Source organism: Parvibaculum sp. (genome assembly GCF_030694575.1).
In the GTDB taxonomy this organism is placed as follows: Bacteria; Pseudomonadota; Alphaproteobacteria; order Parvibaculales; family Parvibaculaceae; genus Parvibaculum.
In genome coordinates this window covers 1-46,793 of the sequence record NZ_JAUYUS010000097.1, presented here as the reverse complement: position 1 = coordinate 46,793, position 46,793 = coordinate 1, and the positions used below count along the sequence as shown (strand labels likewise).

General features: G+C 63.5%; 49 protein-coding genes, 2 tRNA genes and 1 riboswitch. Of the genes, 20 read left to right on the top strand and 31 right to left on the bottom strand.

Features of this window, described 5'->3' with window-relative positions:
* Positions 1–25: 25 nt before the first annotated feature.
* Positions 26–556, top strand: a complete 531-nt coding sequence (gene ppa / locus Q8S60_RS13840) for an inorganic diphosphatase (RefSeq protein WP_305325432.1) — start codon at positions 26–28, stop codon at positions 554–556.
* Between the two features lie 16 nt (positions 557–572).
* Here ppa and Q8S60_RS13835 read toward each other — a convergent pair whose 3' ends face one another.
* Positions 573–2,048 (bottom strand): serine hydrolase, encoded by a 1,476-nt coding sequence (locus Q8S60_RS13835; protein ID WP_305325433.1) that lies wholly within the window; start codon positions 2,046–2,048, stop codon positions 573–575.
* A gap of 199 nt (positions 2,049–2,247) precedes the next feature.
* On the opposite strand from Q8S60_RS13835, the gene Q8S60_RS13830 reads away from it, so the two are divergent.
* Complete coding sequence (locus tag Q8S60_RS13830) at positions 2,248–2,505, top strand: YjhX family toxin (RefSeq protein ID WP_305325434.1); 258 nt, start codon at positions 2,248–2,250, stop codon at positions 2,503–2,505.
* 21 nt (positions 2,506–2,526) lie between these two features.
* Here the strand turns inward: Q8S60_RS13830 and Q8S60_RS13825 are convergent, their stop codons facing one another.
* The 4 genes from Q8S60_RS13825 to Q8S60_RS13810 all read right to left on the bottom strand — a co-directional run bounded on the left by Q8S60_RS13825 (position 2,527) and on the right by Q8S60_RS13810 (position 5,235).
* Positions 2,527–3,543 carry an aldo/keto reductase gene (locus Q8S60_RS13825; RefSeq protein ID WP_305325435.1) on the bottom strand — a complete coding sequence of 339 codons (1,017 nt, stop codon included), beginning with the start codon at positions 3,541–3,543 and terminating at the stop codon, positions 2,527–2,529.
* A gap of 6 nt (positions 3,544–3,549) precedes the next feature.
* Positions 3,550–4,446: a bifunctional methylenetetrahydrofolate dehydrogenase/methenyltetrahydrofolate cyclohydrolase FolD gene (gene folD / locus Q8S60_RS13820; protein WP_305325436.1), complete on the bottom strand. Its 897-nt coding sequence runs from the start codon at positions 4,444–4,446 to the stop codon at positions 3,550–3,552.
* A 20-nt stretch (positions 4,447–4,466) separates the two neighbouring features.
* Positions 4,467–4,550: riboswitch (ZMP/ZTP riboswitch) on the bottom strand.
* A 47-nt stretch (positions 4,551–4,597) separates the two neighbouring features.
* The gene (locus Q8S60_RS13815) at positions 4,598–4,924 is read right to left on the bottom strand and encodes a DUF167 family protein (RefSeq protein ID WP_305325437.1); all 327 of its coding nucleotides are present in this window, start codon (positions 4,922–4,924) and stop codon (positions 4,598–4,600) included.
* An 8-nt stretch (positions 4,925–4,932) separates the two neighbouring features.
* Positions 4,933–5,235 carry a YggT family protein gene (locus Q8S60_RS13810; RefSeq protein WP_305325438.1) on the bottom strand — a complete coding sequence of 101 codons (303 nt, stop codon included), beginning with the start codon at positions 5,233–5,235 and terminating at the stop codon, positions 4,933–4,935.
* A 205-nt stretch (positions 5,236–5,440) separates the two neighbouring features.
* On the opposite strand from Q8S60_RS13810, the gene Q8S60_RS13805 reads away from it, so the two are divergent.
* Positions 5,441–5,516 (top strand) — tRNA-Ala (locus Q8S60_RS13805).
* Here Q8S60_RS13805 and Q8S60_RS13800 read toward each other — a convergent pair.
* The gene (locus Q8S60_RS13800; RefSeq protein ID WP_305325439.1) at positions 5,487–6,227 is read right to left on the bottom strand and encodes a Crp/Fnr family transcriptional regulator; all 741 of its coding nucleotides are present in this window, start codon (positions 6,225–6,227) and stop codon (positions 5,487–5,489) included. The two genes, Q8S60_RS13805 and Q8S60_RS13800, sit on opposite strands and share 30 nt — an antisense overlap.
* Before the next feature lie 88 nt (positions 6,228–6,315).
* Here Q8S60_RS13800 and Q8S60_RS13795 point away from each other — a divergent pair, with 88 nt between their 5' ends.
* The gene (locus tag Q8S60_RS13795) at positions 6,316–7,716 is read left to right on the top strand and encodes a DUF1254 domain-containing protein (protein ID WP_305325440.1); all 1,401 of its coding nucleotides are present in this window, start codon (positions 6,316–6,318) and stop codon (positions 7,714–7,716) included.
* Positions 7,717–7,726: 10 nt separating this feature from the next.
* Here the strand turns inward: Q8S60_RS13795 and Q8S60_RS13790 are convergent, their stop codons facing one another.
* The 11 genes from Q8S60_RS13790 to Q8S60_RS13740 form a co-directional block, all read right to left on the bottom strand.
* Entirely contained in the window at positions 7,727–8,467 is a 741-nt protein-coding gene (locus Q8S60_RS13790) for a glutamine amidotransferase (protein ID WP_305325441.1), read from the bottom strand.
* A gap of 23 nt (positions 8,468–8,490) precedes the next feature.
* Complete coding sequence (locus Q8S60_RS13785; protein ID WP_305325442.1) at positions 8,491–9,276, bottom strand: SDR family oxidoreductase; 786 nt, start codon at positions 9,274–9,276, stop codon at positions 8,491–8,493.
* Between the two features lie 38 nt (positions 9,277–9,314).
* Entirely contained in the window at positions 9,315–10,508 is a 1,194-nt protein-coding gene (locus Q8S60_RS13780) for an acyl-CoA dehydrogenase family protein (protein WP_305325443.1), read from the bottom strand.
* 14 nt (positions 10,509–10,522) lie between these two features.
* Positions 10,523–11,710: an acyl-CoA dehydrogenase family protein gene (locus tag Q8S60_RS13775; RefSeq protein WP_305325444.1), complete on the bottom strand. Its 1,188-nt coding sequence runs from the start codon at positions 11,708–11,710 to the stop codon at positions 10,523–10,525.
* A 5-nt stretch (positions 11,711–11,715) separates the two neighbouring features.
* On the bottom strand, positions 11,716–12,519 hold the full coding sequence (locus tag Q8S60_RS13770; protein ID WP_305325445.1) for an enoyl-CoA hydratase/isomerase family protein: 804 nt from the start codon (positions 12,517–12,519) through the stop codon (positions 11,716–11,718).
* Positions 12,520–12,690: 171 nt separating this feature from the next.
* Positions 12,691–13,776: a YCF48-related protein gene (locus Q8S60_RS13765; protein ID WP_305325446.1), complete on the bottom strand. Its 1,086-nt coding sequence runs from the start codon at positions 13,774–13,776 to the stop codon at positions 12,691–12,693.
* Positions 13,777–14,048: 272 nt separating this feature from the next.
* Positions 14,049–15,404: a DUF1329 domain-containing protein gene (locus tag Q8S60_RS13760; protein WP_305668623.1), complete on the bottom strand. Its 1,356-nt coding sequence runs from the start codon at positions 15,402–15,404 to the stop codon at positions 14,049–14,051.
* 613 nt (positions 15,405–16,017) lie between these two features.
* A complete protein-coding gene (locus Q8S60_RS13755) occupies positions 16,018–18,003 on the bottom strand; it encodes a DUF1302 domain-containing protein (protein ID WP_305275127.1) in 1,986 nt (661 codons plus the stop codon).
* 362 nt (positions 18,004–18,365) lie between these two features.
* On the bottom strand, positions 18,366–18,821 hold the full coding sequence (locus Q8S60_RS13750) for a copper chaperone PCu(A)C (protein ID WP_305275129.1): 456 nt from the start codon (positions 18,819–18,821) through the stop codon (positions 18,366–18,368).
* Positions 18,822–18,935: 114 nt separating this feature from the next.
* Positions 18,936–20,657 (bottom strand): ATP-binding protein, encoded by a 1,722-nt coding sequence (locus tag Q8S60_RS13745; RefSeq protein ID WP_305275132.1) that lies wholly within the window; start codon positions 20,655–20,657, stop codon positions 18,936–18,938.
* Entirely contained in the window at positions 20,654–21,526 is an 873-nt protein-coding gene (locus tag Q8S60_RS13740) for a sensor histidine kinase KdpD (RefSeq protein ID WP_305275133.1), read from the bottom strand. Before Q8S60_RS13740 ends, Q8S60_RS13745 begins: the two co-directional genes overlap by 4 nt.
* Positions 21,527–21,907: 381 nt before the next feature.
* On the opposite strand from Q8S60_RS13740, the gene Q8S60_RS13735 reads away from it, so the two are divergent.
* Complete coding sequence (locus Q8S60_RS13735) at positions 21,908–23,116, top strand: CaiB/BaiF CoA-transferase family protein (protein WP_305275136.1); 1,209 nt, start codon at positions 21,908–21,910, stop codon at positions 23,114–23,116.
* A 6-nt stretch (positions 23,117–23,122) separates the two neighbouring features.
* Here the strand turns inward: Q8S60_RS13735 and Q8S60_RS13730 are convergent, their stop codons facing one another.
* A complete protein-coding gene (locus Q8S60_RS13730) occupies positions 23,123–23,464 on the bottom strand; it encodes a P-II family nitrogen regulator (RefSeq protein WP_012110251.1) in 342 nt (113 codons plus the stop codon).
* 365 nt (positions 23,465–23,829) lie between these two features.
* On the opposite strand from Q8S60_RS13730, the gene Q8S60_RS13725 reads away from it, so the two are divergent.
* The gene (locus tag Q8S60_RS13725; protein ID WP_305275137.1) at positions 23,830–24,006 is read left to right on the top strand and encodes a DUF4278 domain-containing protein; all 177 of its coding nucleotides are present in this window, start codon (positions 23,830–23,832) and stop codon (positions 24,004–24,006) included.
* Positions 24,007–24,133: 127 nt separating this feature from the next.
* Here the strand turns inward: Q8S60_RS13725 and Q8S60_RS13720 are convergent, their stop codons facing one another.
* From Q8S60_RS13720 to hemC, 7 genes are all read right to left on the bottom strand, one after another.
* Positions 24,134–25,561: a homospermidine synthase gene (locus tag Q8S60_RS13720; protein WP_305275138.1), complete on the bottom strand. Its 1,428-nt coding sequence runs from the start codon at positions 25,559–25,561 to the stop codon at positions 24,134–24,136.
* A 105-nt stretch (positions 25,562–25,666) separates the two neighbouring features.
* A tRNA-Thr gene (locus tag Q8S60_RS13715) sits at positions 25,667–25,742 on the bottom strand.
* Positions 25,743–25,844: 102 nt separating this feature from the next.
* Positions 25,845–26,864: an alpha/beta fold hydrolase gene (locus Q8S60_RS13710; protein ID WP_305275139.1), complete on the bottom strand. Its 1,020-nt coding sequence runs from the start codon at positions 26,862–26,864 to the stop codon at positions 25,845–25,847.
* Positions 26,858–28,405, bottom strand: a complete 1,548-nt coding sequence (locus Q8S60_RS13705) for a heme biosynthesis protein HemY (RefSeq protein ID WP_305275140.1) — start codon at positions 28,403–28,405, stop codon at positions 26,858–26,860. Before Q8S60_RS13705 ends, Q8S60_RS13710 begins: the two co-directional genes overlap by 7 nt.
* 7 nt (positions 28,406–28,412) lie before the next feature.
* The gene (locus Q8S60_RS13700) at positions 28,413–29,708 is read right to left on the bottom strand and encodes a COG4223 family protein (protein ID WP_305275141.1); all 1,296 of its coding nucleotides are present in this window, start codon (positions 29,706–29,708) and stop codon (positions 28,413–28,415) included.
* Between the two features lie 86 nt (positions 29,709–29,794).
* Entirely contained in the window at positions 29,795–30,508 is a 714-nt protein-coding gene (locus tag Q8S60_RS13695; protein WP_305275144.1) for a uroporphyrinogen-III synthase, read from the bottom strand.
* Positions 30,509–30,513: 5 nt separating this feature from the next.
* Entirely contained in the window at positions 30,514–31,440 is a 927-nt protein-coding gene (gene hemC / locus Q8S60_RS13690) for a hydroxymethylbilane synthase (RefSeq protein ID WP_305275146.1), read from the bottom strand.
* Between the two features lie 127 nt (positions 31,441–31,567).
* Between hemC and tsaD the strand changes: the two genes are divergently transcribed.
* Both tsaD and Q8S60_RS13680 read left to right on the top strand, forming a co-directional pair.
* Positions 31,568–32,650, top strand: coding sequence for a tRNA (adenosine(37)-N6)-threonylcarbamoyltransferase complex transferase subunit TsaD (gene tsaD, locus Q8S60_RS13685; RefSeq protein WP_305275149.1), 1,083 nt, complete (start codon positions 31,568–31,570; stop codon positions 32,648–32,650).
* A gap of 11 nt (positions 32,651–32,661) precedes the next feature.
* Positions 32,662–33,561 carry an alpha/beta hydrolase gene (locus Q8S60_RS13680; protein WP_305275152.1) on the top strand — a complete coding sequence of 300 codons (900 nt, stop codon included), beginning with the start codon at positions 32,662–32,664 and terminating at the stop codon, positions 33,559–33,561.
* 139 nt (positions 33,562–33,700) lie between these two features.
* On the opposite strand, the gene Q8S60_RS13675 is transcribed toward Q8S60_RS13680, so the two are convergent.
* On the bottom strand, positions 33,701–33,826 hold the full coding sequence (locus Q8S60_RS13675; RefSeq protein WP_305275154.1) for a hypothetical protein: 126 nt from the start codon (positions 33,824–33,826) through the stop codon (positions 33,701–33,703).
* A 425-nt stretch (positions 33,827–34,251) separates the two neighbouring features.
* A complete protein-coding gene (locus tag Q8S60_RS13670; protein WP_305275157.1) occupies positions 34,252–34,878 on the bottom strand; it encodes a TetR/AcrR family transcriptional regulator in 627 nt (208 codons plus the stop codon).
* 90 nt (positions 34,879–34,968) lie between these two features.
* Between Q8S60_RS13670 and Q8S60_RS13665 the strand changes: the two genes are divergently transcribed.
* From Q8S60_RS13665 to Q8S60_RS13645, 5 genes are all read left to right on the top strand, one after another.
* Positions 34,969–35,970 (top strand): NAD(P)H-dependent glycerol-3-phosphate dehydrogenase, encoded by a 1,002-nt coding sequence (locus Q8S60_RS13665; protein ID WP_305275159.1) that lies wholly within the window; start codon positions 34,969–34,971, stop codon positions 35,968–35,970.
* A 26-nt stretch (positions 35,971–35,996) separates the two neighbouring features.
* Positions 35,997–36,281 (top strand): YciI family protein, encoded by a 285-nt coding sequence (locus Q8S60_RS13660; protein ID WP_305275161.1) that lies wholly within the window; start codon positions 35,997–35,999, stop codon positions 36,279–36,281.
* 17 nt (positions 36,282–36,298) lie between these two features.
* Positions 36,299–36,724, top strand: coding sequence for an EVE domain-containing protein (locus tag Q8S60_RS13655; protein WP_305275163.1), 426 nt, complete (start codon positions 36,299–36,301; stop codon positions 36,722–36,724).
* Positions 36,721–37,080, top strand: a complete 360-nt coding sequence (locus Q8S60_RS13650) for a Rieske (2Fe-2S) protein (RefSeq protein ID WP_305275164.1) — start codon at positions 36,721–36,723, stop codon at positions 37,078–37,080. The genes Q8S60_RS13655 and Q8S60_RS13650 overlap by 4 nt, the downstream gene beginning before the upstream one ends.
* A gap of 517 nt (positions 37,081–37,597) precedes the next feature.
* Entirely contained in the window at positions 37,598–37,903 is a 306-nt protein-coding gene (locus Q8S60_RS13645; RefSeq protein WP_305275165.1) for a dATP/dGTP pyrophosphohydrolase domain-containing protein, read from the top strand.
* On the opposite strand, the gene Q8S60_RS13640 is transcribed toward Q8S60_RS13645, so the two are convergent.
* The 3 genes from Q8S60_RS13640 to Q8S60_RS13630 all read right to left on the bottom strand — a co-directional run bounded on the left by Q8S60_RS13640 (position 37,900) and on the right by Q8S60_RS13630 (position 39,329).
* Entirely contained in the window at positions 37,900–38,274 is a 375-nt protein-coding gene (locus Q8S60_RS13640) for a type II toxin-antitoxin system death-on-curing family toxin (protein ID WP_012110232.1), read from the bottom strand. The genes Q8S60_RS13645 and Q8S60_RS13640 overlap by 4 nt on opposite strands.
* A gap of 9 nt (positions 38,275–38,283) precedes the next feature.
* Entirely contained in the window at positions 38,284–38,508 is a 225-nt protein-coding gene (locus tag Q8S60_RS13635; RefSeq protein ID WP_041535886.1) for a hypothetical protein, read from the bottom strand.
* Between the two features lie 74 nt (positions 38,509–38,582).
* Positions 38,583–39,329 (bottom strand): creatininase family protein, encoded by a 747-nt coding sequence (locus Q8S60_RS13630; RefSeq protein WP_305275171.1) that lies wholly within the window; start codon positions 39,327–39,329, stop codon positions 38,583–38,585.
* A gap of 337 nt (positions 39,330–39,666) precedes the next feature.
* On the opposite strand from Q8S60_RS13630, the gene Q8S60_RS13625 reads away from it, so the two are divergent.
* The 6 genes from Q8S60_RS13625 to Q8S60_RS13600 all read left to right on the top strand — a co-directional run bounded on the left by Q8S60_RS13625 (position 39,667) and on the right by Q8S60_RS13600 (position 45,728).
* Positions 39,667–39,957, top strand: coding sequence for a DUF1330 domain-containing protein (locus tag Q8S60_RS13625; RefSeq protein ID WP_305275173.1), 291 nt, complete (start codon positions 39,667–39,669; stop codon positions 39,955–39,957).
* 332 nt (positions 39,958–40,289) lie between these two features.
* Positions 40,290–40,733, top strand: a complete 444-nt coding sequence (locus Q8S60_RS13620) for a GNAT family N-acetyltransferase (RefSeq protein ID WP_305275176.1) — start codon at positions 40,290–40,292, stop codon at positions 40,731–40,733.
* A gap of 32 nt (positions 40,734–40,765) precedes the next feature.
* A complete protein-coding gene (locus Q8S60_RS13615) occupies positions 40,766–42,031 on the top strand; it encodes a CaiB/BaiF CoA-transferase family protein (protein WP_305275179.1) in 1,266 nt (421 codons plus the stop codon).
* Between the two features lie 159 nt (positions 42,032–42,190).
* Entirely contained in the window at positions 42,191–42,544 is a 354-nt protein-coding gene (locus tag Q8S60_RS13610; protein ID WP_305276396.1) for an MmcQ/YjbR family DNA-binding protein, read from the top strand.
* Positions 42,545–42,852: 308 nt separating this feature from the next.
* Positions 42,853–44,796 (top strand): acetate--CoA ligase, encoded by a 1,944-nt coding sequence (gene acs, locus Q8S60_RS13605; RefSeq protein ID WP_305275181.1) that lies wholly within the window; start codon positions 42,853–42,855, stop codon positions 44,794–44,796.
* A gap of 71 nt (positions 44,797–44,867) precedes the next feature.
* On the top strand, positions 44,868–45,728 hold the full coding sequence (locus Q8S60_RS13600) for an MBL fold metallo-hydrolase (protein WP_305275183.1): 861 nt from the start codon (positions 44,868–44,870) through the stop codon (positions 45,726–45,728).
* A 165-nt stretch (positions 45,729–45,893) separates the two neighbouring features.
* On the opposite strand, the gene Q8S60_RS13595 is transcribed toward Q8S60_RS13600, so the two are convergent.
* On the bottom strand, positions 45,894–46,340 hold the full coding sequence (locus Q8S60_RS13595) for a thermonuclease family protein (RefSeq protein ID WP_305668622.1): 447 nt from the start codon (positions 46,338–46,340) through the stop codon (positions 45,894–45,896).
* A gap of 188 nt (positions 46,341–46,528) precedes the next feature.
* On the opposite strand from Q8S60_RS13595, the gene Q8S60_RS13590 reads away from it, so the two are divergent.
* Positions 46,529–46,711, top strand: coding sequence for a DUF1902 domain-containing protein (locus tag Q8S60_RS13590; protein ID WP_305668621.1), 183 nt, complete (start codon positions 46,529–46,531; stop codon positions 46,709–46,711).
* The last annotated feature ends 82 nt before the right edge of the window (positions 46,712–46,793 follow it).

Sequence of the window (46,793 nt, the reverse complement as noted above, 5' to 3'; positions counted from 1 at the left end):
CCGCAACAACAGGACCAAAAAGTAAATGCGTATCGACGCCATTCCGATCGGCAAGAACCCGCCCGACGACATCAACGTGATCGTCGAGGTGCCGCATGGCGGCCATCCGGTGAAATACGAGATGGACAAGGAATCCGGCACGCTCTTCGTCGACCGCTTCATGCATACGGCGATGCAGTATCCGTGCAATTACGGCTTCGTGCCGCACACGCTGTCGGACGATGGCGACCCGGTGGACGTGCTGGTCGTGAGCCGCATTCCGGTGGTGCCCGGCGCCGTCATCCGCTCGCGCCCCATCGGCGTGCTGATGATGCATGACGAGGCGGGGCAGGACGAAAAGATCCTCGCCGTGCCCGTCGAGAAGCTCAATCCCTATTACAAGAATGTCCAGAACTACACCGACATGCCGGACATCCTGATCAAACGCATCACGCATTTCTTCGAGCACTACAAGGATCTCGAGGAAGGCAAGTGGGTGAAGGTCGACGGCTGGAAGGACGCAAGCGTCGCCCGCGAGCTCATCATGAAGGCGATCGAGGCGGGGAAGAAGGCTTAAGGCCGGGCCGCCAGCCTCAGGGAAGCTGCCACGGTTCCTCGGGCCCGAGCACATGGCCCGCGATTTCCTGTGTCAGCCGGGCGCCGCTGTCGGCATTGGCGAGAACGACGACACCGGCGCGGCGCGCGGGGTCGATCACCATGAGGCCCGCGGTGCCGATATAGCCGCTCTCCTGCCAGATGGTGAGACTATCCGGCCGCTCACGCGTGCCGAAACCGAGCCCCCAGCCGAAGACGTCATTCGGGCGTCCGCCAATCTCGATGCGCTCCTGAACCATGCGGGCGCGCCATTCCGGACCGATGACCGCGCCATCGATGAAGCCGGAGATGAAGAGGCCGAGATCGTGGGCGCTGGAGCGGAGCGACAGGGCGGGATTGAAATCGTCTCCGTCACGCGCCGGCGCAGGCACCTGCCAGGGCATGAAGAAGAGGCTGGCGGCAAAGACGCCGCCCAGAATGACAGGGCTGACCGGCAGCCGCCGCGACGCGCCGCGCGAAACGACGCTGTCGTAACGGCCCTGCTCGAAAATGAAGCGGAAATACTGGAGCATGGCGGCGGTGCCGGCGACAGCCGCGAGCCATGCCAGGAAATACCCCGCGCAGAAGAGAAGCGTCCAGCCGCCGCGAAAGAGATAAAGCGAGGCGCAGGTGACGAGCGGCGCCAGAATGAGAGCGGGCAGCAGGTCCGCCGGTTCGAGCCTGAGACGCTGGAAGCCGAACCTCACGATCAGCAGCGTCACGAGGGCAAAGATGGCGAAGCTGCCGAAGAGCGGCAGGGCAAAGACCGCGATCGGCACCCAGAGCGCGTGATGCCCGCGCGCAACGGAATCGACCAGCGCATCCGGCACGACATAGCCGGAGGACGACATGCCGAGCGGCCGGAACACGCGCGTGCGCATCAGCCGGTCGAACGGCGTTTCCTCCACCGCCGCCATGACATGAGCGAGATAGACATAGCCCATGCCGGAATAGCCGAACCGCTCGCCGGGCTCGAACCGGGTACCGCGCAGCCCGAGCCGCACCCAGTCGGTGAGGCCCGAACTATGCGTGAGAACATGGCGCAACGTGATCGCGGCGCTATCCTTCTTGCCCGGCAGCCATGGCGTCTCGAGCGCGCGGGAAAGAGGCGCATCCAGAAAAAGCTTTCGTTCGCCGGCGAGCAGCATCGCGCCATAGGCCTCGATCGGCATACCGAGCGAACCGACCTCGAACAGCGTGTTTTCCGTCACGGGCTGATCGCCGTCGGTATCGGCGATGCCATAGCCCTTCTCGAAGACGATCTTGCCGTCGGAGACGATGACGAGCGCCAGCCCCGGCACGTCGAGTTCCTTCATGCGCTTGCCGATGAAGTAGTCGAGCGCTCGGGTCATTTCGTCGTGGGGCCAGTCCACCATGCCCGCTTCGACATCGTCGACACCGGCGAGGGCGCCGTGTGGCGCAAAGCATACCGCCAGCAAAAAGAACAGACCGGCGGCAAATCCGGATTGACGCAAGCGGTGCACCTTGCTTATGGATATAGCTTCACGCCAACGGGAGCGTTGATGTCTGTGTCCGGAGAAAAGCGCGGCCGCTGAGAGGGAATGACCCTTTCGGCCGGGCCGTCTGAAAAGGCGAAACCACGCCTGCGCAGCGCGTTTGCCTGCGTGTGCCACGGCTTTCGCCTCGCCTCGGCTTTTCTCCAGGACTCTATCCATGAATATCTCGAAGTTCGAGCAGCGGACGCTTCATGCGCTCGCGCGCGGCGGTCTCATTCGCGTCGAAAAGGACGACAAGGGAAAAATCCAGACGGTTACTTGCGTAACCCGTGAGGGCTGGCTGCTCGCCGATTGCACGCTGGCAACCTTTCGCCGCCTGCGCAAACGCCGCCTGATCGTATCTCGCGACGGCAGCCCCTATCGCATCACGCGCGAAGGGCTTCACGCCGTGCGGGCACAGCTCGACAACAGGTGAGGAACGGACGGCGAAGGACATCTAGAGCATGTCCTCGCCGTCGATCGGCATGCGCGGAAACTGGAAGTTGAGACGGAGCGCATCGATGCGCTTGCGCGTCTCCTCTTCCAGCGGCCCGCACGCTTCCGCGTCGAGAATGGCGGTAAGCTCCGCGCGGTTCTTGACGCCGAGCACCAGCGTATCGACGCCGGGCATGGCGAGCGCATAGCGATGCGCGACGATGGCGGGATCCTCGCCGAGCTCGCGGCAAAGCGCGCGGAAGGGCGCGGCCTTTTCATAGTCTTTCAGTTCGGGGTCGCCCAGGGGAAGCTCGCGGTCGATCGCGGCCGTCAGCGCACCCGCCTGCACGGCACGGATGCCCATCACGCCGACCTCATTGTTTTTGGCGGTGCGGATGATGTTGCGCGGCTCGGCCGGCTCCTCGTAGCGGCGCATGCCGCCGGGCGAATCGAGAAGGTTCGTCACCGCTTGCACGACGTCGGGCTTCGGCTCGCCGCGAAGCGCATCCATGATGCTGCGCGGCAGGCCCGTGCCGGTGATGCCCCAGGCACCGATCAGGCCCTTTTCCTTCAGCCTCTCGAAAGCAGGCACGACGATACCCGTGAAGGTGGACCAGGAAACGGCGCCATGCATCGCGAAGTCGGGCGCGTGCTCGTATTCGTAATCGTCCGGGCAGATATTGGAGTGCAGGAAAAAGATGTCGGCCTGCTCGCGCTTCAGCGTTGCGAGACTTCGGACGAGAGAGGTTTCGAGCCGGCCCGCGATGTCGGGAAGGTGGCGGCGGCCGACCATGCATTTGGTGGTGACGCGGACGCCTTCGGGCCAGGCACCGCCAAAGGCCTCGCCCGCGACTTCCTCCGCTTCGCCGCGTCCGTAAAGCGGTGCGAGATCGATGAGGGTGATGCCGCGTTCGACGGCGAGGCGGAGCGTGGCGATGGCTTCTTCCCGCGTCGTCTCGCCCCAGACGCGGCCGAGCCCGCCGCCGCCCAATGTCAGCGCGCTTACCGGCCAGAGATTTCCAAGCTTGCGCGTTTCCATGAGACCTCAGAAATCCTGCGGCAAGGCGATGCCGTTCTGACGGCAGGCGGCGATGACCGTGTTGCGGAGGAGGCAGGCAACCGTCATCAGGCCGACGCCGCCCGGCACCGGCGTGATCGCACCTGCAACTTGCGAGGCTTCGTCGAAGGCGACGTCGCCGACGAGACGTGTCTTGCCCTCGCCTTTTTCCGGCGCGGGCACGCGGTTGATGCCGACATCGATGACGATGGCGCCGGGCTTCACCCAGTCGCCCCGCACCATGCCCGGACGGCCGACGGCGGCGACGAGAATATCCGCCTGCCGCGCAATCGACGGCAGATCGCGCGAGCGGCTATGCGCGATGGTGACGGTGCAGTTTTCCTTGAGCAGCAACTGCGCGACGGGTTTGCCGACGAGATTGGAGCGGCCGATGATGACGGCGTGTTTACCGGAAAGATCGCCGCCCGCGCGCTTCGCCATGATGACGCAGCCTTCCGGCGTCGCCGGCACCATGGCGGGAAGGCCGCTGGCGAGACGGCCGGCATTGAGCGGATGAAGACCGTCGGCGTCCTTCACCGGATCGATCGCGTCGATCACAGCCTGCTGGCTGATGTGATCGGGGACAGGAAACTGCACGAGGAAACCGTGAACGGCGGGATCGGCATTGAGTTCGCGCACCTTGGCGAGGACATCCGCCTCGCCCGTTTCGGCGGGCAACTTGTATTCGAAGGAATTCATGCCCGCTTCCACGGTCGCGATGCCCTTGTTGCGGACATAGACCTCGCTCGCGGGATCGTTGCCGACGAGAACGACGGCAAGGCCGGGCGTGAGGCCGTGTTCCTTCTTCAGGCGGGCGACTTCGACGGCAACGCGCGCGCGCAGCTCCGCCGCGATGATCTTGCCGTCGATGATGGTTGCAGTCATGCGGGCACCTCGGTGTCTGGAAAGGGTGCCCAGGCGAGCGGCGCGATTGCCTCGCGCTCCACGGTGGTTGTCTCCACCCCTTCTCGCCAGTCACGCAAGGCAGCGGCACTATAATAAGGACGCACACGCAAAGACAAGGCCGCGACCCGGTTCATCGTGGTTCCTTTCCGAGATGGGCGAGCCAGGCGCCGAGATCGGCCATCAGCCGGGCGGGATCGCCCGAGACCGTGACGAGCTTGGTGCGGCCCGTCTCGCCCGATGCGACGGCGAGCGCGGAACGGGGAAGACGGAGCGCCTTGGCGAGAAGTTTCAGCACCGCGTCGTTCGCCTTGCCCTTTTCGGCCACCGCCGAGACGCGGACGCGCAGATAAGGTTCGCCCGAGGCATCCGCGGCCAGCCCGTCGATCCGGTCCGTGCCGCCGCGCGGCGTGACGCGCAGGCGGAGCGAGACGCCGCCGGGAACGGGCTTCAGCGGCAAGGAAGGGCTCAGTAGCGGCTGAGACCGAGCCACATGGGCACGTCGTAGGTGAGAAGGTTCTGGAGGAAGAAGAGCAGCAGCAGCAGGATCACCGGCGAAATGTCGATGCCGCCCAGATTGGGCAGCACGTTGCGGATCGGCCGGAGCACCGGTTCCGTCAGCCGGTTGATCGTATCGACCACCAGATAGACGAAGCGGTTATGGGTGTTGATGACGTTGAAGGCGATCAGCCAGCTCAGCACCACGCCGATGATGATGATCCAGATATAGATCGAGATCAGGGAGACGATGAGGTTCAGGAGGGCAATCATGGGGGCTCGCCGTTTTCTGGTTTTCGGGCCAGTTTTGAGGACTGGGCGGCTTCGGCCCGGACCCGGGCCCTCAGATGTAAACGGGCCGGGGGCGGGGTTCAAGGACCGGTTTCCGGGCGCGCCCTCCGGCCCCGACGCTTCTCTTGACACCTTGGCCGCCGCCGCCTAATAAGCGGCCTCCGGCGCGTTTCGCGCGCAGGGCTCCGGGGCCGTAGCTCAGTTGGGAGAGCGCCTCGTTCGCAATGAGGAGGTCAGCGGTTCGATCCCGCTCGGCTCCACCATTTCCGGAGCACCCCCTTCCCGAAATCGTCAGCCGAAACGCCTTCCGGGGTCCATCCGGCATCCGAGAGCCGTTTGTTCAGGCGGTCCGGGGCGGCGATACGGATCGAGCCGTAGTGCCGCTCGATCAACCCTTCCTCCGACAACGACTTGAGGGCGAGGCCAAGGCCGTTGCGGGACGCCCCGAGCTGCTCGGCAAGGGCCTGCTGGGTAAGCCGCACCCAACCCTCCGCATCCGCGTAATAGAGCAGGGCCTTGGCTGTCTTGAAGACGAGCGGGAGACTCCGCTCGTCGCTGAGAGCCTGAAAAGCGGATTCCAGACGCCGCGCCAGAAACTGAAAGACGTGGTTGCGGAAAAGCGGCTCCCGGTCCAGCAGGCGGTTGAAAGCGGCCTTGTCGACCAGCAGCAGTTTCGTCGCGATTTCGGCCTCGGCGTCATAGGCCTTTGGCCGATCGACAATGAGCGCGAAGAGACCCAGCACATCTCCCTCTCCAAGATGCGCCAGCGTGGTGCGCTTGCCTTCTGCGCTGGTCTTGGAGAGACGCACCCGGCCAGACTGGACGATCATGAGCGACCGCTCCGCATCGCCATCCCGCTGGATCGACTGTCCGGCCGTCAAGGATTTCCGGCTCGCGGCGTCGACAAGAATTTGCCGGACCGCCCCGTCCATATCCGCCAGAAAGTCGCTCTCCCGGCTGGAATGAAAAATCAAGACAACCTCCAATTGCCCAATATTGGGCAGTCTTGAGGCGGAGATCGCGCTATGCAAGTAGAAAAGAGAGATGCTGTGGGAGGAAAAAATGTCGTCAGCAGGACCTAACACCAGCGTTCCGTCCGCCTCCGGAACCAACGACATCGACGCGCGAGGTCTCGAGGCGCTGGCCTACTCCATCGCGCTTCAGGCCTATCTCTTCGCCTTCCCGCTCTTCATCACCGAGCGTGAGCGCCTGCGCCGCGAAAAGCTGACCGGACCCGTTCCCTTTGAGCCCGCAGCGCCCATCAATCAGCTCGGCCACATGACGGCGCTCTCCTCCGCAAAGGGCGACATGCCCTTCAGCCCCAATGTCGACACGGTCTATACGGGCGTCTCGCTCGATCTCACGAAGGAGCCGATCATCCTCGACATGCCGGCGATCAAGGATCGCTATGCCGTCGTTCAGGTCGTCAACGCCTATGTCGAGAACCAGCCCTATGACTATTCGCCCCGCACCAATGGCTGCGAACGCACCTATATCGGCTTTGTCGGCCCGGACTGGGTGGGCGAACTTCCCGAAGGCGTGAAGGAGCGGCGGCTCGATACCAATCTCGGCGGCATCGCCGTCCGCATCGCCGCAAAGGACGAAGCCGATCTGGAGATCGTGCGGAGCTATCAGGCGCAAATGTCGCTTACGCCGCTCTCGGAATGGCAGGACGGCCCGAGCGGGAAGCCCGCCACGCCACCCGCACCGCGCCATCGCAACAAATACGAGGGCGATTTCGCGTGGTTCAAGGAGGCCGCCGACCTCCTGGCGGAAAACCCGCCCCCGCCGAACCACAAGGTGATAGCGACCACTCTTTGGCGCATCGGCATCGCGCCGGGCGAGCCCTTCGACCCGGACACGCTCGATCCCGCCACGCGCGCCGGTGTGCTGCGCGCGGAGAAGGACGGCCCGGCGATGATCGAATACCTGTTCAAGAATCGCGGCCGGAAATTCCCCAATGGCTGGGACACGGCACGCTACTCGCGCGATTTCACATCCGACTACGCGGCGCGCGCGGCTGCGGCGCTGGTCGGCCTGATGGGCAACGATCCCGAGGAAGCGATCTACCTCTACACTTATTACGACTCCAATGGCGATCCGCTGGACGGATCGAAGCACTACCGCATCCACGTGCCGGCGGACCGCGTGCCGCAGACCAGCGAGATCGGCTTCTGGTCGATCACCATGTATGACGGGCGCAGTTTCCAGTTCGTCGGCAATTCCATCGACCGCTATTGCGTTTCGAGCCGCGACACGCTGGTGGCGAACGAAGACGGTTCGGCGGATATCTGGATCCAGGCCGACGCACCCGGCGGAGCCAGGAACACAAACTGGCTGCCCTCGCCCAAGGGCGGGCCGTTCCGCGTGACCTGCCGGATATACTCGCCTGTGCAGAAACTCGTCGATGAATTCCTGGCCATGACGCTGGCGCTGCCGCCGCTCGAGCCGGTAGATAGCTGAGGCTTTCGCCTTACGCCAGCCAGTGGTCGATGAAGCGCGAGAGCCACTGGCGGAGCGTACCGTCGTGCTGGTAGCGGGCCATGCGGTGGAGATGCTCCGGCTGGGCGCCGGGCTGCGACAGCCGCTCCTTCGCATAGGTAAGCCAGGCGTTCATCATCAGCGAGGTGAGTTCCGGGTGAAACTGGATGCCATAGGCCTTGTCCCCGTAGCGCATCGCCTGGACTGGGAAATCGTCGCCTTCCGCAAGCTGGACCGCGCCCGACGGCAAATCGAAGCCCTCCCGGTGCCACTGATAGACATATTGGGGGTCGTCAAAGAGGTGCCCGCCTTCCGCCGTGGGGCGGATCGGGTAATAACCGACCTCGACCCGGGCATCCTCGCGGCCATAGACGCGCGCCCCGAGATGGCGGGCCATGAGCTGCGCCCCGAGGCAGATACCGAGATAGGGCTTCCCTTCCTTCAGCGGCACGCCGATCCAGTCGGTTTCGGCCTTGATGAAGGGGAGGTCGTCATTGGCGCTCATCGGCCCGCCGAAGATCACGGCGGCATCGTGACCGGCCATGGTGGCAGGCAGAGGGTCACCGAGCGAGGGACGGCGGATGTCGAGTTCGCAGCCCCGGCGGCGAAGCTCCTGCGCCACTCTTCCGGGGTTCGATCGCTCCTGATGGAGCACGATGAGCACATGGCGGGTCATGGTTGCTGACCAATTTGGGGCCGGGACGGCCCCTTCGCAAGGGGCCGCTCCGGGCACCGGTCAACCTGCCACGAAACCCCTTACATGGCGCTAATACCGCCGTCGATCTTGATTTCGGAGCCGGTAATGAACTTGGATTCGTCCGAGGCGAGATAAAGGACGCAATAGGCGACGTCGTCCGGCTCGCCGACGATGCCGAGCGGCACCTGCTTGGCGAGCTTCTTCACCAGTTCTTCCTTCGACATGCCGCGCGCCATGCCGTCGAGGATCGGCGTGTCGATGAAGGTCGGATGGATCGAGTTCGAGCGGATGCGGTAGCCGCGCTTGGCGCAATGAAGCGCGACCGATTTCGACAACAGCCAGACGCCGGCCTTGGCGGCGTTGTAGGCAGCCATGTTGTGGCCGGCGATCAGGCCGGCGATCGACGAGGTATTGATGATTGAGCCGGGCGCATGCGGCACCATGTAGGGGATCGCGTATTTGCAGCCGAGAAAGACGGAATCGACATCGACCGCCATCACCTTCTTGTAGGTCTCGAAATCGGTATCCTCTACCGTCGTGCCGCCGCCGATGCCGGCATTGTTGAAGAGGACGTTGATGCCGCCCATCGCCTTGTTCGCTGCGGCAAGCGCATCCTTCCAGTGATCCTCGCGGGTGACGTCGAGACCGACGGCGAAGGCCATGCCCGGATAGTCGGCATTGATTTCATCGGCGACGGCCTGGGCGCCCTTCTCGTTGATGTCGGCGAGCGTCACCTTCGCGCCTTCGCGGGCAAGCATGATGCCGGAGGCCTTGCCGAGCCCCTGCGCGCCGCCCGTGACGAACGCCATCTTGCCGGCAACGCGGCCTTTTCTTTCCTTTGTCATTCCGGTCTCTCGTTTTGCGGTGTGAAAATCTTGCGGCGTCAGAGCATCGCCGTATTGGTCGGCACGCCGAGCAGCAGGCGGCCGGTGAGTTCGTAGGTCGCGTCCGACACCATCATGTGCTGCGTGGCGACATGCACATCGCGGAACTGCCGCTGGAGCGGCGAGCCGCGATAGACCGAGCTGCCGCCGGCAAGCGTGTACATGAGATCGACCGCGCGGGCCGCGGACTGAACGGCATGCGTCGTCGCAAGCCGGATGTCGCGGCGGTGGGCGACGGTGATCTCGCCATCCTTCACGGCGGCGTTCCACGCGGCATCGATCGTCTCCATGAGGAAGGAACGCGCCGAGCGCGTGAGGGCTTCCGCCTGCGAGACATCGAGATGTGCCTTGGCGCGGAGCGCCAGCGGCTTCGACGACCCTTGCGGCGTCTTGCCACCCGCGAGATCGACCAGCGTGTCGATGGAACCGCGCGCGAGACCCAGCGCGACGGCGGCGATGCCGATGCCGAGCAGGCCGAATGTGGGGAAGCAGTAAAGTGGGCGCGGAAGCGGCTTGTCGCTGATGAGGCTGACCGCGCGGGCAGCGGGAACGAAGAGGTCCTTCACCTCGAAGTCGGTGCTGCCCGTGCCGCAGAGACCCGAGACATCCCAGGTGTCGTGCAGCGTCACGTCGGCGGCGTCGAACATCATCATGCGGTTCTGCGGGATGCCCTCCGCCGCCATCTCCGGCTTGCCGTCACCGCCGATGATGAGGGCGCCGCCGGAGATATAGGAGGCGTTGCGCGAGCCCGAGCCCCATTGCCAGCGGCCGCTGACACGGTAACCCGCGACGCCGTTCTCGACCGCGTGCACGGCCTTGCCGCGCGGCGCGAAGACGCCCGCCGTGATCGTCAGCGGATCGCCAAAGACGCGCTGGGCTTCGCCCGGCTCGATAAAGGCGGCGACCAGACCCGATGTCGCGCCGATGAAGACGCACCATGCGGCCGAACCGTCCGCGCGCGCGAGACGTTCGACGACCTTCACGAGCTCGCCCGGATGTACCTCGTAGCCGCCATAGGCTTCCGGCACGCAGAGGCGGTAGAGCCCCGCTTCCGCGAAACGCTTCGCAATATCCTGCGGCAGGAAGCGGTTGGCTTCGATTTCTGCGGCACGGGCGGCGATTTCATCGGCGAAATGTTCCGCCGCGGCGAGCAGGTCCTTGCGCGGCGCTTGTTTCGTTTCGGCGACGTTCATGTCTGGTCCTCCCGCTATTGGCCGAGCTTCAGCCTGTTCGCAATATTGTTTTTCTGCATGTTGGACGAGCCGCCGACGATGGGGAGGCTCACCGCATCGCGCACATAACGCTCCATGTCCATCTGGTCCGAGAGGCCATAGGCGCCGGTGACGCGCATGCACATCTGCGTGACCTCTGCCGCGCCTTCGCAGCAGAAGAGCTTGGCCATCGAGGTCTCGACCGAACAGGGACGGCCCTTGTCTGCCAGCCACGCGGCGCTGTAGAGCATGAGGCGCATGGCGCGGACGCGGGTCCGCGCATCGGCAAGCGTGTGACGGATCGCCTGATGGCCGGCGATGGCGCGGCCGAACTGCTCGCGCTCTTCGGCATAGCGCCATGCATCCGCGAGCGCGGCTTCCGAGAGACCGAGCGCGCAGGCGGAAAGTTCGAGCTTCTCGACTTCAAGCGCGCGGCCGGCAAGCTGGTTCCAGCCTTTGTTCCACATCGCCTCGCCGCCGAGAATATTGCTCACGGGCACGCGCACATCGTCGAAGCTCACATCCTTCGTCTCGACGCCGCGAATGCCGAGATGGCCGAGCGGCGTGATGGCGATCCCCGGAAGCGACGGCGGGACGAGAACGATGCTGAGGTTCTTGTATTTCTCTTCCTTCGGGCCCGTGCGCAGCAGGCAGAAAATGTAATCCGCGATATGGGCGCCTGTGCACCAGCGCTTTGTGCCGTTGATGACGAGTTCATCGCCCTCGCGCCGCGCGGTCGTCTCCACGGTGGCGAGATCGCCGCCGACATTGGGTTCGGAGAGCCCGTAGGCGAAGAGAAGATTGCCGGAGGCGACCTTGGGCAGCAGTTCTTGCTTCTGCTCTTCCGATGCGCTTTCGCCGAGGTTCATGCCCGCATAGCAGACCGCCATGATGTAGGGGCACGCGACAGCGACGGAGCGCTTCGCGATCTCCTCGATCACCGCCATGGTCGCGTAGATATCGACGCCGGCGCCGCCATAACGCTCCTCAACGGTCAGGCCCATCATGCCCATCTCGCCGAGCTTCTTCATCACATCGGCCGGATAGATATTGCCCCGATCCCACTCCCGCGCCTTCGCGCGCGGCATTTCCGCTTCGACAAATCGCCGCGTAGCGTCGCGCAGCATGCGGACATGCTCGGGTTCGTCGAAATTGAGCGGCGCGTCCTCCATGATCGCATCCATTTCCGTCATCGCCCCGTGAAAGCCGGCGTGCGTTTTTCAAGGAAGGCATTGACCGCTTCCTTGTGGTCCTCGGTCGTGAAGGTGAGCATCTCATAGCCGATCGAGGTATCGAGGATCGTATGTGCGAGCTGCTTCAGGCCGACATTGACGGAGACCTTGCTGTATTTGATCGCCTGAATGGCGCCGCCCGCGAGCTTCGCCGCGAAGGCATCGACGCGCGCATCGAGCTCGTCGTCGGGCACGACATGATTGATGAGACCGATGCGCTCGGCTTCCTTCGCGGGCACCGCGTCGCCTGTCATCAGATATTCCTTGGCGCGCGCATAGCCGACGAGCTGCGGCCAGATAATGGCGCCGCCATCGCCCGCGACGATGCCGGCACGGACATGCGGATCGGCGAAACGGGCACTTTCGCCGGCAAAGATGACATCGCACATCAGCGCGATGGTGGCGCCGAGACCGACGGCCGGGCCGCGCACTTTCGCAATGATCGGCTTTTCGAGGTCGAGCAGCGAAAAGACGATGCGCTTTGCCTCCGCGGCGTCCGGCCCCTTCTCGCCCGCCTCGAAGCTTCGCTTCATCCAGTTGAGATCGCCACCGGCCGAAAAAGCCGCGCCCTCGCCGGTAAGAACGACGATATCGGACCCCTTGTCGTCGGCGGCGTCGAGAAAGATGCTCGAGAGTTCGCGGTGCATGTCGCCGTCGACCGCATTCATCAGCTTCGGGTTACTGAGGGCAAGCGTGAGCACGCGGCCCTGGCGGCTCGCCTTGATCCGCGTGTAGCGGCCGAAATCGACGCTCTCTCCCATAGTCCATTCCTCCCTCGTGCAAGGCTTTTTGCAGGCGCCTTTTGACGCGATTGTGGCCCGTGCGGCGCGTAATGAAAAGCGCGCCGTCCTGGAAGAACGCGAACAGCGGAAAAGAAAAACCCCGGCCTGTGAGGCCGGGGTTTCGATATCCGTGGGACCGCTGACCGGCGATCAGCTGTCGGTGTCGGGCTGGACCACTATTTTCGCGCTGACAGCCTCGCGCGCCTTTTCCATATCGTCGGGCATCAGCTTCGCGCCCGGCTCGCCGAAGACGACGATCTGTCCGTCGGGACCGTCCGCGACGGCCGCATAGCCGAGGCGGTCGGCGCGCGTCACTTCGACGAAGCTCTTGCCGCCATCGTCGCTGTAGCCGACATAGCCCTGCAGGCCGACCAGGACGATCTTGCCGCTGCCGAGCTGCACGCCGCCGGCAATCGACTTGTCGGTGCCGGTGTTGACCTTCTGCCAGGTCTGTCCCTTGTCGTATGAACGGAAGGCATTGCCGCGCATGCCGAAGACCATCACCGATCCGTCGCTCATGCCAAAGCCGCCCCAGAAGGAACCTTCATACTGCGTCTGGATGCGATTGAAGGTACGGCCCTGATCGGTCGAGTGATAGACGACACCGAACTCGGCGGAGATGTAGAGATCGCCGTCCTTGTCCGAAAAGAGCTTGTTCAGATGGTAGTCGTCGAGCAGACCTTCGCTGAGCGTGCGCTCCTCCCAGGTATCTCCACCGTCGTTGGTTTCGACCATGAAGGAGAAGGCACCGAGCGCGAAGCCGCGGTTCTCGTTTTCGAAATAGACCGCCATGAAGGCCATTTCGGATTCGGTGTCGTTGTAGACGAGGTCCCAGTTTTCGCCGCCATCCTTGGTACGGATGACGGTTGCATCATGACCCACCGCGAAGCCGATATCCTTGTTGATGAAGGTGACGCCTGTGAGCGTCGCCTGCGACGGGACCTTCACGGCCTGCCTCCAGGTGGCGCCGCGATCGTCGGAAAGTACGACATGACCGAACTCGCCGACCGCGACGAGGCGATCGCCTGCATAGGTCGCGTCGAGCAGCAGGGATTCCGCCGCGAGATTCGACTGCACGGCATATTCAGCCTCTGACGAGGCCGTATCTTCCTGCGCGGCGGCCGACTTCAGGCCGGCGGCGGCGAAGACGAGCGCGAAGGCACAAACGCCCGCGACGGACGCCGCACGCAAGCGCGCCGCCCCGCTCGAAACGATCTGGGAAAAAGACGATGACATTACCTGGGCTCCTGAACTCGGACGTTTCCCGGTCGCCGCGGCAACATGGGCACCTGCGGACCTGCTGTCCCGGCACCCAGGAAGGCGGCGAGCCTCCTGTTTTGATGTTTTTCTTATAGCGGTTTTTCGCTCTTATACCGCATTTTTTGCGGCCCGTCTTGAACTCTGAAGGACCCCGCCCCCGCCAGCCGGGGACAAGGTTAAGGGGCTGCGGACAGCAGAAGGCCGGGCTCCGGTTTCCCGAAGCCCGGCCCTCGCCGTTTTGCAGTATTTTAGCGGACGCCGAGCTGACGGATCGAGTTCGGCGTGTAGCGGTTCTTGTCCAGCTCGTCGGCGAAGTAGTTCACCGGCGGCTCTTCGTTCTGCAGCGCGAGCGCCAGATAGCGGCCGGCCTGCAGATCGTAGACGATTTCGCCCGCGGAACCGCAGAGCGGCACGTTGTAGCGCTGAATCTGGTGCATTTCCTGAACGCGCCAGAGCTGGCCACGGCCGTCATAGAGTTCCACCGTCGACATCTGCCACGCGTCTTCTTCGTTGTGATAGACGCGACGCGAATAGACGTGGCGGGTGTTGGGACGGAGCTTCGCTTCGAATTCCCAGACGCGGCGGGCTTCGTAGCGCACCTTGTCCTGGTTCAGGTGAAGCGGCTGCAGGTAGTCCTTGTAAGGCGTCGATTCGCCATCATACGCATTCGCCGAGACGAGACGCACGTTCTTGCCGAGCACGGTCCAGTCGTAGCGGTCCGGCGCGCCATTGTAGCCGTCGAAGGCGTCCGAGGTGGACAGACCGTCCGAGTTCGTGCCGGGATTGTCGTAGGCGATATTCGGCGCGCGGCGCACGCGGCGCGTGCCGGGGCTGTACTGCCAGGCCTGACGCGGCTGCACCTGAGCGTTCAGGGCCTCGTACACCAGGATCACGTTACCCGCGGCACGGGCCGGGGCAATGGTGTTGGCGATGTAGTAGATCGAGATGTTGTTCAGATCTTCGGCGCGCTTCGCGGAAGGATCCGACCACTGCAGGATGGCTTCGTCCTGCACGATCTGCAGCGTGTAGTCGCCGCCGCGCGTTACCGGCGCCGCAGCGAACTGACGGACCGCCTTGAACGAACGATAGCGCAGCGTGTGGTTCCAGACCATTTCGAGCGCGTTGTTCGGGATCGGGAACGGCGTGCCGAAAATGGCTTCGCTGACACCGGCACCGCCGCCGACGAGTTCGCCGACGCGCGCGTTGTTCTTCGTGGCTTCGTAGTACTTGTCCGGGAACGCGCAAGTGCGGCGCGTTTCATAGACATTCATCTTGTACGAAGGATAGGCCTTGAGGAGCGCGGCATAGCCGGGCGTCAGCACGTTTTCGTACTGGCCCATGTTCTGGCCGGTCACCGTGTACTTGATCGCGTCGCTTGCAAACGGATTGGCAAGCTTGTCGCCGGGCTTGTAGCTGACGCCGCTCGGCACGGTCGCGAGACCGCCGGTCCAGGCGGGGATGTCCCCCTCGCCGCCTTTTTCCGACCCCATCGGAGTCAGATCCTGGCCCAGACGATTTACCTGGGCATCCGGAACCTTGGCGAGCGCGCCGGTTGCGAAGACGCTGATCGCAAGGGCGGACACCAATACGGTAGTCCTTTTCATATACGTTCCCTCCACTGGATTTCTTATAGGGCTTTCGATGTCAGCTTTTCGCGTTTGTAGCATTGGCGCTGTGCATCGAGGCCGGTTTCCCCGCCTTACTCGAACGGGATGATAGCAAATTGCCCAAGGGGCGCAAATCGCACGCTGCGGATTCTGTGTCCTTCGCGCCTCTATTCGCCCCGATTTTCGGGCAGTTTGGCCTTTGTGCGCATTAAATCTTTTTAATGAACGCGCAGCGGACGGCGCGGCGGCGGAAGCGCGCTCATTCCGCCTACGGATGATTCCCGCGTCGTCCGGCCGCTCTGCAGCGCAGTATGGCGGGGCATTGCGCTTGCGGGCCGCGCCTCCCCACACCCCTCTCCCCCGGACCCTCCCTTGTAATCAAGGAGGCCGGCGGCCCGGAGGCTGCCAAAGACAGCGTCACTGTTCACAAAACCTGGGCGGGCGGTTCCGAAGAAGCGAGTCCTTGCGAAGATAGGTGCCGCTACGCGCCTTCTGGATTGCCGGGTCAAGCCCGGCAAAGACGAACAGGAGAAAAACGGCATGCCTCCAAAGAAAAACCCGGCGGTGTCGCCACCGCCGGGTTCCGTTTCGCGCTACACGTTTCTGAGGGTCAGAACGCGTAGGAGACCGTCATGGTAACGAAGTCCTTGTCGCTGACAAAGTTTTTGTACTTGTTTCCAAAACTGTTCGTGTACTGGATATTGGCACGCCACGTACTCTGAAGATTGGCGGTAACGCCGACACTGACGGTCTTTTTTCCTTCGACGAAACCGGGGCCGACCGGACCGGCCGACACGCCATTCACGTCATGTGCCCACTGAACGGAGGGCGTGAGCGTCCACGCCGTTCCGAAAGCGTTGTTGTAGTCCGAGGTCGCCGCGAGACGGTAACCCCAGGAACTGGATGTTGCGTAGGCAAGTTTGCAATCCGGAACCAGGGGGCTGGCCGCCGCCGCCCCGCAAGCAGCGTCGCCAAGGATCAACGCGGCGGCCAGATCGGGGTGCGTGACCGCCGACCGTGGCGCGGCCAGCCGGTTCGTGCTGTCCGCAAGATCGGGAAGGTACTGAAACCCGACATTTGCGATCAGGATCATCAGATCCGAACCGATCAGGGACGGAAGAGCCGCCGACGGGTTGAGCGTGCTGATCAGTGCAAGCTGACCCGTTATGACATCGAACTCGTCATAGCCCCGGATCGTGTCGCCCGGCGCATAAGCGAAGCCGGCATTCTGGCTTCCCTGGCTCAAACAGCCGGGCGGAGATCCCGCAAAGCTGCAGGCGCCGATGGCATCCAGCTCGGCGGAGTTGATTTCCACATCGCTGAGCGCAAACGGCATATCGGGTGAAAACGCCGCTTCGCCGGAAAAGGCCGACCCGCCGAAAAGCGGAATCGAGGTATTGAAGCTCGCGCCGATGGTTCTGACTTCATCGGGATACTGCATGCGGTAGTTCTTTGTCGCGGCGGTGGCGCCCACACCGGCTGTCAGGCCTGTCAACCCGCCAAGTGCCGGAACCGGAAGTGTTGCGCAGCCAAGAAAGGTCGCCGTCCCGGGATTGCTGCCCGGCAGCCCCGCAAGGGCGCCGCAAAAGGACGCTATGTCGGCAAACGGAACACCGAGAATACTTGCCGTCGCGGCGCCGAAATCGCCCAGCGTAAACGTGCCGACCGGTACGACCAGACTCTGCTGCGTGAAATACAGGCCGAGATCGGTGCCCATTCCGAGGTTTTCGGCATAATGCTTGATCGCAACGCCGAAGGTGCCCGTATCGTCACCCTCTTCGGACGCAAGCCGGGGAATCAGCACAGGGCCCGGATATTCCCCGCCAGTCATCACATATTGACCGCCCTCGCAAGCGGCGTCGCTGCCGCTGAAGAAAGTGCCGCAGGCGTCCAGTTCCGTCTTCTGCCAGCCGAACTGCCAGAAAGCCTCGACCGTTACGCTGCCCGGCAGACCGACGGATGCGAACACGGAAGGCGTGGGCATCAGCGCTTCCTTCAGTTCCGAACCGGGTGTGCGAATGGCCGACACGTCGATCGGCAGGAAGGAATTGATGCCGCCCTGAATGAAGAGGCTTTCCCCCCAGTTCACCACCTGCTTGCCGACGCGGACATTCAACGGCATGCCCGAAACGTCGAAGTTCCCGTAAACGAAAGCATCGAGGATGTCGAAGCTTCTTCCGCCGAAATCGCGCGCCTGGTCGCCGCGCGCCGCATCGACGAGGGGACGCTTGCCAAACCGGTTGTCCCTTGTGCCGAGTTCCTCGTTCACCCAGTAATCGTAGAAAGCCTTGGTACGGACGAATGCGCCGAAATTTTGCCATTGAAGATCGAAGTCGGTCGTGATCTTGACGGTGGTGGTGTAAGGATCCCACTGGTCGGTATTGACGTTGCCGTCATCGTCGTTGATCCCCATTCCGGCACCGTTTCCGGCGGAGCAACCTCCATTCGGCTTCGAAACGAGCGTACAATCCTGCTTGGAGGTGCGAAATCCAGCGCCGACCGAAACCAGATTGTCGATCTTGAGATTGGCTTCGCCGAAATTGAAGTCGACGGCCTGCGCCGCGCCGGTGGCGAACAGCATTGCTGCGCCAGCCATACTGCCCAAAAACAATTTTTGGACGGTTCTTGTTTTCATGGAGCGATCCTCCTCGATCCTCGATGGCTTCACTAACTTTGCAGCCTGATCGGGAGGTGAATCGGAAAACGGTCGACTGTTCCCCCCGGCCAGTCAGCATCCCTCGACGCCTAGTCCACATTCACTGAGGGGTTGAGTCAAGGCCGCCCCGCACCGTTGCCACACGCCCGGCTCACATTACCCGGCGGTATGGCATTTATGACACGGCTGTAATCTGTAACGGGGAGTGAGCGTTAATTTTATTGCACTGCACACTGATTATATGCAGCGCAATATGCAACGCCGCGAATCATGCGCGGCCATTTCCAGGAGAGATATCGGGGTTATCGGGGAGCGTGTCCGGCGGCGCGAACAGGCGCGGAAATTTCGACGTCTCCCGCCTTCTCGAAGACGAGCGTCAACGGTACCGACATGCCTTCGGCGAGCGGCTCGCCGAGCCCTATCAGCATGAGATGAAGACCGCCCGGAGCAAGACGCACCGTCTCGCCCGCTCCGACGGGCAGCGCATCGAGCCGGCGCATCTTCATGACCATGCCGTCCATGGTCATGGTGTGAATCTCCACCTTTTCCGCCACGCTGGACCGCACTTCCAGCAGCGTGTCGCCGGCCGCGCCCCTGTTCTCGATGACGAGATAGGCAGCCCCCGTTGTCGTGACGCTGGCCCTCGCCCAGGGATCGGTGAGGACAAGCCCCTCCCTGCCGTCATCCGCCCGAAGACCGGCGGAAAGAGGCATCAGCAAAAGGAAGGAGAGCGCAAAAAGGCGGAAAATTCCGGGCATCGGATCATCTCGCGTAACGGATGGAAGCTGTGGCGCGAGACTATCGCGGATAGCGAGCGGCTGCACCCGCCTTCCCCGCCATCCGGCGGGACATTCTGTCGCGCGAGGGGTGGATCAGCCGCGTTCGCGCCCCGCATGCCGCCAGCGCGACACAATCGCTTCCAGACCCGCGCGGTCGAGATTGGGCCGGCTCCAGGACTGCGAGAAGCCGCTATTGAGATTGCGCGGAATGCCGCGTTCAGCGATATCGGCAAAACGAATGCGCATCGGCATCCCGACGCCCTGGCCGAGAACGATCGCTTCCCTGTCGCCCAGGAGCGGCAGGAAATCCAGAAGATCGAGTGCGCCGTCATGCGTATTGGCGCGCATCACCTGCTGGTCGCGTTCCGTCGACAGGCGCATGGCGATGACAGTGCTGCATTGGGATAGGATGGTGGTATCGAGCTCCGACGGACGCTGCGTGACGAGGGCAAGCGAGAGCCCGTATTTCCGGCCCTCCTTGGCAATGCGCGAGAGCGCGTGCAGCGTCGGTTCAAAGCCTTCTCCCGCAGTCACGGGTGCGTAGCGATGCGCCTCCTCGCAGACGAGAAGCATCGGCAATCCTCCCTTGCTCCACACCGCCAGATCGAAGGCAAGACGGGAGATCACGGAGATCACGACATCGAGAATTTCCGGCGGCACGGTCGAAAGATCGATCACGGTAATCGGCCGGCCGTCATTCGGCACGCGGAACAGGCGGCCAAGAATATCGGCCATCGTATCCTGCACGGTCAGACTGCCGAACATGAAGCTGTAGCGCTGATCGCTGGCAAGCGTCTCGATGCGGCTCTTGAGCCGCCGATAAGGAAGCGTCTTCTGCGTGCGTTCCAGCTTGCCGAGCTGTTCGTCGAGAAAGGCCAGCACATCGGACAGCCGGAACGGTGTCGGCGCATCGACCGTCATGCCCCCGCCTTCGCCGGGCCGTCGCGAAATATGACGATTGGAGGAGGCGTCGGAATAACGGCGCTTCGCGGCGACGACGGCGTCGCTCAGGATTTCGACTTCGGCCTCATGATAGGCATCGCCGCTTGTCAGGGCAGCTGAAAGTTCCTGGAAATTGAGAAGCCAGAACGGCAGGTGAAGGTTATTCGGATTGATAAGTTCAGCGCGGTCGCCGAAGGCGGTCGGGTACTCGTTGTGCACATCCAGCACGACGATATGCGCGTGGTTGTGCGCATCGAGTACACGCTGAAGGATGGCGGTCAGCGCACAGGATTTGCCGCATCCCGTGGTGCCCACGACGATGAAATGTTTGGCGAGAAGATCGTCCACCAGGAAGCGGGCGGGTACCGCCGGATCCTGGAACAGCGTACCGACTTCGATCGTCGTCACATTGGGCTGCGTGTAGACGCGGGTAAGATCGTGACGATCGGCAAGTAGAACGGCATCACCAAGCGTCGGCAGATGCGACACGCCGCGACGAAACGACAAGCGCCCATCCTTCGGATCGGGAACCACTTCGCCGGCAAGATTGATTTCGACAAGGCGAACATCTTCCATGCCGCCGCCGCTGGCTGGCGTGGGCGCGCTTACGGCGGAGATGAGGCCCACGACCGTTGCCGACGGCGTCGGCACCTTCACGAGCTGACCGATCTCGACTCGCGGCTCGTTGCTGATCGCCGGGCCTTCGCGCTCAAGCACGGCAATGGCCTGCGAACCCGATACCGACACGATATGCCCGATCCGCTTCGGCGGCGCTGCCGGCATTCCTCTGCGCTCGATGAAGGGCGGCGCTTCAGGTTCGGTGACAGCCTGGCTCGGCGCCGGAACGCTGGGGGTCGTTGTGGGCGTGCTCATGAACGAAGTTCCTGGTAATGCGAAAACGATCCTTTGACCGGAGCGGAAGGAAGAGTGAAGAACACGGTCGTGCCCTTGCCGGGTTCGCTGTAGATCTGAAATTCGCCGCCATGCAGTTTCGTGAGAGCCGCTGCAATGGGAAGGCCGAGGCCCGTGCCCTCGTGGCCGCGGGCGTAGCTGGCCTGCACCTGGCCGAAGGGCGTCATCGCATAGGCGATCTGCTCTTTGGTCATGCCGATCCCGGTGTCGGCGACGGCAATGGTGACGCCGCCATCGGGCGTGCTCGTGGCGACGAGCACAATGCGCCCGCCCTCGCCCGTGAACTTGTGCGCATTGGACAGGAGATTGATCAGCACCTGCTTGATACGGCGCACATCGACGGGCACCTCGGGCAGCGTCGCGTCGGCCTTTATTTCAAGGACCTGCTTCTTCTCGCGAATGCGCGGTTCGATCAGCACGGTACAAGCATCGATCAGTTCGCGCAGATCATAGGGTTCCGTCACGAGCGAAAAGGTGCCGCTCTCGATTTTCGCGATATCGAGAATGTCGGAAATGATGTTGAGGAGATGGCGGCCCGCGCCGGCTATATGCGTCGCATATTCTTCCGTCTTGTCCGACGGCTTGCCGCTTGCGGCGATGTGCTGGATGAATTCCGAGAAGCCGATGATGGCGTTCAGCGGCGTCCGCAGTTCGTGGCTCATATTTGCAAGGAACTCGGACTTGGTCCGGCTCGCCATGTCCGCTTCGATCTTCGCCGAACGCAGGGCAGCCTCCGACCTCTGGCGAGACATGAGTTCGCCCAGATTGGTCGAGTACCCCGCCAGAAGAGATTTCTGGCGGCCCCGGTTTGTGGCCTTGTGACCGAACATTGCGCCGGATTGCCCCGCCTGCATTATGCCTGTGCCGCAGCATAGACGCCGGTTCGTTGCGACGGGGTAAACGCGCCGTTAGGGAAAACTACCGTTTTGAGAAGATTGCGCCGCCGCACCGTCCCGAACCGGGACTATTTCTTGCCGTCCGTTAACCCTGAAACACACAAGGCATCCGAGGGGTTTCCGGACAACAAGAGGCCGGTGGCAGTTATATCCGTATACAGATGAACAGAAAGCAGCAGTACACCAACCCCGGGGAAAGGCCGCCGCTTCCGCCACACAGCCGAAAAATGCCTATCGACTTGCGCCTCCCGGCGCATCATTCTTCCCCGCATAAGAACAGAAAGAGGCCCGCCCGGCGGGACAGGGGAGGAAGTCATGGGAAAAGGCATGTTCGAGGACCTGCTGGTCATCGATTGCGCAAGTTTTATCGCGGGCCCGGCCGCCGCGACCATCATGTCGGATTTCGGCGCGCGGGTTATCAAGATCGAGCCGCCGGTGACGGGCGACAGCTACCGTCAGCTCATGCACGTACCCGGCATGCCGCCTGCGGAGCAGGACTATTTCTGGATGCTGGACAATCGTAACAAGGAGAGCCTGGCGCTCGACCTGAAGCACCCGGACGCGCGCGCCGTACTCGACGCTCTGATTGCCAAGGCAGATGTCTTCATTACCAATTTCCCCGGCCCGATCCGCGAAAGGCTGAAGCTCGCGCCCGAGGACGTGCTGCCGCTCAACGAACGCATCGTCTACGCCTCGCTCACACCTTACGGCGAAGAAGGCCCCGAAAAAGACCGCACCGGCTATGACGCGACGGCCTATTGGGCGCGCTCCGGCCTGATGGACAGCGTCCGCGCCAATCCCGACATCGAGCCCGCCATTTCGGTGCCCGGAATGGGCGACCACCCGACCGCGGTGGCGCTGTTCGGCGCCATCATGACCGGGCTCTACCGGCGCGAAAAGACCGGTAAGGGCGGTGTCGTTTCGACGTCGCTGCTCGCCAACGGACTCTGGTCCAACGGTGTCTGGATGCAGGCGGTGCTCTGCGACGCGGATTTCTCGGTGCGGCTTCGCCGTGGCCAGCGCGGCGCCCTGACCGAACTCTACAAGTGCCGCGACGGACGCTGGTTCATGCTGGCGCTGCTGAATTACACCCGCGAATGGCCATTGCTCGTCCAATGCATCGGCCGCCCCGAATGGCTCGACGACCCGCGTTTCGCAACCCCCGAGGGGCGCAAGGCGAACACGGCCGAGCTCGTGAAATCGCTGGAAGATATTTTCGTCACCGCCGACTGGCCGGAATGGCGCGAACGTTTCGTGACCGCCGGCATTACCTTCGGCCCGATTGCCCAGCCGAGCGATCATCTCGAATGCCGGCAAGTCGCTGCGAACGCATTGCTGCCCGAAATTGCGGGCGCGAACGGCCTTCGCACGGTCGACAGCCCTATTTCCATCAAGGGCGAGAAAAAAACCGCTCCCCGGCGCGCGCCCGGGATCGGCGAGCACACCCGCGACGTTCTCGCGAGCTGCGGCTTCAGCGAAGCGGAAATCGACCGGATGATCGCGAGCGGTGCTGCAGCCGGTTAGAACGTCTCAGCCGAGCGCGGTTTCATTCGTTTCGCCGGTTCGGATGCGGATGACCTGCTCCAGCGGCTGAACGAAGATCTTGCCGTCGCCGATCTTGCCCGTGTTCGCCACCCGCTCGATCTCGCGGACGGCCTTTTCGGCGAGGGCCGCGCTGACCGCGACATCGATGCGGACTTTCGGCACTTCCGCGACGTTGTATTCCGCGCCGCGATAGATCTCGGTCTGGCCGCGCTGCCGGCCGAAGCCGGAAACCTGGGTGACCGTAATGCCCTCGATGCCGAGGGCGATCAGTGCATCGCGCAATTCTTCGTATTTGTGAGGCCGGATAATCGCGGTGATCATGCGCATCGGAAAGCTCTTCTCATATTCGAGGCCATGAAGGACGAGGCGACGGATCGCCTCGGAGCGGGACGGCAAATCCGCCTGTTCCCGGCGCCAGCGGTCGACCACGTTGTTGAACTCAACCGAGGCGACAAGCTGGATTCGCTGATCGAGTTTTTCCATATTCACCCTCGCTCACACAAACAACTCCGGCACCCGGCGCCCGCGCAAGGCAGGAAAAATGCCGGAAAACCTGAGGATATTGAGTCTTTGTAACAGCCGCCCTTAGTCCTGTCCAAAGAATGTGTAATTGCTCCATATGAGCTTATTGACAAACTTACACATCTTACTCATATTAAGCGGCAAGACAGGACCAATCACGGGAGGCATCCATGACCGATCTCACCTACAGGGGCGTTGCCCATCACGGCGACAAGCACCCCGCCAGGACGCGCGACACGACGCTCAATTATCGCGGCGCGACCTACAACTCGGCGCTTGCACATCACGACAAGCCGCGCGCCAGCCACACCGATATGCGCTACCGGGGCATTCCGCAGCACGACTGACGGAAACTGCGCACCTGCCACCGTCTGAGGGTTGCCTTCCCCAAACGAGAACTCGGCGCGCAGGTCCCGATAGGCAGGAAGGCCGTCCCTTTGTACGAGGGGGCGGCCTTTTCTGTTTCACCCCGCCTTACACCACCCGGAAATTCTTGAACTGCCAGGGATCGTCTTCGTCCAGGTCCTCCTTGAACAAAAGACCCCTGTCGAGAAGCGGCGTCCAGTCGCTATAGACGCCCGTCATGGTGCCCAGATAGGGCCGGGCGATTTCGAGAATGCGTTCGAAATCCATTTCTTCCGGTTCCGTCACCCAGCGATCCGGGTTCTCGATCGCCCAGATCACACCGGAGAGAACGGAAACCGTCACCTGAAGGCTCGTCGCGTTGTTGTGCGGCGCCAGGCGGCGCGCCTCGTCGATCGTGAGCTGCGAGCCATACCAGTAGGCGCCCTTGGCGTGTCCCATCAGCAGCACGCCAAGCTCATCCATGCCTTCGCTGATCTCGTCCATCATCAGCCGCTTCGCCTTCTGTATCTGCCAGTTCTTGCCGGCAAGCTCGTGCAGCGAAAGGACGGCGACGTTGCAGGGGTGGTAGGCGTAGTGCACGGTCGGACGGCATTTCACGGTTTCGCCGTCTCGCACGGTGAGGTAGTCGGCAAGCGAGATCGCTTCGCCATGCGTGATGAGAAAGCCGTGATAGGGGCCTTCATTCGGCGTCCAGCTTCTCACTCGCGTGGACGCCCCCGGCCGCGCAAGAAAGATTGCGCAGCCCGAGCCTGTCGTATGCCCCTGCCCGTCCGGCGGGAAATGCCGCTCATGCGTGCCCCAGCCAAGCTCGGCCGGCTGACTGCCCTCGCCGACGAACCCGTCGACCGACCAGGTGTTGACGAACTCGCCGGTGGCTTTCGGTATCGGCGACACCTGCGTGTCGCGTTCGGCGATGTGAATGACCTTGATGCCGAGCCGTTGGGACAAGTGCGCCCATTCCTCGCGGCTCCGGGGCTTGGCCGCCTCGACGCCGGTATCCTTCGCGATATCGAGCAGCGCCTGCTTGACGAAATGCGAGACGAGACCGGGATTGGCACCATGGGTAAAAATCGCAGTCGGTCCGTCCGGGTATTTCTCCCGGAGAGCCAGCGCGCTCTGGCGGAGTGCATAATTCGACCGCTGTGAAGGCGAACGCGACGCGTCCGTATATTGCCCGCTCCACGGCTCGATGCAGGTGTCGAGATAGAGCGCACCCTTGGAACGGCAGAACTCGGCGAGCGCAACGCTCGACACATCGACCGACAGGTTGATGAGAAAGTCACCCTCCGAAAGCATCGGGTCGAGAATGGACAGGTAATTGCCCTTGCGAAGAGGCGTGACCGTGAACCGGACGCCATACTCTTCCGCTTCCGCCTGGCCCGCACCGTCCGCCGTCACAATCGAAATCTGGCTCGGCGACACATCGACATGACGCAGCAGGAGCGGCAGAACGCCCTGCCCGATACTGCCGAACCCGACCATGACCATGCGGCCGCTGAAACGCGTGTACTTGCGGTCGGAAGATGTGTCGCTCATTTGTCTGGGCCTCGCTGTCGGAAATGCAGGTGCGCGGCTCCGGGTCCGGGCAGCCACACAAATCTAGGGCGATATGACAGTAATGCGAAGAAGAGAGCGGAAAAGTGGTGCCGCTTGGGTGACTCGAACACCCGACCCCCTCATTACGAATGAGGTGCTCTACCAACTGAGCTAAAGCGGCGCCGGACCGGCGGGAAAATGCCGGTCTGCGAGGGCCCTCAGATACCCCGCCCCGCCGTCTTTGGCAACAGGGAGAAGCAGGGCCCGGCGCGAAACTGCCCTTCTATTCCTCTATAGCGGCCCCGGCCGCCGCCATCCCGTCCGGGGGTCCGGACACTTCGGCGAGCGCGCGGGTAAGGAAATCGCGAACCGCCGCCGAGCTCTCCCCTGCCACTTCCTCCATCGGCACATGGCCGACATTCTCGAAGATGACGAGCTCTGCCTGGGGGATGCGGGCCTTGAACTCATGCGCCGCGGAGACAGGGATAAGGCCATCCTTGTCGCCCCACAGGATCAGCGTCGGCATCTTTAGCTCGCCGAGCCGGACGGCAAAGGCTTCCTCATCCCGCGTCGCATAGCTCGCGAAGCGCATCCGCGTCGCATCGCGGTTGCCTTCATGAAGCGACAGATCGAAATAGCGCGCGACCATCTCGTCGGTGACCTTCGACTGGTCGACAAAGACCTTGCGCACGCCTTCTTCCACCAGAGAACGCGGCAGCACGTAGCGCATCGCGTTGCTGATGACGGGCATGCGCGCGATACGGAAGGCAAGCGGCACTTCGCCGTCATTGCGCTCGACGGGGATCCCCGCCGCGTCGACGAGAATGAGGGCCGAGACGCGGTCCGGATGCTCCAGCGCATAAAGGGCCGCGACGCCGCCGCCCATCGAATTGCCGGCGATGGCGAAACGGTCGACGCCCAGTATCTCCGTCAGTTCATGGACGGTCTGCGTCATGCCCTCGCGCGAGTAATCGTCGCCCGGTATCCGCCCGGTAAGACCGTGGCCCGGCAGATCCATGCTGACGATGCGATAGGTGTCGCCGAGGTCCGCAACCCACGGTTCCCACGTGTGGAGCGAGGCATTGGAGCCGTGAACCAGGACGAGCGCCGGTCCTTGCCTGTTGCCTTCGTCACGCACATGCACGCTACCGCCCCCCGGCAGCGTGACGAATTGCGATGCTTCCGTCGCATACTTGCCGATCAATTCCTCACGCGGCACATCGAAACGCACGACCGAAATAACGATTACCGCAAGCGCCAGCACAATAAGCGTCAGCGTGCCGGCAAAAATCCGCTTCACCATTTCCGTTCCCCCTCCTGAGCCTCCTCGGCTGTCTCCTCAGGACCGGGATCGTCCGGCAGCGGCGGATGAAAGGCAAGCACCTCGCCCGCCGCCGCGGATTTTCTCTGCTCGTCGCGGGTAACCGAAAGCCCGACCTCCGGCTGCGGAACCGGCACGGCATCCTGCACGGCCTCCGGCTCGGAAGCGGTCTGCCCGGCCGCCGCCTCATGCGCGAGCGCCGCCACCGGCGCCGACCATTCCAGCGCATCGAACTCGCCCGTCACCGGGTTGACCGGCGACCAGCGCGAGGAGCGGTAACCCGTGCCCGTCCATTGCGGGTCTTCCGGTGCATGAAGAGCGCGCGTCAGCCAGCTCCGCGACGCGCCGCGGTCTCCGAATTCGCCTTCTTCTATCTCAGCCATCAATTCGCAGACGCGCTGCGTCGCGACTTCCTTCGCATCGGGCCCGGCATAAGGCGCGAGCGCCTCGCGCGCCGCCGCCCAATCGCGCGCGCCGATCGCACCGCGCGCCAGAAGAATACGGCTTTCGATATGATCGATATTGCGCGAGGCAAGTACACGCGCGCGCGCCGCGCGGTCATAACCGCTTTCGCCTTCGATCATGTCGAGCCAGACTTCGGCAAGGTCGGGGTGAGGCGCAAGGGTCCACGCATCCTCGATGAGTTTCATTCCCTTCCGCGCGCGGCCGGTTTCTCCGCAAAGCCGTGCCGCGAGAGCGACGGCGGGCGGAAAGCGCGGTTCGAGCGACACAGCTTCGAGCGCAAGCTTCGCCGCCTTGTCGAGAGCGCCGGTCCGTCCTTCGCCGACCTGGCCATGCGCCGCCTCGAACGCAGTCATCGCCTGCGCGGTCAGCAGCACCGCACGGCGCCGGCGCGCTTCATCGCGCGGAATGAGTTTCGCCGACACCACCCGGTCGAGCGTTTTCAGCGCGCCGTCCCAGTCCTCTTCGGCGGCCTCGATCTCGAACACGGCTTGCGCCGCCCAAGGCGTTTGCGGCCGGAGATCGAATGCGCGGCGGGCATGGGCCAGCGCACCGTCGCGGTCACCCGCGCGGCGCGCCTGAATGAAGAGCCCGCGGAGACCGAGAAACTCCGTTTCGGGTGCCGCCAGCATCTGCTCGAAATATTTCGTCGCGGCCGCCTCGTCGCCCTCAAGCTGCGCGGCCTGCGCTGCAAGAAGCAATGTCAGCGGCGGCGCGTCGAGCAGCTTGTGCGCCTGTGCGGCATAACGCTTGGCATCGCTCGCATCGCCGGCGGCGACCGCCACCATGCCACGCGACAGGGCGAGAAAGCCTTTCTGCTGCCGGCGCTTTTCGAGATAGGCGGAGACGCTTGCCGGCGTCTCGATAAAGCTCACGACGATCCTGTAGATCAGAAGCACGAGAAAGGCGGCAAGCGCCATGGCGCCGACGCCGACGACGAAGCTGGTGCGGATTTCGTAACCGCGCCAATGCATGGTGAGGTCGCCAGGATTGTCGGCAAGCCAGATCGCGATGCCGCTCAGTATGGCGACGATGAGAAACGTATAAAGCGCACGGAGCATGGCGGCTTCAGCCTTTCGCCTTGGCGAGCTGTCCGACGACACGCGCGGTGAGATCGCGTACCAGCGCATCGGCCTGCAATCGCGCTTCGGCATCGGCGAGCCACGGCGCGGCGGCTTCGGCGGCAGGCCCCTGCAGCGTCCTTGCTTCCACGACGGCACCCGCGAGATCGTGAACCTTGAGCCGTTCCTCCATGCGCGCGACGGCGGCTTCGGTCGTTTCGCCCGATATCTCGCCGGTCCGCCGTACCGTCACGAGCGACTTCGCGTTGGAGACGAAGCGCGACCAGATACCGTCCTCGCCGGCGCGGCGCTCGGCATCGAAAATATTCTGGGCGAGAGAAGGAAAGCGCGCCTCAAGTGCTGCCCGTGTCGGAACGCCGGTGGCCGCTGCATCCGCAAGCTGTTGTAACGCAGGCTCCTCCGGCAGGAACGCCGCAACGGCGTCGAGCTCGGCCGTGAAGACGCCGGGCGTTTCGGCGGCGCGGGCGAGGTTGGCAAGCGCAAGGCCGAGTGCAGCGCGGGCGGCTGCGTCCGGGTCGTCCTTCTTTTCTTCCAGCGCGACGACACGCGCTTCCATCTTCTCGACTTCGGGCGCAAGCGAGGCGAGACGAAGGTCGAGCGCCTTCACCAGCGCATCGAGGCTGCCGATCTGCTCGGCCATGCCGGCGGGCGGCATCGCCTCCGCCATTTCGTCGATCCGCTGTTGCATGTTGCGCGCGGTAGTGCGCGTGTCGTTGAGCGCGCTCTTCAGTTGCTGCGTCTCCGCGGCGAGACTGTCGAGCTGCTCCACGATGGCGGCCGCGCTCTCGGGCGCCTCGGCGGCGGCACTCACATTCTGTTCGACGGCATCGAGCCGGCCGGTCAGTTCGTCCAGCTTGCCGGTCAGCGAGGCGAGACCGTCTTCACTGCTGTTTTCCAGGGCCGCGATCCGCGCATCGAAATCGGTGCGCACCACGCCGTCCGGCTCGCCCTGCAGCATCCCGGTCGCCCAGACGGCAGCGAGGGCGACAACCGCGCCGCCGAGACCGGCCGCTCCGGCGGCGAGCAGACCCGGCATCGCGGACGGACGCCGCGGCTCATTCACCGGCGGCACCGGCCCGGTACCCGCATCGGCGGATGTTTCTTCGGAAACCTCCTCGGCGGTACCGTCTATGGTCCGCGGTTCCTTCGGACGCTTCGGCTTGCGCGGCCCCTGGCCCGCTTCGGGCTTCAGATATTCCGCCTGCGCGCCGCTTTGAGCGGTCTCTTCCGGCTTTTCTCCGCCTGTCGGCTTGCCAGCATTCTTGTCGTTCGCATCGCTCATCGGGAGGCCTTCTCGGGGGTGTCCGGCTTCAGAGGGTCACTATAGAGGCTTGAACGCCCAGGGTCAGGGCGAAGTTCAGTGAAAAATCAGGCGGAAATGAGCGCAAGCAAGGCCGATTGTTCGGGCTCATGTGCGATTTTCACCCCGCGGAGAGGCAGGCCCTTCAACGCGTCGGCCACGGCCTGCGACAAACAATAGGCAGTGACGTCTCCAAGATGATCCTTGAGGCCCGCATTTGTGACGAGCGAGACGAAGGTCCGCGCGGTACGCGGTGAATAAAGGAGGACGCCATCCAGCGACCGTTTCTCGAGTGCATCGCACGCCGCGCCCGGCAATCGTACCGCCTTCTCCGCCTCGTAAAGCACCGCGCGCTCGACCTTGAAACCATGAGCCGCAAGCGCGGAGCCGAGGTCGCCGGCTACGACGCTGCCCGCGACATGGAGAAGCGGCCCCTCGTCCGGCCGCAGCGACGCCACGACGAGAGCGGCCAGCGCATCGACATCGCCACCCGCCGCCTTCACACGGGTGAAGCCTTCGTGGACCAGTGCCTCGGCGCTGGCCTGCCCTACCGCAAAGACCGGCAGGTTCCTGAGGGCGTCCGCATCCCTCCGCCGTCCAAGCGCTCTCGCACCGTTGGCGGAGGTGACGAGGAGCGCCTGCCAGTTCCGCGCGGGCAGCGCTGCCTCGTCGAGAAAACGGATCGCGAGCAGAGGAGCCACGACCGCGTCATGGCCGAGCGCCGCAAGAGCCTTCACAAGCGCCGCGCTGTCCGCTTCCGGTCGCGTGACGAGAAGCTTCATCGGCGTCAGACCGCGTCGAAGAAATGCGGCCCGGCCCGGCTCTTGAGTTCCTCGCCGGCATCGATGCCGAGGGCAATCGCATCGCTTGCGAGCCCTTCCCGTTCCGTTTCGTGTATTTCCGAACCGTCGGGCGTCAGGATCATCGTGCGGAGCCGCATGCGTTCGCCGGATATCTCCGCCAGTGCGGCAATGGGCGTGCGGCAGGAACCGTCGAGCACCGCCAGAAACGCGCGCTCCGCCGCGATGCGAAGCCCCGTCTCGGCATGATGCAGCTTTTCAAGCATATGGGCCGCTTCGTCGTCGCCCGCACGGCGCTCGATGCCGATTGCGCCCTGCGCGACGGCGGGCAGCAGTTCCTCCGGCGCGAGCGGCGCCGTTACGCATTCGAGCAGGTTCATGCGCGTGAGCCCCGCCATGGCGAGAAGCGTCGCGTCGGCGACGCCGTCGGCAAGCTTCTTCAAGCGTGTATCCACATTGCCGCGAAAGGGAACCACGGTGACGTCGGGCCGCCGCGCGCGCACCTGGGCCGCGCGCCGGAGCGAAGAGGTGCCGACGACTGCCCCTTGCGGAAGGCTCATCAGCGAGTTCGCCCTGGACGACAGGAAAGCGTCGCGAGGGTCGGCGCGCTCCAGCAGGCAGTCGATCACCAACCCGTCCGGCAGCAGCGTCGGCATGTCCTTCATCGAATGGACCGCGACATCGATGCGGGCATCGGCAAGCTGCTCCTCTATTTCCTGGGTGAACAGGCCCTTGCCGCCTATTTCCGAGAGCGACCGGTCCTGCACCCTGTCGCCCGCCGTCGAGATGACGACGATTTCGGTCACATCCTCGACATGGGCATGCAGGGCAAGCGCGATCCGTCGCGCGACCTCGTTCGCCTGGATGAGCGCCAGTCGGGAGCCTCTGGTGCCGATACGGTAGCGGCGTTGCATGCGGGGTCTCTAAGGTTGTATGCCAGCAGGGAAATTCGACGAGTCCGGTAAATATACCGCCAAGGCTTCTTATAGCCCGTTCGCCCCTCTGACGAGAGGGAAACCCGGCTTTTTTTGAGTGTTTCACGTGGACCGACCCCTTACGATTCTCGGGATAGAGACAAGCTGCGACGAGACGGCGGCGGCCGTCGTTCGCCGTCCGGCCGATGGCGGCCCCGGCGAAATCCTGTCCAACGTCGTCTTCTCGCAAATCGAGGAACATGCACCCTTCGGCGGCGTGGTGCCGGAAATCGCGGCACGCGCGCATGTCGAACATCTCGACGGGCTGATCTCCCGTGCGTTGAAGGAGGCGGGCCTCGGCTGGGACGATCTCGACGGCATCGCCGCGACGGCAGGACCCGGCCTCATCGGTGGCGTGATCGTCGGCCTGATGACGGCAAAAGGTATCGCGGCCGCACGGGGCCTGCCGCTTGTCGCCGTCAACCATCTCGAAGGCCACGCGCTGACGGCGCGGATGACCGATGCGCTGCCCTTTCCCTATCTGTTGTTGCTCGTCTCGGGCGGACACAGCCAGCTTCTCGTGGTGGAGGGGGTCGGCCGCTACCGCCGCCTCGGCACGACCATCGACGATGCGGTGGGCGAAGCCTTCGACAAGGTCGCGAAGCTGATGGGCCTCGGCTATCCGGGCGGCCCGGCCCTGGAACGTGCCGCCAGGGAAGGCGACGCCTCTCGCTTCACCCTGCCCCGGCCGCTCGTCAACCGTCCCGGCTGCGATTTCTCCTTCTCCGGCCTGAAAACGGCCGTGCGGCAGCTGGCGGAAAGCCTCGGCACGCCGACCGGCAAGGACAAGGCCGACATTGCCGCCTCGTTCCAATGCGCGGTCGCGGACGTACTGGCCGACCGCACAGAGAACGCCATGGCGCTCGCCGACGAAATCATTCCGCCGGGCCACCGCCGCCTGGTCGTGGCCGGCGGAGTTGCGGCCAACATGATGCTGCGCGAGCGGCTGCAGGTTTCCGCCCACGCTTTCGGCTATGAATTTGTTGTGCCGCCGCTGAAACTCTGCACCGATAACGGCGCCATGATCGCCTGGGCGGGAGCCGAAAGGCTGGCGCTCGGACTGACCGATCCGATCGACACGGGCCCCCGCGCCCGCTGGCCGCTCGACCCCGATGCAATGCCTGCGCGCGGCGCGGGCGTTAAAGCCTGAGAGGAATACCTATGAGCCTGCAGCTTTTTCTTCTGAACCCCATGATCCGCTGGCAGGTAAAGCGCCGCTTCCGCAAGAATCCCGACGTCCAGTTGCTGCGGCCCATCATGGAGCAGATGGAGCCGCGCATGGCGAAGCTGCCGGCAGACATCGCGCTGGAGGAAATCGACCTGGGCGGCGTGCCGGCGGAAAAGCTTTCCGCGCCGGGCAATCGCGATGATGGCGCTTTCCTCTATATTCACGGCGGCGGCTTCGTCGCCGGTTCGCCGCGAACGCATCGTCCTCTTACATGGCGCCTGACGAAGGAGATCGGCGTTCCGGTCTATGCGATCGATTACCGGCTCGCGCCGGAACATTGCTTCCCGGCCGGGCTCGACGACTGCGTGGCCGCCTATCGCGCACTTCTCGCAAGGGGCATCGCCGCCAGATCCATTCTGGTCGGCGGCGATTCGGCGGGCGGCAACCTGACGCTGACGCTCGCGCTGCGCCTCAAGGCGGAAGGTCTTCCTCTTCCCGCCGCGCTGATCTGCCTGTCACCCGCGACCGACATGACCGGCAGCGGCGAGTCGCGCCATACCAATGCCGAAGCGGACGCGATGTTCGTGCCTGAAATGATGGACAGCCTGATGCCGGTCTATTGCCCGGGCGTCGAGGAGCGCGATCCCTTCGTCTCGCCGCTCTTCGGCGATCTCTCCGGCTTTCCGCCGACGCTCTTCCAGGTCGGCGACCGCGAAATGCTGCGCGACGATTCGGTGCGGATGGCGGCTGCGATCAAGGCGGCGGGCGGGGAAGCAACGCTCGAAATCTGGCCGAAGGTCTGGCACGTCTGGCAACTCAATGCCGACATGCTTCCCGAAGCGCGTGAAGCCATCACGCATATCGTGCGCTTCGCCCGCCAGCATCTCGACTGATCCCTTCAAAAAAGAACCCCGCCGCGGGGGGCGCGGCGGGGTCAAGCGCCCTCTCTGGGAGGGCTCGGGGATCACCGGACCCCGCTTGAGGGGGAGGGAAGGGTCCGGTGGAGAGAGAACTCGTGTTGGGTGCCTCGTGTCAGACGAGGCGGGCGACGCCCGAGGTCTGCACGATCAGGACGAATGTGTAGGCCACGAGCAGCGCGGCGGCGGCTTTTGCAACGACGCGCTCCGCGATGCGGCTCAAATTCCGGTTCTGCGTCATATCGATCATCCTTCGTGCAGGCGGCCTCGCCGCCATCGGTCAATCCGGTTTTCGGCTCAGGCCGCGTACTGCGCGGCGATCTGGGCCAGGAAGGCCAGCGTGTAGCCGGCAATTGCGAGGGTGATGACGCGGTTCGTCAGCTTGCTGTTCAGGTTGGTCATGGCTCGTCTCCGTGATGCTGCTTCAGCAGGAAATTTTCCGGTTGCCCGCTGACAGGCTGGATTTAGGAGGGGCCTGAACAAAAAACAATGAACAAAATCAAAAATATTCAATCATCAGTATTTATGTTGCTGCGACGCAACACATAACACCGTTCGGGAGCGTATTTATCCTTTGAAAACAGGGGCTTGGATTGGAAAAACTCGCGCTGCGGAAATTGACGCAACGCAACAAAAATAAGAGGTTGGATGAAACTCTGGAACGACTCAAGCTTCGGCGAGGCTTTTTTCAGGGTCGCAACAGGCGGTTCCCGACCGCAAGCCCGCAACGATGAGCTGATAGACGCCTTCGAGCTCGCGTTCGAGTTTGACCAGTGGCAGGCGCGTGAAAAGCTGCGGATAGCTGAACTTGAGAGTTGCCGCCTGGATCATCTCGGCCGCGAAGTCCGGATCGGTGACCTGGAATTCGCCGGAGAGGTTGCCGAGTTCGATGATGCGGCAAAGCACTTCGCGTTCGCGCTTCAGACCTTCATTGTGAAATTCCGGCCGCTCGGCGGTGACGATCTGCGCCATCTCGACGATCTTCGGATCGTCCTCGAGCTTGTGGAAGGTTTCGCGGAGATCCATGAAAAGGAAATCGCGCAGCCGCTCCGAGGCGGTGCGGCCGGGCGTCGTGAGAATGCGCGACAGGTCTTCCGCCGTCTGCATCGACGCCTCGCGGCAGATCGCCTCCGCGATATCGAGCTTGCCCGCGAAATAACGGTAGAGATTGCCCGGCGACATATCGCAATCGACGGCGAGTTCGGCCATCGTCGTTTTCGTGTAGCCGTAATGCATGAAGCGCCGCTTTGCGGCGGCTATGATTTTCTGGTGCGGATCGTCAGGAGCGGTCATACAGATGATTGTAAAGCGGCCGAGTAAATATTCAACGAAACGTTCAATCGTTAGCAGCCGCAACATACACGCGCGGAACGGAGAGACCTGTTGACGCTGGCATATGAAAAAATCGCGGTGGTGGGCGCGGGCGCATGGGGAACGGCGCTGGCGCAGGTGGCGGCGAGCGCGGGACGCGAAGTGACGCTGTGGGCGCGCGAGGCCGAACTGGTCCAAAGCGTGAACGCCGCGCATGAGAACGATATTTTCCTGCCGGGCATCGCGCTCGACAAGTCGATCCGCGCCACCGGCGATCTCCGGGAAGCGGCGGAAGCGGACGCGCTTCTCATGGTGACGCCGGCGCAGCATATGCGCCGCGTGCTGGAGGAACTGGCGCCGCATGTCGCGGACGGAAAACCCGTCGTGCTCTGCGCCAAGGGCGTCGAGCAATCGACCCATCTTCTGCTCACGGAGGTGCTGGCGGAGGCGATGCCGCGGGCGATGCCCGCCGTCCTCTCCGGCCCGAGCTTCGCGGCGGAGGTGGCGCGCGGACTGCCGACGGCGGTGACGCTTGCCTGCGAAGATGAAGCCGTCGCCGAAGCGCTGACGCATGCGATCGGCATCACGACATTCAGGCCCTATTACTCGTCGGACCTCGTGGGCGCCGAACTCGGCGGCGCGGTGAAGAACGTGCTCGCGATCGCCTGCGGCATCGTCGAGGGAAAGAAATTCGGCGACAGCGCACGCGCCGCGCTGACGACGCGCGGCTTCGCGGAGCTGACGCGGCTCGGCCTCGCCATGGGCGCGCGCGCGGAAACGCTGATGGGCCTCTCCGGCCTCGGCGACCTCATCCTCACCTGCAACTCGACGAAATCGCGCAACATGTCGCTCGGCATGGCGCTGGGCGAGGGAAAGACGCTCGAGGAGGTGATGGGCGCGCGCAACTCGGTAAGCGAAGGCGTGCACTCGGCAACCGCCGTCGTCGCCCTCGCGCGAAAGCACAAGATCGAAATGCCGATCGCCGAAGCGGTGGCGGCCATCGTGACGGGCGCCGCGAAAGTGGACGACGCCATCGCGGCACTTCTCTCGCGCCCCTTCCGCAGCGAAACCTGAAACGCCAATCAACACGGAATCCGGAAATGCTCTTCTGCCTGATCTGCACCGACAAGCCGAACGCGCTGGAACTGCGCCTCGCCAATCGCGACGCGCATCTGAAATACTGGCAAGAAACGGGCCGCCTGAAGATCGCCGGACCTTTCACGAATGACGATCAGAGCGCGATGAACGGCTCGCTCATCGTGATCGAAGCCGCCGACAAGGCGGAAGCGGAGACGCTTGCCGCGAAGGACCCCTACAAGACAGCCGGCCTCTTTCAGAACACGGAGATCCGCGCCTGGAAATGGGTGATCGGCGCACCGGAATAGAAGCGGAGAGACGCGGCATGGCCTACTGGCTTTTCAAATCCGAACCCTCGACCTGGTCGTGGGACGACCAGAAAAAGAAGGGCGCGAAGGGCGAGCCCTGGAACGGCGTTCGCAACTACCAGGCGAACAACAACATGAAGGCGATGAAGAAGGGCGACCTCGGCTTCTTCTATCATTCGGTGGACGAGAAGAGCATCGTCGGCATCGTCCGCGTGATCGGCGAACACCGGCCCGACCCGACCGACGAGAAAGGCAAGTTCGGCCTTGTCGTGATCGAAGCGGTGGAGGACATGCCGAAACCGGTGACGCTTGACGATGTGAAGAAGGAACCGGCACTTCACGACATGGTGCTCGCAAACAATTCGCGCCTTTCCGTGCAGCCCGTGCGCGACGAGGAATGGAAACTCGTCTGCAGGATGGGCGGACTGAAGAAAGTGCCGTGACACGCCCCGGCATGCCGCCCCCCGGAACGGCGCTTTGCCGCCTCGACGCGATCGACGATCCGGGCGCGAAAGGCTTCGTCTTCGGCGGCGGCACTCAGCGCTTCGAGATGTTCCTTGTACGGAACGATGGCGCGGTGAGGGCTTACGTCAACGAGTGCCCGCACGCGCTGACGCCGCTCGACATCTGGCCCGACCGCTTCCTCACCCAGGACGAAACGAAGATCGTCTGCGCGACCCATGCCGCGCTTTTCCGCATCGAGGACGGCTTCTGCACGAGCGGCCCCTGCGCCGGAAAGAGCCTCGAAAAACTCGCGATAGAGGTCGTGGACGGGGTCGTCAGGATGGCTGCAAAGTGAAGGCATATCGGGGATAAACCGGCGACTGTCATCGATTTGTCAACGAAGTGTCACAAACGGATTTTGTGCGTTTCGGAGAGACCGGCGCGGAACGGAATTCCGTACACGCATCGTCACGCCGCCCGCCGCGAAATGATTTATCCCCGGCCGTTATCCCCAATGGGGAAATCTCCGGGGCCGCACTTGTCCCCGCCGTGGCGAGGAAGACGCGAAAGAAGTCCCCGCTGTGACGGATGGGAGACGGGTGGGGAAATCTTTCCCTGTTTCGTCATGACCCGCTTTATGCGGGTCATCCACGTCTTCCTGCAGGCAGGACCAAGACGTGGATGGCCCGGACAAGCCGGGCCATGACGATGAAGGAAAGGCGCAAGCGGCCCCCCTGGATTGCTTCGTCGGGCTTCGCCCTCCCCGCAATGACGTCGCTGGCACCGGATATTGGACCTGTCCGACTCATATCGCGGGATGTATGTCTTATACATCATATAGGGTGTATACAGATTAATTCAGGAGGCACCTCATGACGAACCGGCGCGAAACGCAATCGACCATCGCAGGATGGGGCGAGGAAACATTCGGCCCCGTCAGTAATCCCGTTGCGCTCGCAAGGCGGGCAAGCATCGAGATGGACGAACTCATCGAGGCGCTGGAGAAGGGCGACACCGAAGAAGCCGCGCGCGAGACGGCCGATGTTCTCATTCTTCTCAACCGGCTCGGCACCACGCTCGGCTTCGATCTTCTGGAAGCTGTCGATGCGAAGATGAAGGTGAACCGCGCCCGCCAGTGGGTTCCAGCCGGCGACGGAACGGGCAGGCATGTGGGCTAGAGCGCCCGCACCTTCTCCCTCAACCACGGCTCCAGTTTCTCGAACCGGAATTCACCGCGCTCGAAAAGGCCGATCATGAAATCGTAGGCGGCGACGGGGTCTTCCTCGAAGAGATAACCGTTGAGCCGCAGGAAGACGTCCGCGACGGCAAAAGCAATGCGCTTGTTGCCGTCGATGAAGGGATGATTGATGGCTAGGCTTTCGAGCAACGCCGCCGCTTCCGCGATCACGTCTTCGTAGTAGCCCGTCTGCGGACGAAAGAGCGCGGACTCGACTGCTCCCATGTCGCGCACGCCATGCGCGCCACCATAGAGATCGATCAGTTCCTCGTGAATGACGAGAACTTCCGTCAGCGTCAGATAATCGGGCATCGGCGCGCGCTATTTCGCGAGGCGCTTGTAGAGTTCCGCGTTGCGACGAACGCTATCCCGGAAATGGGACATGACTTCGGCGCGCGGACTTTCGCCCGATTTGCGCTTGAGATAGTCGCGGAAGGCGTCCTCGACCACGGCCTGAAACTGCCGCCCTTCCGCCTTGGCAAGCTCACGCATCTGCTCAAGCAGTTCGGCATCGGCCTGGCTGGCGAATTTCTGGCGAATGGTCATGAGGCAGTTCCTTTCCGAAGCGTCTTGATGTATCAAGAAACAGCTTGATTTGTCAAGAAAATGCCCTCAAGGCGCTACGCCGCCTCGAATTTACGGAAGTCCTCGATCAGGCCGGCGACCGAGAGGTCGATCAACGTCTCGCCGTCCTTCGGGTCGGCGAGCGAGGGGTCGGAGCCGATGCGGCCGTCGGGGAAGGCGGCGCGGTAGCTTTCGGCGTCGGTATAGCGGCCCCAGGGCGCGACCTTCGGCGCCATCTCGACATCCTTGATCGCGTGCGGATGGAGAAACCAGGTGACGGCGACTTCGGACGGCGTCGCATGGACGCCGTGGGACGAGCCGTAGCGCGTCCGGCAAAAATCCATGACCGGTTTGAAGTCCCACCAGTTCACGCGGCGGCAGCGCACCGGCCCGCGATTGGAGGCGGCGTTCGCGAGCGATGTGTCGGCATAGATTTCGGCGAAGGCCGCTTCGATGGTCGCGACATTGCCGCCATGACCGTTGAAGAAATAGATGCGCTCGAAGCCGTGCCGCGCGAGCGACGACACCCAGTCGTGCAGCGCGGCGATCATGGTGGAGGGACGGAGCGTCAGCGTGCCGGGAAATCCCAGATGATGCTGCGCGATGCCGACATTGAAGGTGGGGCCGACGAGGAAGCCCGCTTCGGCACCGGCGCGTGTTGCGATCGCCTCCGGGCAGATGGCGTCCGTGCCGATGAGCCCGTTGGGCCCGTGCTGCTCCGTCGAGCCGATGGGGATGACGATCCCCTTCGACCTTTTCAGATAGGCCTCGATTTCGGGCCAGCTCGAATGATGCAGCAGCATGAGGGGGATCATAGGGGAGGTAAGGGAGAATGTGGAATCGGGGCTGGGGGCGCCCACCTCAACCCGTCATTGCGAGGCCTGAAAGGCCGAAGCAATCCAGGGGCGGCAAGCACCGGGCGGGCGGCCCTGGATTGCTTCGTCGCTTACGCTCCTCGCAATGACGCGGATGGAATGGAACTCGGACGGAGGGCATGCAATCTGCCGCCATCGCTCATGGGTCCCGTTCTGCGCCGGGATGACATTTGTTTTTGAAGCAAAGGCTTCTGCGAAAGGAGTGGCTTACGAAAGGAAGCGCTCTCCCGCACCATTTCTCCATTCGAAATCGAGGGAGCATCCCATGACCGTCTATGCGCTGGCGCAGTTCACCATTCACGACAGGGCGCGGTATGAGGCCTATGCGGCGCGGTTCGCCGAGACGATGAAAGGGCGGAAGGGGCGGTTGCTGGCGGCGCAGGAAAATCCGGAGGTCGTGGAGGGGACATGGATGGGCACGAAACTCGTGCTGATCGAGTTTCCCGACGAGGCGGGTTTCCGCGACTGGTCGGAGAGCGCGGCGTACCGCGCGATCTCGGTCGACCGCGAGGCGGCGACGGAAGGCTCGGTGCTGCTGGTGAAGGGGCTGGGGTAGCAACGCGTCCACTCCCTTACCAAACCTACCTTTGCCACACCCATAGATGTCATCCCGGCGAAAGCCGGGACCCAATCCACGCTGAGTTTTATTTCGCAGAAGAGGGCGGTGCGCTGCGTTGATGCCGCGCGTAGCCGCGCTTGCTGGGGGAACCAATGGGTCCCGGCCTTCGCCGGGATGACACTTCTGTTTTGGGCGAAGACAGAGGCTCAACTCTCGGGATGACACTTTTATTTGGAGCAAAGACACCGGCATCTGGCGCCCGGGGCGTGGAAGCAAGGAGCATAACGGATTGCGTCGCCTTGCCCGCGCCTGCGCGCTAGACTTTCCCCATGCTCATCCGCCCCGCGCGCAAAGACGAGTGGCTGAGGGTCGCCGACGTGTTCATCGCCGCGCGGGCGGGGATGGCTTATCTGCCGCAGCTCCACAGCGACGAGGAGACGAGGGCCTTCATCCGGGGCGTCGTCGAAACGGGGGTGGTGTGGGTGGCGGAGGGCGGCGGCTGCGTGGCGGGTTTCGCCGCGACGGAACGAACCCGCGACGGCGCATGGCTCCACCATCTCTATGTTCATCCGCGCGAGCATAACGCAGGGGCGGGCTCCCTTCTGCTGGCGCGGGTGAAAATGGAACTGCCGGAGGGCTTTTCCCTCTGGACGTTTCAGGCCAATCTCGGCGCCCGGCGCTTCTATGAGCGCCATGGATGCAGGGAAATCCGCCGCACGGCCGGCGAGAACGAAGAAAACCTGCCCGACATATTGTATGAGTGGCGCCCGTAAGGCGGCGTGCCGGCAGCGAGCGGGGAGCGGCTTTGAGCGAGAAGAAGAGCAAGAAACTCGAAACGGAAAACAGGGGTCCGCTCAAGGGCGTGCGCATCGTCGATCTGACCGCCGTCGTGTTCGGCGCCTATGCGACGCAGATCCTGGGCGACATGGGCGCGGACGTGATCAAGGTCGAAGCGCCCTCGCCGACGGGCGGCGGCGGCGCGGGCGGCGACATCATGCGCTGGCCGGGCCACCTGCCGGAAGGCGCGGCGCCGGACCTCGGCCCGATCTTCATGACCATCAACCGCAACAAGCGCTCGGTGCTGCTCGACCTCGGAACGAAGGAGGGCCGCGAGGCGCTGCTGAAGATCGTCGCGACGGCCGACGTGCTCACCTCGAACATCCGCTATGCGGCGATGAAGAAGCTTGGGCTTTCATACGAAGACGTGAAGGCGGTGAAGCACGACATCATTTTCGTGCATGCGGCGGGCTATGGCTCGGACGGGCCTTATGCCGGACTTCCCGCTTACGACGATCTCATCCAGGCGGGCTCCGGCGCGGCGGATTTGCTCGGCCGCATGGATGGCGACCCGAAGCCGCGCTACATCCCGACCATCATGGCGGACAAGGTGTCCGGCCTGTTCATGGTGCAGGCGGTGACGGCGGCGCTGTTCCACAAGGAGCGGACCGGCGAAGGACAGTTCGTCGAAGTGCCGATGCTCGAAGCCGTCACCTCCTTCGTGCTCGCGGAACATTTCTACGACCATGTCTACGACCCGCCGACGGGGCAATGGACTTACGGCCGCATCACCAATCCCGACCGGCGGCCCTACAAGACGAAGGACGGACATATCGGCCTCCTTCCTTATTCCGACAAGCAATGGGAACAGTTCTTCGAACTGGCGGGGCGGCTCGACGACTATAAAAACGATCCGCGCTTCAACAACTACAAGGCGCGCACCATCCATATCCGCGACCTCTATGCGATGATCGAGGAGACGACGGAGACGAAGACGACGGAGGAATGGCTGGCGCTGCTGAAGCCGCTCTCCATTCCCGCCGTGAAGATGAACCGGCTGGACGATCTGCAGGACGATCCGCATCTGAAGGCCGTCGATTTCTTCGCCCGCTACGACCATCCGCATGCCGGACCCTATTTCGCGCTGAAGCCGCCGGTGCGCTTCATGGCCTCGCCTTCGAGCATCCGCAGGCATCCGCCAAGGCTCGGCGAGCAGACGGCGGAAGTGCTGCGCGAGGCGGGCATGAGCGAGGCGGAGATCGCGCGGCTGACGGGCGACGCGGAGAAGGTGTGAGTTTTCACCCCGGCCGTCATTGCGAGGCCTGTAAGGCCGAAGCAATCCAGGAGCGGCAGGCACGGAGCAAGCGGCTCCTGGATTGCTTCGTCGCTCCGCTCCTCGCAATGACGGAGAGAAAGGTGACGACGCCGGCATGAGCGAGGATGAGGCATGCCCCTGAGCTACCGGGAGTTCAACGCCTTCTGCGGCTCGCTTCCCGCCGCCACCCATGTCGTGCAGTGGGGCGGCGCGCATGTCTGGAAGGTGGGCGGCAAGGTCTTCGCGATCGGCGGCTGGCAGAAGGGCCGGCATCCGGGCATCACCTTCAAGGTCTCCGACATCGGCTGGGAAATTCTGCGCGACGCGGAGGGCTGCCGCCCGGCGCCCTATCTCGCCTCGCGCGGGATGAAGTGGATCCAGAGCTATGAGCGCGGCCTCGGCAAGAGAGAGCTGAAGCAATATCTGAAGGCCTCGCACGATCTGGTCGCGGCGGGACTGAGCCGGAAGAAGCGCGCGGAGCTTGGGCTCTGAGGAGGCGGAGAAGCTAGTTCTATCCCTCTCTTCACCCTCCCCCCGTGGGAGGGTCAAACGGCCCATTTGCAGCTTGTCTGCAAATGCAGACATAAGAGGGCCGTTTGGGGAGGGGTAAGGGAGGTTGCCACAAGTTCAGGTTGCCTTTTTATATTTTGCTGCTTCCCCTCCCCGAAATTCGCTGTGCGAATTTCGACCCTCCCACAGGGGGAGGGTGGGAAAAGTGCCATTGCCGCTGCGCCTTGTTCCCGTCACGCGCGGCGGACATAATGCGCGCAAACAAACACGCGCCTTCAGGGAGGCTCTCCATGTCCGATGAAATTTTTCCCGTGCCCGCCGAATGGAAGACGCGCGCGCTGATCGACGCCGCGAAATATCAGGCGATGTACGAGAAGAGCCTGAGCGACCCGGAAGGCTTCTGGCGCGAGGAGGGCAAGCGCATCAGTTGGATGAAGCCCTATACGAAGGTGAAGAACACCAGCTTCGATCCGCACAATGTCTCGATCAAATGGTTCGAGGACGGGCGGCTCAACGCGAGCGTCAACTGCATCGACCGGCATCTCGAAAAGCGCGGCGGCCAGGTGGCGATCGTCTGGGAGGGCGACGATCCCTCCGTCGACAGGAAGATCACCTACCGCGAACTTCACGACGAGGTCTGCCGCTTCGCCAATGTGATGAAGGCGCAGGGCGTGAAGAAGGGCGACCGCGTCACGATCTACATGCCGATGATCCCGGAAGCGGCCTATGCCATGCTCGCCTGCGCGCGCATCGGCGCGGTGCATTCGGTCGTCTTCGGCGGCTTCTCGCCGGACAGCCTGGCGGGCCGCATCGTCGACTGCGCGTCCAACTGCGTCGTCACGGCCGACGAGGGCCTGCGCGGCGGGCGGAAGATTCCGCTGAAAGCGAACACCGACGAGGCGCTGAAGAAATGCCCCGGCGTCAAAAGCGTCATCGTCGTGAAACATACCGGCGGCGATGTCGCCATGGAGAAGGGCCGCGACGTCTGGTACGGCGAGGAAGCGGCGAAGGTGCCGGCCACCTGCGCACCGGAAGAGATGGGCGCGGAAGACCCGCTGTTTATTCTGTATACGTCGGGTTCGACCGGAAAGCCGAAAGGCGTGCTGCACACGACCGGCGGCTACATGGTCTATGCGTCGATGACGCATCAATATGTCTTCGACTATCACGACGGCGACATCTACTGGTGCACGGCGGATGTCGGCTGGGTGACGGGCCACAGCTACATTCTCTACGGGCCGCTTGCGAACGGCGCGACGACGCTGATGTTCGAAGGCGTGCCGAATTATCCCGACGCCTCGCGCTTCTGGCAGGTGATCGACAAGCACAAGGTGAATATTTTCTACACCGCGCCGACGGCGCTGCGTGCGTTGATGCGCGAGGGCGAGGGGCCGGTGAAGAAGACGAGCCGCAAATCGCTGCGCCTGCTCGGCTCGGTCGGCGAACCGATCAACCCGGAAGCCTGGCTCTGGTATCACCGCGTGGTGGGCGACGGGCGCTGCCCGATCGTCGATACGTGGTGGCAGACAGAGACGGGCGGCATATTGATTTCGCCGCTGCCCGGCGCCATCGCGACGAAGCCCGGCTCCGCGACGAAGCCCTTCTTCGGCGTACAGCCGGTGATCGTGGACGCGGAAGGAAACGTGCAGGGGGGCGCGACGACCGGCAATCTCTGCATCGACGATAGCTGGCCCGGCCAGATGCGCACCGTCTATGGCGATCATCAGCGCTTCGTCGAAACCTATTTCATCCAGTATCCCGGCCGCTACTTCACCGGCGACGGCTGCCGCCGCGACGAGGACGGCTATTACTGGATCACCGGCCGCGTCGACGACGTACTGAACGTCTCCGGCCACCGCATGGGCACGGCCGAAGTCGAAAGCGCGCTGGTCGCGCATCCGAAAGTGGCGGAAGCCGCCGTGGTCGGCTATCCGCACGACATCAAGGGCCAGGGCATCTATGCCTATGTGACGCTGAACGCGGGCGAGCCGCATTCGGACGAATTGCGGAAGGAGCTGGTGGCCTGGGTGCGCAAGGAGATCGGCCCGATCGCCTCGCCCGACCTCATCCAGTTCGCGCCCGGCCTGCCGAAAACACGCTCCGGCAAGATCATGCGGCGCATATTGCGGAAGATCGCCGAAGACGACTTCTCCAATCTCGGCGACACCTCGACGCTGGCCGACCCCGGCGTCGTGACGGACCTCGTGGACAACCGGCAGAACAAGGCGGGGTAGGCGCCCTCTTGCACTCATCCGCCTTCGCCCCCACCTCCCCTACTTCATTTCGGGTCTGGGAGGACTTCATCATGGCGAACTGGCATATCGGCGACGTCGCGATCACGCGCGTGGTGGAATTCGAGGCGGCGCTGCCGGGTGGCGGCGCGGGCTCGATGGTGGAGAAGGCCTTTCCCGACGCGGTGAAGGAGATCGGCTGGCTGCGTCCGCACTTTGCAACCGACGAGGGACATATCCGCGTTGCCGTGCAGGCGATCCTGATCGAGACGCCGGATATGCGCATCGTCGTCGATACATGCGTCGGCAATGACAAACCGCGCGGCAATCCCTTTTTCAACATGCTGCAGACCGGCTTCCTGAAGGACCTCGAGGCGGCGGGCTGGACGCGCGAAAGCGTCGACGCGGTCATCTGCACGCATCTTCATGTCGATCATGTCGGCTGGAACACGATGCTGGTGGACGGCAAATGGGTGCCGACCTTTCCGAATGCGCGCTACCTGATCGGCCGGCGCGAATGGGAACACTGGCAGCAGGAAGGCGACGACGAGGGAAGCCCCATCCTCGCCGACAGCGTGCAGCCGATTTTCGATGCGGCGCTTGCCGACCTGATCGAGGAGACGCATCGCATCTGCCCGGAAGTGCGCGTGCGCCCGACGCCGGGACATACGCCCGGCCATATCAGCGTCGTCATCGAATCGAAGGGCGAGAGCGCCGTCATCACCGGCGACCTGATGCACCACCCCTGCCAGATGGCGCGCACCGACTGGCGCAGCGCCTTCGACACGGATGGAGACATGGCGGAGAAAACGCGCCACGCCTTCCTCGCCGAAATGGCGGACGGGCCGACCCTCGTCATCGGCACGCATTTCGCGACGCCGGCGGGAGGCCATGTGAAGCGCGACGGCGACGGCTACCGGCTCGACGTCGGATAGGCGGGACGGAACCTCTTGCCGCTTCCCTTGTTTTATCTCCAGACAGCTAGTGGAGACCAAGGAGAACAAGAAATGCGCGGCATTTTGCTCTGGGCCGTCGGCGTGCCCATTCCGATCATCATCCTGATCTATCTTCTGTTCTGATCCGCGAGGCGCCGCCGCCCGTCACGGGCGGTCCGGCGCTTCCAGCGGCATGGCGCCGGCGAGACGGCACCAGCCGCCGCGCGTGCCGCCGTCATAGGCGCGCACGACGCCCCGGGCGACAAGCGCCGTGGCGACATCGCCATGAGCGGCGCTTTCGATCCGCGCCAGCACGCGGCCTCCGTATTTGTCGGTTTCGATGTCGCTGAGACGGACCGGGCCCTGCGTCAGCGAGGCGAGCGCCGCGCGCGCGGCTTCCGCTTGCCGCTTCTCCTCCTCGCACTTCCCGCGAAGCTCAGGCGCATCGACGCCCGCGAGCCGCACATGCGTCTCGACCGTCTGGCCGAGCCAGATGCGGGCGCGCACGACCAGCGAATCGCCGTCGATCACACGCACCACCTCCGCCTCGACCGGACCGGCCAGCCGCTCGGCCGCCTGGGCGGAGGGAGAGAACAAAGCCGCGATAAGCACGGCAATAGCGAGTTACGCACGCATGATGGAACCGAAATGGAGGTATTTAATCCGTTATTGGATTATATTCCTACAAATCACAGGAGCAAGCTTTCACTGTTCCGGTCGTGAGCTTCCTGAACCGATTTGATTGATTCGTAAACCGATCCCATGTCTCAATGAGACCGGCGACCCGACGGGACATAAAAATGCAGAACCGGACTTTCTATGTGAAGCCGTGCTGGGACAAGGAAGCCGGCGTTTTCTATACGGAAAGCGATATCGAGGGGCTGCATGTCGAGGCTGCGACACTCGAGGAATTCCGTGCAGTCGTCATGGACGCCGCCGCGGAACTCATCGTCGCGAATATCGGCAGCGCAAAGCGCTTCTAGGCCTGCCCAGCTCATATTTCTTCCTCACCTGCACATCCCCCAGCGCGCCATTTCGAAGTGGAAGTGGTTGCCGTGGAGGGCG

Excerpts from the sequence above, each read along its gene's own strand:
- ppa (WP_305325432.1), top strand. The coding sequence starts at position 26 with ATGCGTATCGACGCCATTCCGATCGGCAAGAACCCGCCCGACGACATC.
- Q8S60_RS13830 (WP_305325434.1), top strand. The coding sequence starts at position 2,248 with ATGAATATCTCGAAGTTCGAGCAGCGGACGCTTCATGCGCTCGCGCGC.
- Q8S60_RS13825 (WP_305325435.1), bottom strand. The coding sequence starts at position 3,543 with ATGGAAACGCGCAAGCTTGGAAATCTCTGGCCGGTAAGCGCGCTGACA.
- folD (WP_305325436.1), bottom strand. The coding sequence starts at position 4,446 with ATGACTGCAACCATCATCGACGGCAAGATCATCGCGGCGGAGCTGCGC.
- Q8S60_RS13810 (WP_305325438.1), bottom strand. The coding sequence starts at position 5,235 with ATGATTGCCCTCCTGAACCTCATCGTCTCCCTGATCTCGATCTATATC.
- Q8S60_RS13795 (WP_305325440.1), top strand. The coding sequence starts at position 6,316 with ATGTCGTCAGCAGGACCTAACACCAGCGTTCCGTCCGCCTCCGGAACC.
- Q8S60_RS13785 (WP_305325442.1), bottom strand. The coding sequence starts at position 9,276 with ATGACAAAGGAAAGAAAAGGCCGCGTTGCCGGCAAGATGGCGTTCGTC.
- Q8S60_RS13780 (WP_305325443.1), bottom strand. The coding sequence starts at position 10,508 with ATGAACGTCGCCGAAACGAAACAAGCGCCGCGCAAGGACCTGCTCGCC.
- Q8S60_RS13775 (WP_305325444.1), bottom strand. The coding sequence starts at position 11,710 with ATGGATGCGATCATGGAGGACGCGCCGCTCAATTTCGACGAACCCGAG.
- Q8S60_RS13770 (WP_305325445.1), bottom strand. The coding sequence starts at position 12,519 with ATGGGAGAGAGCGTCGATTTCGGCCGCTACACGCGGATCAAGGCGAGC.
- Q8S60_RS13765 (WP_305325446.1), bottom strand. The coding sequence starts at position 13,776 with ATGTCATCGTCTTTTTCCCAGATCGTTTCGAGCGGGGCGGCGCGCTTG.
- Q8S60_RS13760 (WP_305668623.1), bottom strand. The coding sequence starts at position 15,404 with ATGAAAAGGACTACCGTATTGGTGTCCGCCCTTGCGATCAGCGTCTTC.
- Q8S60_RS13755 (WP_305275127.1), bottom strand. The coding sequence starts at position 18,003 with ATGGCTGGCGCAGCAATGCTGTTCGCCACCGGCGCGGCGCAGGCCGTC.
- Q8S60_RS13750 (WP_305275129.1), bottom strand. The coding sequence starts at position 18,821 with ATGCCCGGAATTTTCCGCCTTTTTGCGCTCTCCTTCCTTTTGCTGATG.
- Q8S60_RS13745 (WP_305275132.1), bottom strand. The coding sequence starts at position 20,657 with ATGAGCACGCCCACAACGACCCCCAGCGTTCCGGCGCCGAGCCAGGCT.
- Q8S60_RS13740 (WP_305275133.1), bottom strand. The coding sequence starts at position 21,526 with ATGTTCGGTCACAAGGCCACAAACCGGGGCCGCCAGAAATCTCTTCTG.
- Q8S60_RS13735 (WP_305275136.1), top strand. The coding sequence starts at position 21,908 with ATGGGAAAAGGCATGTTCGAGGACCTGCTGGTCATCGATTGCGCAAGT.
- Q8S60_RS13730 (WP_012110251.1), bottom strand. The coding sequence starts at position 23,464 with ATGCGCATGATCACCGCGATTATCCGGCCTCACAAATACGAAGAATTG.
- Q8S60_RS13725 (WP_305275137.1), top strand. The coding sequence starts at position 23,830 with ATGACCGATCTCACCTACAGGGGCGTTGCCCATCACGGCGACAAGCAC.
- Q8S60_RS13720 (WP_305275138.1), bottom strand. The coding sequence starts at position 25,561 with ATGAGCGACACATCTTCCGACCGCAAGTACACGCGTTTCAGCGGCCGC.
- Q8S60_RS13710 (WP_305275139.1), bottom strand. The coding sequence starts at position 26,864 with ATGGTGAAGCGGATTTTTGCCGGCACGCTGACGCTTATTGTGCTGGCG.
- Q8S60_RS13705 (WP_305275140.1), bottom strand. The coding sequence starts at position 28,405 with ATGCTCCGTGCGCTTTATACGTTTCTCATCGTCGCCATACTGAGCGGC.
- Q8S60_RS13700 (WP_305275141.1), bottom strand. The coding sequence starts at position 29,708 with ATGAGCGATGCGAACGACAAGAATGCTGGCAAGCCGACAGGCGGAGAA.
- Q8S60_RS13695 (WP_305275144.1), bottom strand. The coding sequence starts at position 30,508 with ATGAAGCTTCTCGTCACGCGACCGGAAGCGGACAGCGCGGCGCTTGTG.
- hemC (WP_305275146.1), bottom strand. The coding sequence starts at position 31,440 with ATGCAACGCCGCTACCGTATCGGCACCAGAGGCTCCCGACTGGCGCTC.
- Q8S60_RS13680 (WP_305275152.1), top strand. The coding sequence starts at position 32,662 with ATGAGCCTGCAGCTTTTTCTTCTGAACCCCATGATCCGCTGGCAGGTA.
- Q8S60_RS13675 (WP_305275154.1), bottom strand. The coding sequence starts at position 33,826 with ATGACGCAGAACCGGAATTTGAGCCGCATCGCGGAGCGCGTCGTTGCA.
- Q8S60_RS13670 (WP_305275157.1), bottom strand. The coding sequence starts at position 34,878 with ATGACCGCTCCTGACGATCCGCACCAGAAAATCATAGCCGCCGCAAAG.
- Q8S60_RS13660 (WP_305275161.1), top strand. The coding sequence starts at position 35,997 with ATGCTCTTCTGCCTGATCTGCACCGACAAGCCGAACGCGCTGGAACTG.
- Q8S60_RS13655 (WP_305275163.1), top strand. The coding sequence starts at position 36,299 with ATGGCCTACTGGCTTTTCAAATCCGAACCCTCGACCTGGTCGTGGGAC.
- Q8S60_RS13645 (WP_305275165.1), top strand. The coding sequence starts at position 37,598 with ATGACGAACCGGCGCGAAACGCAATCGACCATCGCAGGATGGGGCGAG.
- Q8S60_RS13640 (WP_012110232.1), bottom strand. The coding sequence starts at position 38,274 with ATGCCCGATTATCTGACGCTGACGGAAGTTCTCGTCATTCACGAGGAA.
- Q8S60_RS13635 (WP_041535886.1), bottom strand. The coding sequence starts at position 38,508 with ATGACCATTCGCCAGAAATTCGCCAGCCAGGCCGATGCCGAACTGCTT.
- Q8S60_RS13630 (WP_305275171.1), bottom strand. The coding sequence starts at position 39,329 with ATGCTGCTGCATCATTCGAGCTGGCCCGAAATCGAGGCCTATCTGAAA.
- Q8S60_RS13625 (WP_305275173.1), top strand. The coding sequence starts at position 39,667 with ATGACCGTCTATGCGCTGGCGCAGTTCACCATTCACGACAGGGCGCGG.
- Q8S60_RS13620 (WP_305275176.1), top strand. The coding sequence starts at position 40,290 with ATGCTCATCCGCCCCGCGCGCAAAGACGAGTGGCTGAGGGTCGCCGAC.
- acs (WP_305275181.1), top strand. The coding sequence starts at position 42,853 with ATGTCCGATGAAATTTTTCCCGTGCCCGCCGAATGGAAGACGCGCGCG.
- Q8S60_RS13600 (WP_305275183.1), top strand. The coding sequence starts at position 44,868 with ATGGCGAACTGGCATATCGGCGACGTCGCGATCACGCGCGTGGTGGAA.
- Q8S60_RS13590 (WP_305668621.1), top strand. The coding sequence starts at position 46,529 with ATGCAGAACCGGACTTTCTATGTGAAGCCGTGCTGGGACAAGGAAGCC.